Raw genomic sequence first — 57,671 nt, forward strand, 5'->3', positions numbered from 1 at the left:
GGTGGTGGGCCGCGACATGACGGCGCAGCATGCGACCGAGGAACGCCTGCGCCACATGGCCACCCACGATGGCCTGACCGAGCTGCCCAACCGCCTGCTGCTGACGGACCGCCTGCGCATGACCATCGCCCAGGCGCGCCGTTCCGGCCAGGGCTTTGCGGTCGCCACCATCGGCCTCGACAGCTTTAAGAAAGTCAACGACGGCCTGGGCCATCCGGTCGGCGACGCCGTGCTGAAAATGGCGGCGGCGCGCCTGCGCAAGACCCTGCGCGACAGCGATACCCTGGCGCGCGTTGGCGGCGATGAATTCGTGGCCGTGCTGCCGGGCACATACAACGATGCGCAGATCAAGCTGGTGACCGGGCGCTTGCTGGCCACACTGCAGTCGCCGTTCGAGGTGGAGCAGCACACGATCTACGTCAGCGCTTCGCTCGGCGTGTCGATCTATCCGGAACATGCGGAAGACGAGGTACGCCTGGTGGCCCTGGCCGATGCGGCCATGTCGCGCGCCAAGGGAACCGGCAAGGCGCGCTGCGTGGTCTACAGCCAGCGCCAGAGCGGTCCGCCGGAGCACGATATCTCGCTGGAGGCGGCCATGTTCCAGGCCGTGCGCGAGGGCGAGTTCCTGCTGTACTACCAGCCGATCGTGAATTCCGGCACGCGCGAGATCGAGGGCTTCGAGACCCTGATGCGTTGGAAGCACCCTACCCTGGGCATGGTGCCGCCGGGCCGCTTCATTCCGATCGCAGAAACCAATGGCCTGATCAACCTGCTGGGCGCATGGGCGCTGAAGTCGGCCTGCGTGCAGTTGAAGCACTTCCAGGAAGTGGCTAAACGGCCGCTATATATATCTGTTAATATCAGCCCGCGGCAATTCCGCAACGATAAATTCCTGGATGTACTTGATGATGCACTGGCCTTTTCCGGCCTGCCTGGTGAACAATTGGTGTTAGAAATTACTGAAGGCACGCTGATGATCGATCCAGTGCATGCCGAGATGATCTTGTCCAAAATGGCGGAACGCAAGGCCCGCATCGCAATCGACGATTTTGGCACCGGCTACTCCTCCCTGTCCTACCTGAAGCGCTTCCCGATTTCGGTATTGAAGATCGACCGCACGTTTATCCGCGACCTGCCTGGTTCAGACAAGGACGGCGCCATCTGCAACGCCGTGCTCGACCTGGCCAAGCACCTGAGCCTGTCCGTGGTGGCCGAGGGCGTGGAAACCGAGGACCAGCTGCAATATGTTGAAAAAGGCGGCTGCCAGTATGTGCAGGGCTTCCTGACCGGCCGTCCGATGGCGGCGCATACGGCGTTGGCCGCGCTGAAAGAGCGCACCTATGCAGCGCTCATGCCGGAACACCAGGCGAACGAAGAACCGCGGCAGGTGCTGCAATGAGCGCGCTGGGCAAGCAAACCCTGGCCACCTTGTGGGAACGCACGCGCCTGCAGGGCGATATGCCGGGCTTCGCCAAGGCGATCACCTCCATCCTGGGCGCCATGCGCGGCGAGGATGAAAAAGAATTCGATATGGCGCGCACCGTGCTGTCGGACCCGGTCCTGACGCAGAAGGTGCTGCGCCTGGCCAATAGCGGCATGTACTCCGCTTTCGGCCAGCATATCAATACCGTCAGCAAGGCCGTGCTGGTACTGGGCACGGAGGCGATCGGCCACCTGGCCCTGGGCCTGAAGCTGATCGAGGAATTGTCCGTGGTGTCGCCGGACTCCGGTCTGGCCCATATTGAGATGGAAAAAGCCGTCCTGGCGGGCATTGTCGCGCGCGAGGTGTCGGCGACGGCGGAGAGCCGTCATGGCGAGGAAGCCGTGGTCTGCTCCATGCTGCACACCATGGGCCGCATGATGGTCACCTTCTACATGCCGGAACGCTGGACCGCGCTGCAGCAGGCGACTGGCGTCGGCAAGGAAGATGCGGCGGCCATCGAGATACTGGGCCTGAGCCTGCAGGATATTGGCCGCGCGGCTGCGCAGCACTGGGGCCTTCCGGCGAACCTGATTCAGGGCATGCGCACGCTGGAACCGCCGGCGGAAGATGCGCCGCCCGAACCATTGAGCCATGAAGACTGGGTGGCGGGCGTTTCGACCATGTCCTCCATTTGCGCCGGGGCCCTGTGGCACGATAGCGAGGAAGGCGCGGACGAAGTGCGCCGCATCACCGCGCGCTACTCGCGCATGATCGGCGTCAGCGCCGACAAGCTGGCGCAGGCGATTGAACAAGCCAAGGTGGTGGCGGCCAGCGATTTGTCGATTGCGCCGCTGTCCAAGCCGGCCGAGCGCCGCGCCAAGGCGCTGGCGCAAACCCGCCAGCGCGCCGCCGGCAACAACATCCTCCTGAGCGGCCTGTCCGATATGCGCGATTCGCTGGATACCGCCAGCGCCGGGCAAATGGTGTCGATCGCGCTGGAAACCGTCTTCAAGGGCCTGCAGTTCAGCCGTTCGGTCGCATTCGTGCGCAACCGGCGCGATGGCAAGTATGTCGCGCGCATGTGCCTGGGCGATGGCGTGCGCGAACACTTGCCGGTGATGCAGTTCCCGGATGCGTATGAGCCGAATGTCTTCCATGCTGCCCTGAACAGCGACCGCGTGATCTTTATCGAGAATGCCGCCGACCCCAAGTTCGCCGCCAAGCTGCCCGCCTGGTGGCGCGATACGTTGAGCGACGCGCGCAGCTTCGTGATCCTGCCGCTGTGCTCCAACGGCCAGCCGACCGGCTTCATGTACGGCGACTGGGACGATTCCTTCCCCGCCATCCATCTCAGCCCGACCGAGTTCTCGCTGCTGAACGACATCCGTTCGCTGGTGATGAAAGCGGCCGAGCGCCGCCTCCAGATCGATACCGTCAACCGCGCCGCGTAAGCCGGGTCAGCGCTGCCAGCGGTAGCTGAGCGCTGCCGCACCAGCGCCCAGCGCCACCAGTCCCGACGCCACGAAATAGATCGATTGCGCCCCCGTCGCTTGCCAGGCCTGGGTCAGCCCCAGGCTGCCCGCCGTGGCGCCGATGCCGTATGAGATGCTGATGTACAGCGCCTGGCCGCGCGCCTGCAGCGCACCGCCGAACCAGCGCTGCATGGTTTGCACCGACGCCGAGTGGTGTAGCGCGAAGGTGGCTGCGTGCATGACCTGCGCCAGCACCAGCAAGGCCAGGGTGTGCGGCGCGGCACCGATCAGCGCGAAGCGCACCACACCAAAGGCGAAGCAGGCGAACATCAGCCTCTTCGCGCCCCAGCGCTTGAACAGCGGCGCCTGGAAATAGAACAGCAGCACTTCGGCCACCACGCCGACAGACCACATCAGGCCCGTCACGGTCTTGCTGTAGCCCTGCTTTTCCAGGTACAGCGAATAGAAGGTGTAAAGCGAGCTATGGGCCGCGACCATCAGCGCGGTGGAGGCGAAGAACGCCAGCACCTCCTTGCGCCGCAGTACCGCCAGCAAGGCCGGCGGCTTGCCCACGTGCTGCATGCGCGGCACTTCCTTCAGGCGGAAGGCGGCGCCCAGCACAAAGACCAGCAGCACGCCGCAGAACCAGACCAGGGCGTCCGTGCCCTGCCAGTCCATCAGGAAGGACGCCAGCATCACGGTCACGATAAAGCCGATCGAACCCCAGAGGCGGATGCGGCCGTAGTATGTGAGGTCGCCGCGCATTTCGGACAGCATCAGCGCTTCGCAGATCGGGCCCTGGGCGCTGGTAAACAGGTTGACCAGCACCATGGCCGCGAAGAAGTGGGCAAAGCTGGAGCCGAAGATGAAGCCGGAAAATGTGACCAGGGCGGCGGCGCCGGTCAGGCGCAACACAAAGACGCGCCGCTCGGAGTGGTCCGCCACATAGCCCCAGACATTGGGGCCGAAGATGCGCAGCACCTGGATCAGCGACATCAGCACGCCGATTTCGGCTACCGACATCCCCTTGCCCTGGAAATACAGGCTGGCGTAGGTGGAAAAAGTACCGGCGTAGGCGTAATAACAGAAGAGGAAAAGCGCGAACCCGAAAGCCTGGGCCGGGATCACGCCTTGCCGATGTCGGGAGTCGCCACGCTCACATCACCGCACTGGGCGCGATGCATCAGCGCGTGATCGATCAGCACCAGGGCCAGCATGGCTTCCGCAATCGGGGTGGCGCGGATGCCCACGCATGGATCGTGGCGGCCGAAGGTCTCCACCATGACCGGGTTGCCGTCCTTGTCGATGGAGCGGCGCGGGGTGCGAATGGAGGAAGTGGGTTTGATGGCGATCGACACGGTGATGTCCTGGCCGGTCGAAATGCCGCCCAATACGCCGCCGGCATTGTTGCCGACAAAGCCTTGCGGGGTCAGTTCGTCGCCATGCTCGGAGCCGCGCTGCGCCACGCTGTCGAAGCCGGCGCCGATCTCCACGCCCTTCACCGCGTTAATGCCCATCATGGCGTAGGCGATGTCGGCGTCCAGCTTGTCATAAATCGGCTGGCCCAGGCCGACCGGCACATTGCGCGCCACCACGTCGATGCGGGCGCCGATGGAGTCGCCGTCCTTGCGCAGGGCGTCCATATAGTCTTCCATGCGCTCGATCAGGGCCGCGTCCGAGGTGGCGGCGAAGAAGGGGTTGGAAGGCACGTGCTCGAAACTCTCGAACGGCACCTCGATCTCGCCCAATTGGCTCATGCAGCCGGCGAACTCGGTGCCGTACTTCTCCTTCAACCACTTCTTGGCGATGGCCGCCGCGCCCACCACCGGGGCGGTCAGGCGCGCCGAGGAACGGCCGCCGCCGCGCGGGTCGCGCACGCCGTACTTGTGCCAATAGGTGTAGTCGGCATGGCCGGGGCGGAAGCTCTCGGCGATATTGCCGTAGTCCTTGCTGCGCTGGTCCTCGTTCTTGATCAGCAGCGCAATCGGGGTGCCGGTGGTCACGCCCTGGTACACGCCCGACAGGATCTGCACCGTGTCCGGCTCCTGGCGCTGCGTCACGTGGCGCGAGGTGCCCGGCTTGCGGCGGTCCAGCTCCGGCTGGATGTCGGCTTCCGACAGGGCCAGGCCCGGCGGGCAGCCATCAATCACGCAGCCGATTGCAGGGCCGTGGGATTCGCCAAAGGTGGTAACGGTGAACAGCTTGCCAAAGGAATTGCCGGACATGATGAGGAGCGAGAGTGACTGGAGAAACTCCCCATTCTAACCGGATATAGTAAAACTCGCAGGAAGTAGCTGTTTTGACCACAACTATGGCGAAACTATCACACCGCTATTCGTTAACTCAGTGGAAAGTGTTTTAATGGTCGTTCTCAGGAACAATTCGCTATATACTAGTTTGTAAGAACACCGAGTCCCCTTGGAGAAGCGACACATGCCCCCTTCGATCACGGCGCCGGACGGCGGCCACGACGATCAGGATGATCTGGTTTTCTTAGAAGAGCAAACGGCTCAGCCAGTTCCCAGCACACAGCGCAATGTCTGGCGCGTGATGATTATCGATGACGACGAAGACGTCCATTCGACGACCACGTTCGCCCTCGGCAACCTGGACATGCAGCATCGCCCCCTGGAGTTCGTACACGCCTATTCCGCCGCCCAGGCGCGCGAAATGCTCAAACACGAACAGGAAATCGCCGTGATCCTGCTCGACGTGGTCATGGAGCAGGATGACGCCGGTTTGCACCTGGTGCGCTATATCCGCGAAACACTGAAGCTGGCCGACGTGCGCATCATCCTGCGCACCGGGCAGCCCGGCTACGCGCCCGAGATCGACGCCATCCGCGATTTCGACATCAACGATTACAAGACCAAGTCGGAGCTGACCCGCATCAAGCTGTTCACCACGGTGACCGCCGCGATCCGCTCCTATGAACAGATCCGCAATATCAACGAGAGCCGGCGCGGCCTGTCGCGCATCGTGCAAGCCAGTACCGAGTTGATGGCGCTGCATGGCGTGCAGAATTACGCTTCCGGCGTGCTGACGCAGATCGCCGAGCTGTTAGGCCAGACGGCGCACGGTGTGCTGTGCGTGCAGGAATGCCCGGACGCCGGCTGCCACGAACTGGTGGTGATGGCTACCACCGGCCACCACCACGCCCTGTCAAGCAGCATCCTCACTGCAGCGGAAGACGCGCGCGTGCACAAGGCCATGGAAGACTGCCTGGCCGCGCGCCGCAATGTCTACGGCGACCACACCATCACCCTCTACTTCGCCGGCAAGGCCAGCCGCACTTTCGTCGCCTTCATGGATGTGGAGCGCGCCCCGACCGCGCTGGAAGCGAGCCTGCTGGAAGTCTTCTGCAGCAATGTGGCCGTGGGCCTGGACAATGTGGAACTGGTGTCGCACCTGCACACGGCGGCCTTCTACGACAACCTGTCCAAACTGCCGAACCGCACGCGCCTGATCGAGATCCTGGACGCCACCCTGGCCGGCCCGGCCAAGCAGGACGCCACGCTCTGCCTGGTCGACCTGGACCACTTTGCCGAAACCAACGACGCCCTGGGGCACGAATTCGGCGACCTGCTGCTGTCGGCCGTCGCCGCGCGCCTGCAGAACAACCTGGGCAAGCAGCTCACCGTGGCGCGCATTGGCGGCGACATTTTCTGCGTACTGGGCGACGCCGGCCAGGTCAATCCGCCCAGTATCCTCAACCTGTTCACCACCGCCTTCAGCATCGACGGCCAGGACGTGCAGCTCTCCGCCACGCTCGGCCTGGTGCGCCTGTGCGAACACGATGGCAGCGGCGCCGACGCGCTGAAAGACGCCGACATCGCGCTGAAACGCGCCAAGAGCCAGCAGCGCACCGGCCACTTCTACTTCTCGCGCAGCATGGGCGTGGAAATCCGCGAGCGGGTGCGCATGATGCACGCCTTGCGTACCGGTTTCAGCCAGAACCAACTCTTTGTCGTCTACCAACCGCAGGTCGACCTGGACTCGCGCCGCGCCATGGGCGCCGAGGCGCTGCTGCGCTGGCAGACCCCGGACGGCAAGTTCGTCTCGCCCGACCGCTTCATCCCGATTGCGGAATATTCGGGCCTGATCATCGACATTGGCGAATGGGTCATGCGCACGGCGATGCAGGAGCTGGTTGCGCTGCGCGCCGCCGGCCACACCGAATTCACCATGTCGATCAACGTCTCGCAAGTGCAGTTCCGCCACCCGCACTTCCTGGACACCCTGCGCAACGCCCTGCACGATACCGGCGCGCCGCCCGAGTACGTGGAACTGGAGATCACCGAATCGATGGCGATGGAAGAGCCGGACATGCTGATCAAGATGCTGGCGCAGATCAAGCAGACCGGCGTCACCATCGCGATCGACGATTTCGGCACCGGTTTCTCGTCCCTGTCCTACCTGCAGCGTTTGCAGATCGACCGCCTCAAGATCGACCGCGCCTTCGTCACCGAAATTACCAACTCCGCGCGCGGCAGCAGCATTGCCGAAATGGTGGTGCAGCTAGGCCGCAACCTGGGCCTGGCGGTGATTGCGGAAGGGGTGGAAGACGAACGCCAGGCGCAGATCCTGCACAACCTGGGTTGCCCGCTGGCCCAGGGATTCCTGTTCGCCCGCCCGATGACCGGGGAAGCCCTGTCAGGCTGGCTCAGTAACGACGCGCTCGCCGGCGTCGCGTAATAAAAAATAGGGACGTACCCCATTTTTTTGAAGTTCAAAAAATGGGGTACGTCCCTATTTTTTCGTCCCGATTTTTTTCTTAACTCTCCGAGCGCTCTTCCTGCTCCGCCGGCCAGTCGCGGATGTAGGCTTTCAGCATGCGGTTTTCGAAGCTTTGCGCTTCCAGCACGGCGCGCGCGACGTCGTAGAAGGAAATCACACCCAGCAGGGTCTTGGCGTTCATGACCGGCAGGTAGCGCGCGTGCTTTTCCAGCATGATGCGGCGCACTTCGTTGACTTCGGTGTCCGGGGTGACCGTGATCGGGTGGTCGTCCATGTGCTTGCGCACCGTGCCGCCGCCCACGGAGCCCTGGTTCGAATGCAGGGCCTTCAGCACTTCGCGGAAGGTGAGCATGCCAACCAGGTCGCCATACTCCATTACCACCAAAGAACCGATGTCTTTTTCGGCCATCGTATTGGCAGCTTCCACCAGCGGCTGGTCCGGCGTGATCGTATAGAGGATGTTCCCTTTGACTTGGAGAATTTCGGAGACTTTCATTTTGGGCCGTCCTGTCCTTGGTGATTATGGTTTTATTGTAAGCCTTACCATCGAATTTAGCGTATGCCAAGTGAAAAATCCAGTTTGGGATTAATCGATACGCAACAGTATTCATAGTATAAATAACACGATAGCATGATGGCTATGAGCAAACCAAACTATCCCGGTTTCGATACCCTGGCCCTGCATGCCGGCACAACGCCCGATCCATCCACCGGCAGCCGCGCAGTCCCCATCCATTTCACCTCCTCGTTCGCATTCCGCGACTCGGAGCACGCGGCGGCGCTGTTCAATATGGAACGCGCCGGCCATGTGTATTCGCGCATTTCCAACCCGACCAATGCGGTGCTGGAAGAGCGGATGGCGGCGCTGGAAGGCGGCGTGGCGGGCATTGCCACGGCCAGCGGGCAGGCGGCCATGCACCTGGGCCTGGCCACCATTGCCGGCGCGGGCTCGCATATCGTGGCTTCGCGCGCGCTGTACGGCGGGTCCCACAACCTGCTGGGCTACACCTTGCGCCGTTTCGGCATTGAGACGACGTTCGTCGATCCGCGCGACCTGGACGCCTGGCGTGCGGCGATCCGGCCCACTACCAAGGTGCTGTTCGGCGAAACGCTGGGCAATCCGGGGCTGGATGTGCTGGATATCCCCTCGATTGCGGCCATCGCGCATGAGGCCCATCTGCCTTTGATGGTGGATGCGACCTTCACCACGCCCTACCTGCTGCGGCCTTTCGAGCACGGCGCCGACCTGCTGTTCCACTCGGCCACCAAGTTCCTGTGCGGGCATGGTACGGCCATCGGCGGCGTGCTGCTGGACGGCGGCACCTTCGACTGGCAGGCGGCCTATAACGCCACCGGGCGCTTCGCTGAACTGTGCGAGCCGTATGACGGCTTCCACGGCATGGTCTTTGCCGAGGAGTCGACAGTGGGCGCCTTCGCCCTGCGGGCGCGGCGCGAGGGCTTGCGCGATTTCGGCGCGGCCATGAGTCCGCACAATGCCTTTGCGATCCTGCAAGGGATCGAAACCCTGGGCGTGCGCATGGACCGGCATGTGGCCAATACGCGGCGGGTGGCGGAGTTCCTGGCGGCCCAGCCGGCAGTGGAATCGGTCGTCTATCCGGAGCTGGATTCGCATCCGGACCGCGCGCTGGCGGCGCGTTTGCTGCCCAAGGGCGCGGGCGCGGTGCTGTCCTTCACGCTCAAGGGCGACCGGGCGGCGGGCAAGCGCTTTGTCGACAGCCTGAAAGTGTTCTCGCACCTGGCCAATGTGGGCGATGCGCGTTCGCTGGTGATCCACCCTGCTTCCACCACCCATTTCCGGGTGCCGTCCGAACAGCTGGCTGCCGCCGGCATCGCAGAGGGCACCATGCGCCTGTCGGTCGGGCTGGAAGACGCCGACGACCTGCTGGAAGACCTGGCGCGCGGGCTCAAAGCTTCGCAGAAAGGCGCTTGAGCATGATACTTGGCGATTCCTATTGCTATACCGGGGGTAAGGCGTTCGACCCGGCGCTGCCGACCGTGGTGTTCATCCACGGCGCGCAGAATGACCATTCGGTGTGGGCGCTGCAGTCGCGCTACCTGGCGCACCATGGCTTTGGCGTGCTGGCGCTGGACCTGCCGGGGCATGGCCGCAGCTCCGGCCCGGCCAAACGCAGCGTGGAGGAAATGGCGGCCTGGCTGCTCTCGGTGCTGGACGCGGCGGGCGCGCGCCAGGCGGCCCTGGTCGGGCACAGCATGGGCTCCCTGATTGCGCTGGAGGCGGCGCACCAGGCCCCCGAGCGCATCACGCGGCTGGCGCTGCTCGGCTGCACCTACCCAATGAAAGTGTCGGATGCCTTGCTGGACGCGGCCCTGAACGCGGAGAGCGACGCGATTGATATGGTGAACATCTGGTCGCACAGTTCGATGGCGCAAAAACCATCCTGCCCGGGGCCCGGTTTTTCGGTCATGGGCATGTCGAAGCGGCTGATGGAGCGCATTTCGGCGCAGGGTGAGCCGGGGCTGTTCCATACCGATTTCACGGCCTGCAATGCCTATGCCAATGGGGATGCGGCGGCGGCCAGCGTGCGCTGCCCGGTGCAGTTCATCTTCGGCGGCAAGGATATGATGACGCCGCCGCGCAGCAGCAAGGCTTTACTGGCGGCGCTGCCGGGTGCCCGCACCGTCACGGTGGATGCCGGCCACCAGATGATGGCCGAGCAGCCGGACGCGGTACTGGACGCGCTGGCGGCCTTCCTGCGTTAAGCCGCCGCGAAGTGTTCGGCCAGGCTCACGCCCAGCCCGGATTCCACTGCCGTTTCGACCTGGCGCGCCAGCATGGCGGCATCGCGGCTGGCTGCGCGGTCCAGCTCATCGTCCGAATCGGCCACCACAGCGGCGTTCAGCGCCATGCCGCCGAACACGAACAGGCGATAGACGTCGGCCACCGTCACCTTGTTGACATTGGCGAGCAATACCCAGTTGTCGGCGCCCTCGCTGACCCGTTTGCCGAACTGCACGCGCGGCGGTGGCGCGATCTTGACCTTCGCCACCCAGCCCGGCGCCACCATGCGTTCCAGCAGCGCATCCATCTCGTCAAAGCCAATCCGGGTGCGCCCCCGCATCTCGGCGGAACTGACGGCGGCAGTATCGCCCCGCTCGCGCGCCTCGTGCAGCACGCGCAGCACCGCCATGGCGTCGACAAACTCGCCGCCCGGCACCGCTTCGTACCACCAGCGCTCGTATTTGACGACCGGCAGCGCCGCCGTCAGCAAGGCGCCCAGCAGCGTAATCAGCCAGGAAACGTAGATCCAGAGCAGGAACAGCGGCAAGGCCGCCAGCGCGCCGTAGATCTTGGAATACGTCGGCACCTGGGTGATGAACACCGCAAAACCGCGCTTGGCCAGCTCGAACGCCACCGCCGCCAGCGCACCGCCGCACAGCGCATCGCGCCAGTCCACCGTGCGGTTGGGCACCGTCATATACAGCAAGGTGAAGGCCACGGTCGTCAGCAAGATCGACAGCAAGGTGTAGAAGATCGGCCCGGTCACCGCCCCGATCAGGTCGCTGGTGGCGTCGAAAATATGGCTGGACAGCGAAAGCGAGACGCCCACCAGCAAAGGCCCGAGCGTCACCAGCGCCCAATAGACCAGCACCCGCCGCACGAAGCGGCGCTCGTTCTTGACCCGCCAGATGCGGTTGAAGGCGCGCTCGATCATGCTCAGCATGGCCACGGACGTCAGCACCAGCATCACCGCCCCCACCGCCGATAGTCGTGTTGCCTTGGAGGCAAACATGGTCAGGTAGCTGAGAATGGTGTTGGAGATCGCCTTCGGCATCACGCTCTTGATGAAATACGCCTCCAGCGCCGAGCGGAAGGTATTGAACATCGGGAAGGTCGTGAAAATAGCCAGCGCGATCGTCAGCACCGGCACCAGGGCGAACACGGTGGTGAAGGTCAGGCCGCCCGCCACCTGGGGCAGGCTTTCCTGGCGCAGGCGGCGCCGGGCAAACTGCAGCAGGTCGCGCAATTCGCTCGAGGACAAGGCGCGCAGCTCGGCCACGCCGCGCGTGCAGGCGCGCGCCACATTGTTGTATAGGGAATTTAGAACCATCTGCTGTTGTTGTTGATCTTTATGCTACTCGGTAAAGGGCCATATAATAGCGCTGATGAACCGAACTAACCTCACAATTCTTGTTTTGTATTATTCCCGGCACGGCTCCGTGCGCAAACTGGCGGAGCTGATTGCCCAGGGCATTGAATCGGTGCCCGGTTGCGACGCCCGCCTGCGCACCGTGCCCGCCGTTTCCACCGTGACGGAAGCGACCGGGCCGGAAGTGCCGCTGGAAGGCGCGCCCTACGTGGAACTGCAGGACCTGGAGGAATGCGCAGCGCTGGCGCTGGGCTCCCCTACCCGTTTTGGCAATATGGCGGCGGCAATGAAGTATTTTTGGGATGGCACATCGGCGCAATGGCTGTCCGGCACCTTGTCCGGCAAGCCGGCCTGCGTTTTCACGTCGACCGGCAGCCAGCACGGCGGCCAGGAGTCGACCCTGCTGACGATGATGGTGCCCTTGCTGCACCATGGCATGATGGTGATGGGCTTGCCCTATACCCATCCGGAGTTGATGACGACCAGCAGCGGCGGTTCGCCCTACGGCCCCACCCACTGGTCGGGATTGGACGGCAAAAAGCCGATCACGGAAGATGAAAAACGCCTGGCGCTCGCGATGGGACGCCGGCTGGCCGAGGCGGCCGTGAAGTTGCGGGGGTAATCATGAACAGCATCAAACACAAACTTTTCCATTGGGGCGCCATCGGCAGCCTGGTTTTGCTCATCGGCTGGTGCGTGGCGTGGGAAATGTGGATCGCGCCCTTGAAACCGGGCGGTTCGTGGATGGTGCTGAAAGCAGTGCCGCTGCTGTTCCCGCTGCTGGGCGTGATCAAGCGCGACATCTATACACTGCAGTGGACCTCGATGATGATCCTGCTGTACTTCACCGAAGGCGTGGTGCGCGGCTGGAGCGACAAGAGCATGCCATGGCTGGGCTGGGGCGAGGCGGCCATTGTGGTGGTCTACTTCCTGTGCGCCATCCTGTATGTGCGGCCTTATAAGCAGGCCGCCAAACAGGCCGCGCGCGAACTGCTGGAGAAGGTCAACACCAGCAAGACCCGGTAATCATGGATAAGCCGGCCTTCCTCGCCGCCTGCCGCGCCTTGCTGGGCGAGCCCCATGTCATCGCCGACGAGGCGGGCATGGCGCCCTACCTGCGCGACTGGCGCGGGCGCTTTACCGGGCGCGCGCTGGCCGTGCTGCGGCCAGCCGATACCGAACAGGTTGCCGCCATCGTGCGGCTATGCGTGCAGGCGCGCGTCCCGATCGTTCCCCAGGGCGGCAATACCGGCCTGGTGCTGGGCAGCGTGCCCGATGCCGGCGGCGGCTCCGTGCTGCTGTCGCTTTCGCGCATGCGGACAATACGCCAGGTGGATGCGGTCAACCGCACCATGACGGTCGATGCGGGCGTGATCCTGCAGCAGGCGCAGGAAGCAGCGGCCGCGCAGGGCTGCCTGTTCCCGCTGTCCCTTGCGGCGGAAGGCAGTTGCACCATCGGCGGCAATCTTTCCACCAATGCGGGTGGCACCGCGGTTCTGCGCTACGGCAATACGCGCGAGCTTTGCCTGGGGCTGGAGGTCGTGACGGCGCAGGGCGAGGTCTGGTCGGGACTGCGCGGACTGCGCAAGGACAATACCGGGTACGACCTGCGCGACCTGTTTATCGGGGCGGAAGGCACGCTGGGCATCATTACCGGCGCGGTGCTGAAACTGTATCCGCAGCCAAAGGCCACCGTTACGGCGCTGGCGGCCATGGAGTCGCCGGCGCAGGCCTCGCGGCTGCTCTCCATCATGCAGGACCATTGCGCGGCCAGCCTGACGGGCTTTGAGCTGATGTCGGCGTTTTGCCTGCAGCTGGTGGCGAAGCACTTCCCGGCTTTGCAGCAGCCATTACCCACCCATTACCGGCAGTACGCCTTGCTGGAGCTCTCCAGCAGCGAATCGGAGGCGCATGCGGCAGGCCTGCTGGAGCGCGCGCTGGGCGCTGCGCTGGCGGACGGCGCGGCGCAGGATGCGGTGGTTGCCAGTTCGGCGGCCCAGTCGCGCGGGCTGTGGGACTTGCGCGAGCACATCCCGCTGGCGCAGGCGGCGGACGGCAAGAATATCAAGCATGATATTTCGCTGCCGGTTTCTTCGATTGCTGAATTTATTGCCGCCACCGAACCGCAGTTGCAGGCGGCCTTCCCCGGCTGCCAGCTGGTGTGCTTCGGCCACCTGGGCGACGGCAACCTGCATTTCAATGTCGCCCCGCCGCCCGGCGTGGCGCACGAAGACTTCCTGCGTAGCCAGGGAGCGGTCAACCGTGTGGTGCACGATTCGGTCGCCGTTTTTGGCGGCTCCATATCGGCCGAACATGGCATCGGCGCATTGAAGCGCGACGAACTGGCGCGGTATAAATCGCCGGTGGAACTGACCCTGATGCGCGCGATAAAAGCCGCACTTGATCCGCTGGGCTTGATGAATCCCGGGAAAATCCTATGAAACTCCTGCCCTTGCTGCTGTTGGCGATGGCCCTTCCTGCAGGGGCTGAAGCCCTGCACAAGTGCTCCGTTGACGGCAAGATCAGCTACTCGCAGCAGCCATGCGAGAAAGGCGTTGCCACCACCATTGCGGTGCCGCCGGCGCCGCCGCCCGATCCCGCCGCTGCGGCGGACTTGAAGCGCCAGGCGCGCGAAGCCAACAAGCTGGCCGGGGAACGCCGCAAGCGCGAAGCGCGCGAGGAGCGCGAGTCGCTGGCAGAGGCGCGTGCCGTCGCCGCCCACAATAAGAAGTGCAAAAAGCTGCAGTTGCAGCAGAAGTGGGCGGAGGAGGACGCGCGCGGCGGCACCGTGCAGCATATGGAGCGTTCGAAACTGAAGGCTAAGCGCGCGTCCGAGATCGTTCAGCTGGAATGCGGCGGCTGACGCGCTGGCTGGCGGTCGGAGAATGGCGCGCGCACCCGGTGCGGGCGCTGACCGCTATTGCGGCGATTGCGATCGGCGTGGCACTGGGGTTCGCCATCCACCTGGTAAATGCGGCGGCGCTGAACGAATTTTCCAGCGCTATCCGCAGCTTGTCCGGCCAGGCCGACATCCAGGTCGCCGGCACCGAGTCGACCTTTGACGAGGCGATTTATCCGGTTTTGGCGCGCCTGCCGGAGGTCGCGGTGGCGTCGCCAGTGCTGGAATTCGAGGCGCCGTTGCCGGGCGGACGGGAGAGCCTGCGCATCATCGGGCTGGACGTGTTCCGCGCGGGCTTTATCACGCCCGACTTGATCGGCGCTCCCGGCGAGGACCAGCCTTACGACACGCTGGCGGATGATGCCATTTTCCTTTCGCCGGCGGCGATGCAGTGGCTGAAGCTGCAGCCTGGTGCGCCTTTGCGCCTGGCCGCGGGCGGCGCCGCGCCGCCATTGCGGGTGGCCGGTTCGCTGCAGCGGGCGCGCGTGGGGCAACGCTTGGCGGTGATGGATGTCGCTGCGGCGCAGTGGCAGTTCCAACGGCTTGGCCGCTTGTCGCGCGTCGACCTGAAGCTGCGCGACGGCGTCGATCGCGGCGCGTTCGAGCGTGCGCTGGAGGCGCAGCTTGGGCGCGATTTCCCGGGGCGCTTCCGGGTCAGGCAACCGAACGACGCCGACCAGGAGAGCCGCAACACGAACCTGAGCCGCGCCTATCGCGTCAACCTGAGCGTACTGGCGCTGGTGGCGCTGTTCACCGGCGCCTTCCTGGTCTTCTCTTCGCAGGCCTTGTCCGTGCTGCGGCGGCGCAGCGAGTTCGCCTTGCTGCGGGTGCTGGGACTGGAGCGCAAGCAGTTGCTGCGGCAGGTGCTGCTGGAAGGGGCGCTGCTGGGCAGCGTGGGGGCGGCGTTGGGCATTGCTGGCGGCTATGCGCTGGCGGCGGCTGTACTGCGCTTGTTCGGCGGCGACCTTGGCGCGGGCTATTTCGCAGGGGTGCAGCCGGCAGTGCAATGGGCGCCGGCGGCGGCGCTGCTGTATTTTGCGCTGGGTCTCGGCGTGGCGCTGCTGGGCGGCCTGGCGCCCGCCATGGACGCGGCACGCGCCCGCCCGGCGGTGGCGCTCAAGGCTGGCACGGACGAGACGGCGCTGCGGCCATTGGCGCGCCCCTGGCCGGGCCTGGTGTGCCTGGCGCTGGCCGGCGCAATGGCGTTCGCGCCGCCGCTGTTCGAGCTGCCCTTGTTCGGCTATTTGTCGATTGCCTTGCTGCTGGTCGGCGCGATCGCGCTGATGCCGCGCTTGTCGGGCATGGCGTTTCGCACCCTCGCGGGAGGCAAGCGCGCCACTGCAGCCGGCACCGCGGCGACGCGCGGGCCGGTCGTTGCGCTGGCACTCACGCGGCTGGCCAATGCCTCCGGCCAGGCCGGGATCGCGCTGGGCGGGGTGCTGGCGAGCTTCAGCCTGATGGTGGCGATGGCCATCATGGTGGCCAGTTTCCGCACCTCGGTCGACGAGTGGGTGCTGCGGATCCTGCCGGCGGACGTGTACGCGCGCAGCACAACGTCCGGCAGCTTGGGCGGCGGGCTGTCCCCGTCCGAGCAGGATGCCCTGCGCAAGATGCCCGGCGTGGCAAGGCTCGAATTCATGCGCGTGCGCTCCGTCTCGCTCGCGCCCGACCGCCCCAATATTGCCATTCTGGCGCGCGACATCGCCCCCGACGATCCCGGCAGCGCCATGATCCTCGTGAACGAGGCCGCGGCAGCGCACGGCGCAGGTCGGGCGGCGTGGGTCTCGGAGGCGATGGCGGATCTGTACGCGCTGCGGCCCGGCGACACGCTGCGGCTGCCTCTGGGTGGCCAACTGCGCGCGTTCCGGGTGGCGGGCATCTGGCGCGATTACGCGCGGGCGGCGGGCGCGGTGATCATCCGCCGTGCGGACTATATCGCCATAACCGGCGACCGCGAAGCCGCCGACGTGGCGATCTGGCTCGCCAAGGGCGCCAGCACCGCGCAGGTGCAGGAAGGCATACGCGCCCTCCCCTTCGGCGCCACGCTGGAAACCAGCGTCCCATCCGAGATCCGCAACCTCACCCTGAGAATCTTCGACCGCAGCTTCGCCGTCACCTACCTGCTGGAAGGCATTGCCATCCTGATCGGCCTGTTCGGGGTGGCCGCCACCTTCTCCGCGCAAACCCTTGCGCGCAGCCGCGAGTTCGGCATGCTGCGCCACGTCGGCGTCACGCGGCGCCAGATCCTCGGCATACTGGCGCTGGAAGGCAGCGCCCTCACCGCCCTCGGCATCCTGGCCGGCTTCGCGCTGGGCTGGCTTATCAGTCTGGTGCTGGTACACGTGATCAACCCGCAATCCTTCCACTGGACCATGCAAATGCATTATCCCTGGCCCTTGCTCGCCACCGTCGCCGCCGCACTCCTGCTGTCCGCCACGGTGACCGCGCTGCTCGCGGGACGCCAGGCCCTGTCGTCCGGCCCAGTGCGCGCCGTGCGGGAGGACTGGTGATGCGCGCGCTGGTTTGCCTGCTCCTGCTGCTGGCCTGGCCGCTACGCATCGCCCAGGCGGCTGAATTCACGCCCGTCAGGCCCGGCGTCCAGCTGCAATTCCCGCGCGACTACGGCTCCCACCCCGGCTTCAAGACCGAATGGTGGTACGCCACCGGCTGGCTCGCCACGCCGGACGGCAAGCAGCTCGGCTACCAGGTCACCTTCTTCCGCAGCGGCACCGGCCATGGCCGCGACAACCCGAGCAAGTTCGCGCCGAAAGACATCATCGTGGCCCATGCCGCCCTGTCCGACCCGGCCCATGGCAAACTGCTGCACGACCAGCGCACGGTGCGTGCCGGCTTCGGCCTGGCCGGCGCATCCAGCGCAGACACCGACGTCCAGCTGGATAGCTGGCGCATGCGCCGCGCCGCCGACGGCACTTATCATATCGACATCGACGCCGCCGAATTCACCCTCAAGCTGCAACTCGCGCCGACCCAGCCCGTCCTGCTGCAAGGCGACGCAGGCTTCTCGCGCAAGGGCCCGCAAGCCGCGCAAGCGAGTTATTACTATAGCAAGCCCCACCTGCGCACCAGCGGTACCCTGGCCCGCCGTGGCGCCGCCGCGCAAGCCGTGCAAGGCAGCACCTGGCTCGATCACGAATGGTCCAGCGAAGTGCTGGATCCGGCCGCAGCGGGCTGGGATTGGGTGGGCGTAAACCTGACCGACGGCGGCGCCCTCATGGCATTCCAGATCAGGGACCGCCGAGGTGGTAGACTATGGGCCCACGCGACATGGCGCGATGCATCCGGTAAGATCACGCACCATTCGCAGGACCAGGTCAGTTTTACCCCGCAAGTGCGCTGGAAATCGCCGCGCACGCATGCCGAGTATCCCGTCGCCACCCTGATCGCCACCGGCCCCGAAACGTGGCTGGCCAGCCCCTTGCAGCACGACCAGGAGCTGGATTCGCGCCGCTCGACCGGCGCGGTGTACTGGGAAGGCGCGATCACGGTAAGCCGCGGCGGCAAGCCCGCAGGGCGCGGCTACCTGGAGATGACGGGTTATGCCAGTCCGATAAAACTTTGAACAAGAACGTAGAACACGCATGAGCACCACCACCACCGGTCAACCAGAAGCACGAGAACTCAAAAAAGGCAGCCTGGCTGCCTTCAAAGGCCTGCTGCCGTTCCTCAAGCCCTATCGCAGCCGATTCATCGTCGCCGGCATCGCCCTGGTCGTGGCGGCCGGCGCCACCCTGGCGATCCCCTATGCGTTCAAGCAGATGATCGACCTGGGCTTCGGCGCCGACGCGGGCGTGCGCAGCGCGGACCATGTCAATTCAGTTTTCGTGGCCCTGTTTGCGGTGGCCACGATCCTGGCGCTGGCCACGGCGGCGCGCTTTTACAGCGTGTCCTGGCTGGGCGAACGGGTTACGGCCGATATCCGCAGCGCCGTGTACTCGCACGTCGTGCGGCAGAGTCCCGAGTTCTTCGAAACCACCAAGACCGGCGAGGTGCTGTCGCGCCTGACCACCGACACCACCCTGATCCAGAGCGTGGTCGGCACCAGCATCTCCATGGCGCTGCGCAATATGCTGCTGTTCCTGGGCGGCCTGGTGATGCTGTTCGTGACCAGCGTGAAGCTGTCCTCCATCATCCTCGGCCTGCTGGTGCTGACCGTGCTGCCGATCGTGGTGTTCGGCCGCCGCGTGCGCAAGCTCTCGCGCGACTCGCAGGACCGCGTGGCCGACGCCTCCGCCATGGCTGGCGAAATCCTGAACGCCATGCCGACCGTGCAGGCCTTCACCCATGAAAAACTGGAAGCACAACGCTTTGGCGGCTCTGTCGAAGGTGCTTTCGCCACCGCCATGCGGCGCATCCAGGCGCGCGCCTTCCTGACCATGCTGGCCATCGTGCTGGTGTTTGGCACCATCGTCTTCGTACTCTGGCTGGGCGCCCACGCCGTGCTGGAAGGGGCGATGACCGGCGGCGACCTGGGGCAGTTCATCCTGTACGCCTCGATCGTGGCCGGCTCCATCGGCGCCCTGTCCGAAGTGATGGGCGAGGCCCAGCGCGCCGCCGGCGCCACCGAGCGTCTGCTGGAACTGCTGGCCGTGCGCTCCGACATCCAGGACCCGGCGCAGCCGCAAGCCCTGCCAGCGCGCGCCGCCAATGGCGCGGCCCTGAGCCTGCATGACGTGTCTTTCAGCTACCCGTCGCGCCCGGACACCCTGGCACTGGACCACGTCACGCTCGACATCAAGCCGGGTGAGACGGTCGCCGTGGTCGGCCCTTCCGGCGCCGGCAAAACCACCCTGTTCCAGATGCTGTTGCGTTTCTACGATCCGCAATCCGGCGCCATCCGCCTGGACGGCGCCGATATCCGCCTGCTCGACCTGCACACCCTGCGCGGCGCCATCGGCATCGTGCCGCAGGATACGGTGATCTTCTCAGCCGATGCGATGGAAAATATCCGCTACGGCCGCGCCGACGCCACCGACCAGGAAGTGATCGAAGCGGCGCGCCTGGCCGCCGCCCACGAGTTCATTGAGCGCCTGCCGCACGGCTACAAGTCCTTCCTGGGCGAGCGCGGCGTGCGTTTGTCGGGCGGCCAACGCCAGCGCATCGCCATCGCGCGCGCCCTGCTGAAAAACCCGCCGCTGCTGCTGCTGGACGAAGCCACCAGCGCGCTGGATGCGGAATCCGAACGCCTGGTGCAAGGCGCGCTGGAAGCGGCCATGGTGGGCCGCACCACCATCATCATCGCGCACCGCCTGGCCACCGTACAGCGCGCCGACCGCATCATCGTCATGGAAGACGGCAAGATCGTGGAGACCGGCACCCACCAGTCGCTGGTGGCGCTGGGCGGCATCTACGCCAACCTGGCGGCCCTGCAATTCCATAACGTGCATGTGACCCACTGAGGCCATCGTGACCGACGCCGAACTGCGCCAGAACTGCCATACCGTCTTGCCCGGCCACCGCCAGCCGGCGCCGGCGGAGACCTTCGCCGCCATGGCTGAATGGTGCGCGGCGAATGGCGTTGCGCACGACGTGTATGGCGAGGGCGAGCTGCTGCAGTCCTTCGAGCGCAAGGTGGCCAGCCTGCTGGGTTTTGAGGCCGCCACGTTCGTCATCAGCGGCACCATGGCGCAGGTAACGGCGCTGCGCCTGGCCTGCATGGAACGCGGCAGCCGCCTGGTGGCGCTGCACCCGAGCGCGCACATTTTCCGCCACGAGCGCGGCAACCACCAGTTGCTGGACCACTTCCAGGCTTTGCAGCTGGGCGATCCGCACCGTCCCTTCACGCTCGGCGACCTGCAGGCCGTGCCGGACCGGCTGGGCGCCGTATCGCTGGAACTGCCGGCGCGCGAACTGGGCGGCCAGTCGCCAACGTGGAACGAGCTGGCGGCCATCAAGGAACACTGCCGCGAGCAAGGCATCCATTTGCATATGGATGGCGCGCGCCTGTGGGAGGCGGCAGCAGGCTGCGGCCGCCCGCCGGCCGAACTGGCGCAAGGTTTCGACAGTGTCTACGTTTCGTTATACAAAGGCATTGGCGGCCTGGGTGGCGCCATGCTGCTGGGCAGCGGCGCCTTCATCGCCCGCGCGCAGGAGTGGTTCCGCCGCCAGGGCGGCAACGTCATCCACCGTACGCCCTATGTCGTGGCGGCGGCGATGCAGTTCGAAGCGCGCCTGGCGGCGATGCCGGCCTACTTCCGCCGCACGCAATGGCTGTACGAAACGCTGCGCGAATTCCCGCGCCTGCGCGCCAATCCGGCGCAGCCGCAGGCCAATATGCTGCATATTCACCTTCCGGTAGCGCGCGAGCGCCTGCTGGAAATCCGCAACGAGATCGCAGCCCGCCATGGCGTGTGGCTGCTGAACCGCGCGGCCCATGCCCAGCTTCCGGGCACCAGCTTCACCGAATGGTATGTCGGCGATAATCTTCTCGCGCTGCCGGACGAACAAGTCCGCCACGCCCTGACTCTTTGGAGCGACATATTATGAGTTTCACCTCGCTGGACCTGATCGACGGGCTCCTGCGCGCCCTGGAATCGATTGGCTATAAAAACGCCACGCCGATCCAGAAGCAAGCTATTCCTGCGGTGCTGGCAGGCCGCGACCTGTTGGCCGCCGCCCAGACCGGCACTGGCAAAACTGCCGCCTTCGCCCTGCCCCTGCTGCAGCGGCTGGCCCTGGAGGGCGAGCAGGCGGCGCCGAACCACATCCGCTGTCTAGTGCTGGTGCCGACGCGCGAGCTGGCCGACCAGGTGTTCCAGAGCTTCCAGACCTATGGTTTCCATCTGCCGCTGCGTAGCGCGGTGGCGTATGGCGGCGTGCCGATGGAGCCGCAACTGGTCAAACTGCGCAAGGGGGTGGACGTGCTGGTTGCGACACCCGGCCGCTTGCTGGACCTGCATCGCAAAGGGGCAATTGAATTCGCCCAGCTGCAAGCGCTGGTGCTGGACGAGGCGGACCGCATGCTCGACCTGGGCTTCGCGGAGGACCTGGACCTGCTGTTTTCGGTGCTGCCGGCGCAGCGCCAGACTTTGCTGTTCTCGGCCACCATGCCGGAGCAGATCCGCCAGATGGCGTCGCAACTGCTGCGCGATCCGTTGACGGTGCAGGCGAGCGCGCCGAATACGACAGCGCGCACGGTGCGCCAGTCGGTCTTCACCACCGACAAGCGGCATAAGCCGGAGCTGTTCCTGCATTTGATGCGCAAGGAAGGCTGGGGGCAGGTGCTGGTCTTCGTCAAGACGCGCAAGGGTGTCGAGCATCTGGTCGGGCTGCTGCAGGATGAGGGCGTTTCGGCCGATTCCATCCATGGCGACAAGGCGCAGCACGCGCGCATCAAGGCGCTGAAGCGCTTCAAGGCGAATGATGTGCAAGTGCTGGTGGCGACGGACGTTGCGGCGCGCGGCCTGGATATCGAGGCATTGCCGCTGGTGGTAAATTTCGACCTGCCGACCGTGGCGGAGGACTATATCCACCGTATCGGCCGCACCGGGCGAGCGGGTGCCGAGGGTGAGGCGATTTCGCTGGTGTGCGCGGATGAAGTGGACCTGCTGCGCGCTGTCGAAAAGCTGATCGGATCGGTCTTGCCGCGCCAGGAGGAAGCCGGGTTTGAGGCGGATCATCGTGTTCCTTCGACCGGCGCTGCGGCGGCTCCCGCCGCACGGCCTGCCGCCAAGGCGGCTCGCGGCGGCGCCAAGCCGGCCAAAGCTGCCAAGCCTGCGGCGCCGGTGCGTGATGACACGCCGCGCCCTGCCGGGGGCTTCGGCGGGCTGAAAGAAGAAATGCCGCCGAAAGAGAAACCGCGCTCACGCGGGCCGATGTACGGCGCGCGCGGCGGCAGCCCAGGTGCGGGAACCGGCGCGGCAGGCCGCGCGGGCGGGCGCGGTAGCAGCGCTGGTGCTGGCGGCGCCGGCGGCGGCAAGGTCGTGGTGACGGCAACGCGCGGGGCCAAGTCGACGGCGCGTGCCGCAGGCCGAGCGGCGGCGCATGCCAAGCCTGGCGGCCGCGGTAACAAACGATAAATCGGAGAGACGCATGAAGCAGTACAAAGAATTGATCAGCACCGTGCTGGAGCAAGGCAACTGGCAGGACAACCGCACCGGCATCCGCACCCTGAGCGTGCCGGGCGCCATGATGCGCTTTGACATGAACGACGGCTTCCCCGCCGTGACGACCAAAAAGCTGGCCTTCAAATCCGTGGTGGGCGAGTTGTGCGCCTTCCTGCGCGCCTCGCGCAGCGCCGCCGACTTCCGCGCGCTGGGCTGCAAGGTGTGGGACCAGAACGCGAACGAAAACCAGCAATGGCTGGCCAACCCTTACCGCACCGGCACCGACGACCTGGGGCCGGTGTACGGCGTGCAATGGCGCCAGTGGCCAGGCTACAAGCTGCTGGACGCTGCCGCCACCGCGCAAATTGCCGATGCGGAGCGCAATGGCTTCATGCAAGTGGCGCCGCTGGTGGAAGACGGTGTGCAGAAGGTGTTGATGTATAAGGCGATCGACCAGTTGCGCGAATGCCTGGACACCATCGTTAACAACCCTTCCAGCCGCCGCATCCTGTTCCACGGCTGGAACCCGGCAGTGCTGGACCAGGTGGCGCTGCCGGCCTGCCACCTGCTGTACCAGTTCATCCCGAACGCCACCACCCGTGAGATTTCGCTCTGCCTCTATGTGCGCAGCAACGATATCGGCCTCGGCACCCCGTTCAATATCGCGGAAGGCGCCGCCCTGCTGCACCTGGTGGCACGCCTGACCGGCTACAAGCCACGCTGGTTCAGCTACTTCATCGGCGACGCGCACATTTACGAGAACCACATGGAGATGGTGCAGGAGCAGCTGAAGCGCGAACCGCTGCCGCTGCCGCAGCTGCAGATCAACAGCCGCGTGCCGGCCTTCGCAGAAACCGGCAAGTACGAGCCGGAATGGCTGGAGCAGATCGAACCAAGCGACTTCACCCTGGAAGGCTACCAGCACCACGCGCCGCTCACGGCGCCAATGGCGGTTTAAGCCGCTTCCTCCTCGGGAACGACGCTGCTCCACCACAGGTTGGCGGAGTCTTCCCCTTCCTTCTCCAGCAAATAGTGGTAGCCGCGTTGCGCGGCTTCGTTCAGCAGGTTGGGGTCATCCAGGGCGGCCTGGCGCAGATGGTCAACGCCGTTGCGGTTGCCTTCGGCCAGCAGGACGCGTCCGTAAATCAGGGTGGCTTTCGGGTACGGGCCACCGGGGCGCTTCAACTGTTCCTGCACCACCGGCTTGGCCGCCTCGGTGCCCTCGAATTCCAGTTTCAGCGTGGCCAGTTCCTGCAAGTCGACGACAGAAAGCTTGGACAGCGCTTGCGCCGACAGTTCTCGGATGCGCAACTGCGAGCGGGTCACATGGCGATAGCGCTCGGTCCAGCCGCGCGCGTTAGCGTCCCACCATTGCTTGTCCAGCTCCGCTTCCAGCTTCTTGCAAACGCCGGAGGCCAGCATCACATCCGCCGCGCTCACTTCAACCGGTTCCGGCAGCGCCGGTGCGGCGCCGATGGCGTCCAGGCGTTCGCGCAGGCACGGGTGGGTGTCGTCCACGCCGGAAGGCTCGGCCCAGGCGGCATCCAGCGCCGGCTTGCAGGCCCATTCATCGTAGTTGGCGCGAAACGCCATGCGCATGGACGAAAACGGCATGAACGGCGGCCGCTCGGCGCGGTCCGCGTGCTCATACATCTTGGACCAGAATTTACGGCCAACCCAGCTGCCTAGCAGGTGGTCGCGCACCAGGCCGTGCGCGTTGGCGGTGCGGCCTGCCATGTCGGTGGCGGTGCTGTCGGCCTCATACTCTTGCTGGCGCGCCAATACGAAGGTGTAGGCGCTATAGTAGGGGAAGAAGCGCTTCAGCGCGCCGGCCAGCGCGGCGCTGATCACGCTGTCCTCGGCGCTGTCTTCGACATGCTCGTAAATATTGACGAACAGGCGGCGCTGGCGGTAGACCCAGGCGGCGGCCTTGCCGTGATTGCCGCACAAATGCCCGTACTCGTGGGCCAGCGTGGCCAGCATTTCCTTGGGCGTGGAGCCCAACAGGTAAGGCAGGCCGACCATCAGGTAGTTCCGGTTGCCGCCCAGGATGCCGAAGCGGGCATGCTGGCAAATGGCGGCATTGTAGTCGTCCGTGACCAGCACATGGTCGATGCGCGGGCCTTTCAGCTTGCTGTGCAGCTTATCCAGGATTTCAAACAGTTTGGGCGCCTCCGCCCTTTCCAGCGCGCGGCCGGTCGGGCGCTCAAGGCGGGTCAGCATCACGCGCAGCACCACAAAGATCAAGGGCAGCAGGAACAGGCCGAAGAGCCCGACCTTGATGGTGGTGAAGGTGCGCTCCGATTCGTACGCCCATTGCATGGCGAAGGCGAACAAGGCCAACAAACCGCCCAGGGCGCCGAACAGCACGACATAAGCCGCAATGCTGATCGCAAAAACCTTACGGCGAAAAGCCGCCGGGCTGGCATGGGAATCCAGCTCCAGGCGGCGTACCAAGTGTTCAAATGCTTTATGGTCCAATCAACGTCCCCAATTAAAATTCTTCCCAGTCTCCGCCCTGGCTATTCGCTACGGCGCGCTTGGCGCGCGGCGTTGCTGGCGTTGCCTGCGCTACCTTGCGCACGGCTGGCTTGGGAAGTGCTGCAGGTTTGGTGCGCACCGCCTGGATGACAGCGCGGGCCTGTTCGGCAGCAGGATGCTCGTGCCGGCGATTATTGTCAACCTGGAAAACACTGACCACCTGCGACAGGGTGCTGGCTTGCTGCTGCAGCGCATTGGAGGCGGATGCCGCTTCCTCCACCAGGCCGACGTTCTGCTGGGTGATGCTGTCCATCTCGGAGATGGCCTGGTGGATCTGCTCCAGGCCCGCGGTCTGCTCCTGGGTCGCGGTGGTGATCTCGCCCATGATGTCGGTCACACGCTGGATGCTGGTGACAATATCTTTCATGGTGGTGCCGGCCTGGTTCACCAGTTTGGCGCCCACTTCCACCTTGCCCACGGAATCGTCGATCAGTTCCTTGATTTCCTTGGCGGCGGCGGCCGAACGCTGCGCCAGGTTGCGCACCTCGGTGGCCACCACGGCGAAGCCGCGCCCTTGCTCTCCGGCGCGCGCTGCTTCCACGGCGGCATTCAGCGCCAGGATATTGGTCTGGAAGGCGATGCCGTCGATAACGGTGATGATGTCCACGATCTTGTGCGAGGACTCGTTGATCGAACCCATGGTATCCACCACCTTCTCCACCACCTCGCCGCCGCGCGTCGCCACTTCGGAGGCGGACACCGCCAGTTGGTTGGCCTGGCGCGCATTGTCGGCGTTCTGGCGCACGGTGCCGGTCAGTTGCTCCATCGAGGAGGCGGTTTCCTCCAGCGAGGCGGCCTGCTGGCCGGTGCGGTCGGACAGGTCCATATTGCCGGCCGCGATCTGGCCCGAAGCGCTGGAGATCGTGTCGCTGCCGCTGCGCACCTCGGCCACGATGGCGGCCAGGTTGTCGCGCATCTTGTCCAGCGCATCCAGCAGTTCGCCAAACTCGTTGGTCGGGTGTACGGTGGACTGCCCTTTCAAGTCGCCGTCGGCCACCCGGTGCGCCACGGCCATGGCTTCCGCCAGCGGTTCGGAAATGGCTTTCATCAGCACGAAACCGGCAAAAATGCTGAGCGCCAGGCCGCCGATCAGCACCAGGGTCACGGTCAGGCTGGTGCTTTTCAGGTTGGCGGCAACTTCAGCGTCATCCTCCAGGGTGCGTTTGTCGCTGTACTCGGCCAGGGATTTCAGCGCGCCGTCGCCGATCCGGTAGGACGGGTTGATCTTCTTGATCAACACCGTCTCGGCATCGTCCCAGCGGTTCTCTTTCACGGCGGCGGTGGCGGCGAGGATGTGCGCCACGCCCAGGCCGTCGCTCTTGGCGAACCACTCCTCTGCCAACTTACGTTCTTCCGGGGTCTTGATGCTGGCCAGGTAGCCTTCCCAGCGCTTGTTCACGCGCGCGGTCACCTCGTCCACGATATTGAAGTGGTTGGCCAGCGGGTGGTCATGCAGTTTGCTCCAGGCCAGTTCCGGGTTGTGCTGCAAGGCTTGCAGGATCTGGCTGCGGCCGGTTTCCATGTCGAGGCGGATGGCGCTCCGCTCGGCGATGTTCTTCTGGTCGGCCACGGTCACGTCTTTCACCAGCCCGACGGAACGCTCGGCGCTGACGATGCCCAAGCCGCCAATAATCGCGAGCATGCCAATCAGCAGGCCAATAACACCCACCAGAAGGGTTTTGATTTTGAAGTTCTTAAACATCGCTCACTCCTTTACCAGACATTTGAAAAACTGATGCAGGCGGCCCCTCAGTTCCGACACTTCATCAAACTCGATGTACGTCACATCCACCAGGTCTTCCAGTTCGCGCAGCAAAGTGGTCTTGATCGGCGCGCCTTTCCAGACCAGGAACAGGATCGGCGTCCTGCGGCCCTTGAATATGTGATAGCTCAGCTCAAAGGCGCTGCTTTCGCTCATGCCCACGCGGATATTGACCATCACGTCCGCCTGGTCGAGCAAGGCAAGACGGTGGCGGCGGAAGTTCTGCGGCGTGAAGGGCAGCCCCTGCTTGCGCTCGAAGGCGGCGCGGAAGGTATCCGCGCTTTCCGCCTGCAGGCCGGTCAGGTAGTCGAAGGGGTGCGGCAGGCCGTTGGCGCTGTCGATCAGCTGCATGATCTCGGCCACCATGCGTTGTTCACGCTCGTCGGACTCGGTGAAAGGCTGGCGGATAAAGAGCTTGAGCGGAGCCACGCCGACGCTGCGCTGGCGCGCCTGGACGCGGCGATCGGGAAGCTGGTATGCCGCTGCCGCCAGGTCGGAGGCGCCGGGTACGGGGCGCGGCGCCAGTTCCGGCATCGTCGGCGCGCCGCCCTCGGCATGGCGGCCGGCCAGGGCGTGCAGCTCCTGCAGCGAGCGCACCGCGATGGTGCCGATATGCTTGCGCGCCTCAAGAGCGGCTTCGGCGGCGGCGATCGTGGTAAACATCACGATGCCGGACGAAAGCGCCGCGCAGCGCAGGCTGCGCGTGGCGGCGATGGCGCTGCGCTTTTCGTCCACCGTGACCACGGCCATGGCGATTTCACGCAGGGCCAGCAGGCCTAGCAGGGTTTCATCCTCGATGGTATTGACCGGCACGTCGCCCGCTTCCAGCACGGCGGCCGTCACTTCGCTGGCGCACAGCGAATAGCCGGCGTCCGCCAGTTCGCGCGCCAGCGCCACGGCGCGCGCCTGGTCGGCTTTGCGGACGCGCAGGTAGACATAGCCTTGCTCGGGAATGCGAATGCCGGCGCCAAGTTCGGCTTTCAGGAAGGCTTCGCCGAAGGTCGGGCCGGTGCCCATGACCTCGCCGGTGGATTTCATCTCCGGGCCAAGAATGGTGTCCACGCCGGGGAATTTACCGAACGGCAGCACCGATTCCTTCACACTGTAATATGGCGGCACCACTTCGGTCGTGACGCCTTGCGCGGCCAGCGTGCGGCCGGCCATGCAGCGCGCGGCGACCTTGGCGAGCTGGATGCCGGTAGCCTTGGAGACGAAGGGCACGGTGCGCGATGCGCGCGGATTCACCTCCAGCACGAAGATGCGGTCCAACATGCGCCCGTCGACCTTGTGACGCTGCACCGCGAACTGCACATTCATCAACCCGACCACGCCCAGGCCATGCGCCAGGCGCACCGTCTGGCGCTTGATCTCGGCCACGGTGCTTTCGGCCAGGGAGTACGGCGGCAGGCTGCATGCCGAGTCGCCGGAGTGGATGCCGGCCTGCTCCACGTGCTCCATCACGCCGCCGATCAGCACCTGCTCGCCGTCGCTGACGCAGTCCACATCCACCTCGATGGCATCGTTCAGGAAGCGGTCCAGCAGCACCGGCGAGGCCGGCGACACCTTAACCGCCTCGCGCATATAACGCTCCAGGTCGGCCCGCTCATGGACGATCTCCATGGCGCGGCCGCCCAGAACGTAGGAAGGACGCACCACCAGCGGATAGCCGATCTCCTCCGCCAAGGCGACGGCTTGATCCTCGGTGCGGGCGGTGCGGTTGGGGGGCTGGCGCAAGTCCAGCGCGTACAGCAGCTGCTGGAAGCGCTCACGGTCTTCGGCAGCGTCGATCATATCGGGCGAGGTGCCGATCACCGGCACGCCATTGGCTTCCAGCGCCAGGGCCAGCTTGAGCGGCGTCTGGCCGCCGTATTGCACGATCACCCCTTCCGGCTGTTCAATGGCGACGATCTCCAGCACGTCTTCCAGCGTCAGCGACTCGAAATACAGGCGGTCGGAGGTATCGAAGTCGGTCGATACGGTTTCCGGGTTGCAGTTGACCATGATGGTTTCATAGCCGTCTTCGCGCATGGCCAGTGCCGCGTGCACGCAGCAGTAGTCGAATTCGATGCCCTGCCCGATCCGGTTCGGGCCGCCGCCCAGCACCATGATCTTGCGCGCCTTGCTCGGCTGGGATTCGCACTCTTCGTCGTAGGTCGAATACATATAGGCGGTGCGGGTGGCGAACTCGCCGGCGCAGGTGTCGACGCGTTTGTACACCGGGCGCACGCCCTGGGCATGGCGCTGCGCGCGCACCGCGCCTTCGTCGTCGCCCAGCAGGGTTGCCAGGCGGCGGTCGCCGAAACCCTGCTGCTTCAGGCGGCGCATCACGTCGGCGCCAATGCTGCCGAGATGCTGCGCGGCGACCCACTCTTCGATCTGCACCAGGTCCTGGATCTGCGCCAGGAACCAGGGGTCGATATGCGACAAGCGGTTGACCTCCACCAGGGACATGCCCTGGGCAAAGGCCTCGCCCACGTACCAGATGCGCTGCGGGCCGGGCAGGCTGAGCTCCTGCTCGATCACGTCGCGCCCGGTGGCGATGCGCTGCAAGCCATCCACGCCGATATCCAGGCCGCGCAGGGCTTTCTGGAACGATTCCTGGAAGGTGCGGCCCATGGCCATCACTTCGCCAACGGACTTCATCTGCGTGGTCAGGCGGTCGTTCGCACCCGGGAATTTCTCGAAGGCGAAGCGCGGGATCTTGGTCACCACATAGTCGATGGCGGGCTCGAACGAGGCCGGCGTGGCGCCGCCGGTGATATCGTTCTGCAGCTCGTCCAGCGTGAAGCCCACCGCCAGCTTGGCCGCCACGCGGGCAATCGGGAAGCCGGTCGCCTTGGATGCCAGCGCCGAGGAACGCGACACGCGCGGGTTCATCTCGATCACGATCATGCGGCCGTCTTGCGGGTTGACGGCGAACTGCACGTTCGAGCCGCCGGTGTCCACGCCGATCTCGCGCAGCACATCCAGCGCGGCGTCGCGCATGACCTGGTATTCCTTGTCGGTCAGGGTTTGCGCCGGCGCCACGGTGATCGAGTCGCCGGTATGCACGCCCATCGGGTCCAGGTTTTCGATCGAGCAGACAATGATGCAGTTGTCGTTGCGGTCGCGCACCACCTCCATCTCGAATTCCTTCCAGCCGATCAGCGATTCCTCGATCAGCAGTTCGGAGGTGGGCGACAGTTCCAGCCCGCGCAGGCAGATGGCGTTGAATTCATCGGCATTGCGGGCGATGCCGCCGCCGCTGCCGCCCATGGTGAACGAGGGGCGGATAATCACCGGGAAGCCCAGCTTTTCCTGCGCGCGCCAGGCGTCGGCCATGCTGTGGGCGATGCCGGAGCGCGCCGACTGCAAGCCGATGCGCTCCATGGCGGCCTTGAATTTGGCACGGTCCTCGGCGCGGTCGATGGCCTCCGGCGTGGCGCCGATCAGCTCTACATTGAAGCGCTCAAGCACGCCGTGGCGGTGCAGGTCGAGCGCGCAGTTCAGCGCCGTCTGGCCGCCCATGGTGGGCAGCACCGCCTGCGGCCGTTCGCGCTCGATGATGCTGGCCACCGTTTCCCAGGTGACCGGCTCGATATACGTGACGTCGGCCATGCCGGGGTCGGTCATGATGGTGGCGGGATTGCTGTTCACCAGCACCACCTGGAAGCCCTCCTCGCGCAGCGCCTTGCAGGCCTGCGCGCCGGAGTAGTCGAATTCGCACGCCTGGCCAATCACAATCGGGCCGGCGCCGATGATCAGGATGCGCTGGATATCGCTACGTTTAGGCATGGCGCGCGCCCTCCATCATGGCTACGAACTGGTCGAACAAAGGGGCCAGGTCATGCGGGCCTGGCGACGCTTCCGGATGCCCCTGGAAGCAGAAGGCGGGACGGTCGGTGCGGCGGAAACCCTGCAGCGAGCCGTCGAACAGCGAGATATGCGTCACCGCGCAATTGGCCGGCAGCGACGCGGCATCAACCGCAAAGCCGTGGTTCTGCGAGGTGATCATCACGCGCCGGGTGTCAACGTCCTGCACCGGATGGTTGGCGCCGTGGTGGCCGAACTTCATCTTGACGGTGCGCGCGCCGGAAGCGAGCGCCATGATCTGGTGGCCCAGGCAAATGCCAAAGGTCGGGATGCCGCGCTCAATCAGCTCGCGCGCCGCCGCAATCGCGTAGTCGCACGGCTGCGGGTCGCCGGGGCCGTTCGACAGGAAAATGCCGTCCGGCTGCAGCGCCATGGCTGCTGCGGCGCCGGCGCGCGCCGGCAGCACGGTGACACGGCAGCCGCGCTGCGCCAGCATGCGCAGGATGTTCGCCTTCACGCCAAAGTCGTAAGCCACCACGTGAAAGCGCGGCTGCAACTGGCGGCCATGGCCGTGGCCCAGCATCCATTCGGTTTCGCTCCATTCATAAGGCGCTGGCGTGCTGACGGTTTGCGCCAGGTCCATGCCGGCCAGGCCCGGGAAGGCGCGCGCCAGCTCCAGCGCCAGTTCCGCCGCGCCATCCACCAGGATCGCGCCGCTTTGGGCGCCCTTTTCGCGCAGGATGCGCGTCAGCTTGCGGGTGTCTATCCCGGCGATACCCACCACGCCCTGCTCCGCCAGCCAGGACGAGAGATCCTGTTCGCTGCGGAAGTTCGATGCCAGCAGCGGCAGGTCCTTCACCACCAGTCCGGCGGCATGGATGCGCGGCGCTTCGCCGTCTTCGCGGTTTACGCCCGTGTTGCCGATATGCGGATAGGTCAGCGTCACGATCTGCCTGCTGTAGCTTGGGTCGCTGAGGATTTCCTGGTAGCCGCTCATGGCGGTGTTGAAGACGATTTCGCCCGCCGTGGCGCCGCTGGCGCCAATGGAAAAGCCTTCGAACAATGTGCCATCGGCTAAAGCGAGGACTGCGCGCCCGGAATGTCCCAAGGCATGCTTGAGTGGGTGTTTCATCAGGGGAACTCCTACTTCGTATCGTTATGAAACCAACAAACAGAATTGCCAACCAGCAATTTCCAGCGCGCTGAAATCAAGATACGCCGCGAACCCCTGCTTAAAACTCTCCAACCGTCACAAGGCCCCATTCAAGGCATAAATAAATTGCGTTGCCGCAATTTCGCAACATGACCGGATGGCAAAGTGCTCCGATATATAATGGCGGCCATGACAATTTTGACCATCATCGTTGCGACGGATGCCAGCAACGGCATCGGCATCAACAACACCCTGCCCTGGCACCTGCCGGAAGACCTGGCGCACTTCAAGCGCCTCACGTCGGGCCATCCGATTATCATGGGCCGCAAGACCTTCGATTCGATCGGCCGCCCTTTGCCGAACCGCCGCAATATCGTCATCAGCCGCAATGCGGAATGGGGCCACGACGGCGTGGAGCGCGTCGGCTCGCTGGAAGAAGCACGCGCCCTGGTGGCCGGCGTGGAGCAGGCCTTCGTCATCGGCGGCGCCCAGGTCTACCAGCAAGCGCTGCCCCTGGTGGACAAGCTTGTCATTACGCGTATTGGCCGCACATATGAATGCGACGCTTTCTTCCCCGCCCTGCCGGACGGCGAGTGGCAGGAAACCGGTCGCGAGGAACACGTTTCGGCAGCAGGCCTGCCGTATGCATTTATCAGCTTCACCAGGAATTAAAGAATGTCCGGACACGGTTTTCACGTCCACGGCCCGCACGACCACGCCGTGGAACACGCAGCACACAGCAACGACAAGTTTTCGGGCAAGATCGCGGTGACCACGGCCATCCTGGCCACGGTGGGCGCCATTTTCGGCTACCAGGGCGGCGCTACCCAGAACGACGCGGCCCTGTTCAAAAACAATGCCGCCATCGCCAAGACCGAGGCGGCCAACCGCTGGAATTACTACCAGGCCAAGTCCTCCAAGCAGAACCTGGCCGAACTGGCCATGTTGCTGCCCAACGCCGAAGTGGAAAAGTACAAGGCGGAGGTGGTGCGCTATAAGGAAGAAAAGGACGCCATCAAAAAAGACGCCGAACAATGGGAAACCAAATCGGCGGAGTGGGACCACAAGTCGGACCACGCCCTGCACAAGCACCACCAATGGGCGCTGGCCACGACGGCTGAACAGATTGCTATCGCTTTGGCGGCGATTACCCTGCTGACCAACCGTAAATGGCTGATGTACGCCACCTACGGCGTGGCCGCCGTGGGCCTTGGCCTGGGCGCGATGGCAATCGTTTAATTATTTTCCCCGGGGCGCGGAAATTCTGCGATACTCCCGGTCTTATTTTTTTTGCGGCGCTTGCTCGCGCCGGGAGACCACTGATGAAATTCCGCTTCCCCATCGTCATCATCGACGAGGATTTCCGTTCCGAGAACACGTCCGGCCTGGGCATTCGCGCCCTGGCAGCGGCGATGGAAAAGGAAGGCATGGAGGTCCTCGGCGTCACCAGCTACGGTGACCTGTCGCAGTTCGCCCAGCAGCAGTCGCGCGCCTCCGCCTTTGTGCTGTCGATCGACGACGAGGAGTTCGGCGGCGGCACGCTGGAGGAAACCGACGCGGCCCTGGCGTCCCTGCGCGCCTTCGTGTCCGAGATCCGCCACAAGAACGCCGACATTCCGATCTACCTGTACGGCGAAACCCGCACCTCGCGCCATATCCCGAACGATATCCTGCGCGAGCTGCACGGCTTCATCCACATGTTCGAGGACACCCCGGAATTCGTGGCGCGCCACATCATCCGCGAAGCCAAGTCCTACCTGGACAGCCTGGCGCCGCCTTTCTTCCGCGCCCTGGTGCACTACGCGAACGACGGTTCCTACTCCTGGCACTGCCCGGGCCACTCCGGCGGCGTGGCTTTCCTGAAGTCGCCTATCGGCCAGATGTTCCACCAGTTCTTTGGTGAGAACATGCTGCGCGCCGACGTCTGCAACGCGGTGGAAGAACTCGGCCAGCTGCTGGACCACACCGGCCCCGTGGCCGCCTCCGAGCGCAATGCCGCCCGTATTTACAACGCGGACCACGCCTACTTCGTCACCAACGGCACCTCCACCTCCAACAAGATGGTGTGGCATTCGACCGTGGCGCCGGGCGACATCGTGGTGGTGGACCGCAACTGCCACAAATCGATCCTGCACTCGATCATCATGTGCGGCGCGATCCCGGTGTTCCTGATGCCGACCCGTAACAACCTGGGCATCATCGGCCCGATCCCGCTGGAAGAGTTCTCCATGGAGAGCATCGAGCGCAAGATCGCCAACAACCCGTTCGCACAAGCCGCCGCCAACAAGAAGCCGCGCATCCTGACCATCACCCAGTCGACCTACGACGGCGTGGTGTACAACGTGGAAACCCTGCGCGAAATGTTGGACGGTAAGATCGACACCCTGCACTTCGACGAAGCATGGCTGCCGCACGCCACCTTCCACGACTTCTACAAGAACATGCACGCGATCGGCAAGGACCGTCCGCGCGCCAAGGAGTCGATGATCTTCTCGACCCAATCCACCCACAAGCTGCTGGCGGGCTTGTCGCAGGCTTCGCAGGTGCTGGTGCGCGATTCCGAGACCGTGAAGCTGGACAAGGACGCCTTCAACGAGGCGTACCTGATGCACACCTCCACCTCGCCGCAGTACTCCATCATCGCCTCGTGCGACGTGGCGGCGGCCATGATGGAAGCGCCGGGCGGCACCGCCCTGGTGGAAGAATCGATCCTGGAAGCGCTGGACTTCCGCCGCGCCATGCGCAAGATCGACGAGGAATGGGGCAGCGACTGGTGGTTCAAGGTCTGGGGCCCGGACACCTTCGCCGACGAAGGCATCGGCTCGCAGGAAGACTGGATCTTCACCGAAGACAGCAAGAAGTGGCACGGCTTCGGCGACCTGAAGCCTGGCTTCAACATGCTCGACCCGATCAAGGCCACCATCGTCAACCCGGGCCTGTCGCTGGACGGCCAGTTCGGCGAATCCGGCATCCCGGCGTCCATCGTGACCAAGTACCTGGCGGAGCACGGCGTGATCGTTGAGAAGTGCGGCCTGTACTCCTTCTTCATCATGTTCACCATCGGCATTACCAAAGGCCGCTGGAACACCCTGCTGACCGCGCTGCAGCAGTTCAAGGACGACTACGACAAGAACGCCCCGATGTGGCGCATCCTGCCGGAGTTCTCGGCTGCCAACCCGCGCTACGAGCAAATGGGCCTGCGCGACCTGTGCCAGCAGATCCACGACTTCTACAAAGCCTACGACGTGGCGCGCCTGACCACCGAGATGTACCTGTCGGACATGGTGCCTGCAATGAAGCCGTCGGACGCCTTCGCCAAGATGGCGCACCGCGAAATCGAGCGCGTGGCGCTGGACGAGCTGGAAGGCCGCATCACCTCCATCCTGCTGACGCCATACCCGCCGGGCATCCCGCTGCTGATCCCGGGCGAGCGCTTCAACAAGACCATCGTTGACTACCTGCGCTTTGCGCGCGACTTCAACGAACGCTTCCCTGGCTTCGAGACCGACGTCCACGGCCTGGTCAAGCGCGAAGTGGATGGTAAACGCGATTACTTCGTCGACTGCGTTAAGCAATAAAACCCAAGCCCGCGCCAAAACGCGGGCTTTTTTGTTTGGGCTGGCGCCAGCTTTAAAGTGCGAAAGGAGTTTCGCCGGGCCGCTAGCGGGATGGGAGGGTCAGGCTGCGACAGCGATGGTCAGGGTCGCGACGTAGCCGTCGGTGGCGTTGCCGCTCACGGCCGCCAGTTGCAGCGCATAGCCATCGCTGAAGATATTGTCGCTGGCGAAGCTGATGCGGGACAGGTTGCTGGCGGAGCTGGCGTAGCCCGCCGTGGCATAGGCTTCATTCATTGTCGCCAGCGGAAAGGTGAACTGGGAAGTCTTGATACGGTTGGCCGCGCTACTGCTTTGCGCCTGACTGCGAAAGACTTCGAAGTGGACGTGCGGCATGCGCCCGTCGTAGCAGCCAGGGAAGATGCTGGTGAAGGTCAGGTTGCCGTCGGCGTCGGCCGCCTGCACGCCGCGCAGGTAGTTCTGCTCTGTTACCCCTTGCGAGTACAGGGAGTAGCGGCCCTCGCGGTCGCAATGCCACAGGTACACCGTAAAGCTGCCAGCCGCGCCGCAACCGGCGTTGGCATTAACGATCTTCAGCTTGATCGTCAGCGGAATGCCGCCTGCGGTGCCGCTCGCGCCGTTGAAACTGCTGCGGATGTCGCTGCGCACCACGCCTACCTGCGTCAGTACGTTGACGATGCCGCCGGCGTTGCTGTTGGTGCCGTCGCCCGGATAGGGGCCGCCGGTTTCCTCGGGGATGACGGTGCAGCTGCCGCCAGTGCCCGTACTGGTGCCGCTGCCGGAGTCGGAGGCAACGGTGCTGTCGTCACCGCCTCCGCCGCAGCCGATCAGCGGCAGCGCTGCCGCGCCGGCCAGCAGCCAGCGCAGCGAGCGGCGGCGGCTGCCCGGCATATTCATCATCGCTTGCAGGTCCGCCGCCAGGCCATGGTCGTGGGTATCCATCTGGGTATCCTCCTCAGGCGCTGGTGTTGACGAGATTGCCGCTGCTGCCCGACTGCGGCAGCCGGGCGGCCAGCGTTTGCAGGAAACCGGCCAGCTTACCCTGCGCAGCGCTGCTGTCGGCGCCCAGAGCCTCCAGCAGGGACGAGAAGGACGTTTCGAGCGAACCCGCCTCCCCGCCCTCCGACTCGCCCTGCAGCGAGGCCGCCAGGCTTTGCAAGTCCTCCGCCAGGCGCCCCGGGCCGCTGGCGCCGTCCTGCGCACCGCCCAGCCTGAACGCACCTTCGGCTTGCGCGCCCTTCGCCTCGCCCTGGCTATGCAGGGACGCCATCAGCTCCTGCAGGAAGTTGCCCAGCGCGGAAGCCGCGCCTTCCTTATCCTCGGCAGCGACATCGGTCACGCCCAGCGACTCCAGCGCCTGCCCGATAGCGTTGACGAAACCGCCACCGCCCGGGGGCTGGCCAGCGGGTGGTGGCGCTGGCGGCGCCTGGCGGGTCTTGTCGGCGCCGTTCGCCGAGACCTGGCTGGCAAAGCTGCTGCTGATCGCATTAACGTTCATGGAAAGCTCCACCACGGTGCGGGCGCGCCTTGCGTTCTTCCAGCTGCTTGCGTTGTTCTGGTGTCAACAGTGCCAGCACCTTCTGGTGCGTGCGCACGCGCGCCAGTGTGATGTTGGCTTGCGCCTGTGCTGCGGCCTGCGCCAGTTTGACGGCAGCGGCATCGTCGAACTTGTCCGCGCTACGCATATCGTGCAAGGCATCCATCGCCTTCTCATGGGCACGCCGCTGCTCGCGCAGGTAAGGCTCCTGGCCGTGCATCAGCTGGAACAGCTTGTCCTCCTGACTATCCGACAGGTCAAGGCCGCGCAGGAAGTGCGGCCCCGGGCCCCGCTCCCCGCGCTCGCCCATTGGCGGCATGCGCTCTGCGGCCATGCTGGCCAGCGGCAGCGCAAGAACGGCGGCCAGCAGCATTGGAATGTATTTGCTCTTTTTCATGTCTATCCTCTATCGATGGATGGGAGACTCCATTCTCTGGCGGCGGCTTGTAAAGCGCGGTAAGTGGCAGGTAAAACCGTGTAAAGAAGCGGTAAAGCGGCAGGGCCGGTTTGTTATCATGGGCGCCATGAACAAGGTCTTGTTAATTGACGACGACGTCGAGCTGGTCGGCATGTTCCAGGAATACCTGGAGCAGGAGGGCTTCGAAGTCAGCACCGCCCACGATGGCGAAACCGGCGCCGCCTCGGCGTTGACCGGCCTGTATGCCATTGCCATCCTTGATGTGATGATGCCGCGCATGAACGGCCTGGAAACCCTGCGCCGCATCCGCGCCGTCAGCCGCATGCCGATCCTGATGCTGACCGCGCGCGGCGACGACACCGACCGCATCGTCGGCCTGGAGCTGGGCGCTGACGACTACGTAACCAAGCCCTGCACGCCGCGCGAGCTGACCGCCCGCATCCGCGCCATCCTGCGCCGTACCCACGCCGTGGCGGATACAGGCGTCGGCCCGCTGGTGGTGGGTCAGCTCTCCATGTGGCCGGAGCAGCGCCGCGCCGCCTGGGCCGGCGTGCCGCTGGACCTGACCAGCACCGAATTCAACCTGCTGGAGGTGTTGGCGCGCAACGCTGGCAAACCGGTCAGCAAAAACGTCCTGTCCGAACAAGGACTGGGGCGCCCCATGGCGCGCTTCGACCGCAATATCGACGTCCATATGAGCAGCCTGCGCCACAAGCTGGGCACCATTGCCGATGGCCGTTCCTGCCTGCAGACCGTGTACCGCCTGGGCTACCAGTTGATCCGGGAGTAAGCGTGGGTCGCCTGTTCTGGAAGTTCTTCTTCTCCATCCTGCTGGCCCAGGTCGCGGCGACGGCGGCCATCGGGGGCGCCATCTGGCTGCGCAGCCGCGCCGCCGCCGAGGCCCGCCCATCCGATATCGAGACCGGCCCGCCGGCGGAAATGGCCATCGAATCGGCCGCCGCCACCCTCGCCTTCGGCGGCACCGACGGCTTGCGCCAGCTGCTGGAGAACATGCCGCGCCACCGTGTGTTTGCCGTGAGCGACGACGGCAAGGAGCTGCTGGGCCGCATCACCAGCCCGGCCATGCTGGCCGAAGCGCAGAAGATGCTGTCCAGTTCCGACCCGCGCGGGGTGCGCCACGTGAGCGCACCGGACGGCAAGCGCTTCATGCTGTTCCTGCCCTCGCGCCGCCATCAGGGCGGCATGGATATGCCGGACTCGCGCGCCTTGCTGGCCGGTTCCGGCATTCCCGGTCTGGACCCACGCGCCTACCGCCGGCCTGCGGCGGCTGCAGCGTCTGCCGCCGCCCCATTGCCGGCACCGCAAGCCGGCGCCATGCCGCCCCCCGGCCCTGAAATCGGCCCGGGCCAGGGCCGTGCCGAACGTGGCAGCCCGGGCGGCCCGCCGCCGCGCTTCCGCCCCCTCACGCCCTTCATCCCGATCGCCGCCGCCGTCCTGGCCAGCCTGCTGTTTGCCGCCCTGCTGGCGTGGTACTTCGCGCGCCCGATCCGCGCCCTGCGCCAGGCCTTCGACGCCGCAGCCTCCGGCGACCTGGAGCCCCGCTTCGGCGGCAAGCCCGGCGCCGGTGGCGACGAGCTCACTACCCTCGGCCGCGACTTCGACCGCATGACCGCGCGCCTGCGCGCCCTGCTCGACGGCCAGAAAAACCTGCTGCACGATGTGTCGCACGAGCTGCGCTCGCCGCTGGCGCGCCTGCAAGCCGCCATCGGCCTGGCTCACCAGCAGCCGGAAAAAGCCGCTGCCTCCATGGAACGCATCGAACGGGAAAGCGTCAGGATGGACAAGCTGGTGGGCGAGCTGCTCACCCTCTCGCGCCTGGAGGCCGGCGCATTCGACGCGCCGCGAGAAGAGTTCAGCGCCGCCGAACTGCTGGAAGAGATCCTGCAGGACGCCAGCTTCGAAGCCGCCAGCAGCGGACGCGAGGTCGAAGCCCGCCTGGACGGCGACGCCCGCATCATGGGCCAGCCGGAACTGCTGGCGCGCGCCATTGAGAACGTGGTGCGCAACGCCATCAAGCACAGCCCGCAAGGCGGCAAGGTGGAAGTGGAATCGTCGCTGGACGGCGCATTCCTGCGCGTGCGGGTGCTGGACAGCGGCCCGGGCGTGGCGCAAGAGGACCTGGGGAAGATTTTCCAGCCCTTCTACCGCAGCAGCAACGCGGCCAAGGACGTGGATGGGCATGGACTGGGCCTGGCAATCGCCCAGCAAGTGGTGCAGCAGCACGGCGGCCGCATTGCCGCCGCCAATCGTGCCGGCGGCGGGCTTTGTGTGGAGCTCACGCTCCCGCTACTGAAAACCTGAGGGCTTAGGCCTTAGGCAGGGTCACGCCGTGCTGGCCCTGGTACTTGCCGTTACGGTCTTTGTACGACACTTCGCACACTTCATCGCTCTCGAAGAACAGCACCTGGGCGCAGCCCTCGCCGGCGTAAATCTTGGCTGGCAGCGGGGTGGTGTTGGAAAATTCCAGGGTCACATAGCCTTCCCACTCAGGTTCGAACGGGGTCACGTTGACGATGATGCCGCAACGCGCATAGGTCGATTTGCCCAGGCAGACGGTCAGCACATTGCGCGGAATGCGGAAGTACTCGATGGTGCGGGCCAGCGCGAAGGAGTTCGGCGGGATGATGCAGACATCGCTCTTCACGTCCACGAAGGAGTTGGAGTCGAAGTTCTTGGGATCGACGATGGTGCTGTTAATGTTGGTGAAGACCTTGAACTCGTCGGCGCAGCGGATATCGTAGCCGTACGACGAAGTGCCGTAGGAAATCACTTTGCGGCCATCCACGGAACGCACCTGGCCTGGCTCGTAAGGCTCGATCATGCTGTGCTGCTCCGCCATGCGGCGAATCCATTTGTCGCTTTTAATCGTCATCGCTGGGACTTTCTAGTTTAATTAATTGTGCGAATTTTACATTAGGCGCGCAGTCGCTGGGGCTCTGCGGTGGGCACGGCGCCCGGCGCCGGCGTGGTATGCAGCGCGTCGCCCAGCATCTGGCGGATCAGGTCGCGCGTCAGTTCGGCAGCCTGGCGCGGCATCTCCATCGGGAACAGGTGAGAACCGCGCATCATGCGGAAGTTCCGCCCCACCAGCTTGCGCGTGTGCTCCAGGCCCGCCTGGCGGTTTTCTTCAGAGTTGTCGCCCGCCACATAGGCCACCGGCACCGGGAACTGGCCCTTTACCAGGTCGCCAATGTGGTGCGGCAAAGTACGGTAGATGGCGGTTTCAGCCTCGCGCGTAAAGCGCAATTGCACGCCTTCCGGGTGTTCGACCAGGCCGTGTTCCAGGTAATCCTGCAGCACGCCGGGCGCCCAGGCGCCGAAAATTTCCTTGCTGGCGAAATGGCGCATCGCTTCCTTATGGCCGGGCCATACATTGCGGCGCTTGGCCGAGAAGCGCGCCGGCGAATAACGGTCCGCCAGCCGTGTGCCTTTGAACAGGCGCCATACGGTGGCGCGCCAGCCAGCCACCACGGGGGAATCCAGCATCACGACGCAGCGCGCCAGGTCCGGCCGCCGGGCTGCCGCCATCAGGCTAAGCATGCCACCCAGGGAGTGGCCGACCAGGATGACCGGCTCGCTGTAGCGCGCCTCCAGCTCGGCGACCAGTTCTTCCACCAGCTTGGCCCAGCCGTCTTCCACCGGGAATTCGGGATTATGGCCGTGCATGTCCAGCGCCTGCACTTCAAAGTCCCTGCCCAGGTATTCGAAGAATTGGCGATAGGTCCCCGAGGGATAGCTGTTCGCATGTGCGAAATGAACTTTCGGTTTCGTCATCAACTTATTCTAGAAGCTACGGCAACAAACGTTTTGTACAAAGCTTCTAATTATCGCTCAGGTTTTCATGTCGTGCCAGTCGGGCGTTCTTGCGCCGGCGATAATGCTCAAAAGACAACGCCGCTCGCTCAGCGGCCATACCAGTAGCGTGGGTGCTGCTGCCGATAGGCTTCCAGGGTCACGCCGGGGCCTATTTCCAGGCTCACGGCGCCCGCTTCATCGGTGCGCCAGATGCCGGCGCCCATGGCGCGGTAGCGTTCCAGCACGTCGGCACGCGGGTGGCGGTAGCGGTTGCGGTAGCCAAGCTGGAAGATGGCATGGCGCGGCTGCACAGCGTTCAGGAACCCGGGCGTGGACGACGTGCCGCTGCCGTGGTGCGGCACGAGCAGGATCTCCGCCGGCAGCTTTTCCGGCACGGCGGCGAGCAATTGCGCTTCCTGCGCGGCTTCGATATCGGCCGGCAGCAGGATGCTGCGGCCGGCCGCCGTGATGCGCAGGGTGCAGCCGCGCGCGTTGGGCTTCAGCGCGGGGTCGTCATGGCTGGCCAGCGTTGGATGCAGCATCTCGAACTGCACGCCATCCCACTCCCACGCCTGGCCGGCGATGCATTGCTGGTGCCGGACGGCGGCTTCAGTGATGGGATGCCCCGGCGGCAGTGAGGACATGAGCTTTGCCGTCCTTGTATCGCGCAAGACCGCCAGCGCGCCGCCAGAGTGGTCGCTGTCGCTGTGGCTGACGACCATGACGTCCAGCGCCGTGATGCCGCGCGCCCGCAGGTATGGCAGGACAACGCGGTTGCCGCCGTTCGCTTCCGGCGTGTAGGTCGGGCCGCTGTCGTACAGCAGGCGGTGGGTCGCCGTTTCCACGAGGAGGGCCATGCCCTGCCCCACGTCGAAGGCGATCACGCGCGCAGTGCCTGGCGGCGGGCTGACCGGAGACGCCGCCAGCAGCGGCAGCCAGCAGGCAAGGCCCAGCCAGCGCATCGGCCAGCCGCGCGGCGCCAGCATCCATACGGTGCCGGCCAGGGCGAAGGCGAAAGTGGGCCAATCCGGGGCCGGCGCGGACCACACGGCCAGCGGCTGCGCCGAGAGCCATTGCAGCATGTCCAGCAGAAGCTCCAGTATCCAGTGCGCGCAACGCAGCACGGGCCCTGCCAGCACCGCCGGCAGGACGCTTCCCAGCAGCGCCAGTGGCGTAACCAGCAGGCTGATGACGGGAATGGCGATCGCGTTCGCCAAGGGGCTGACGATGGAGACCTGCGAGAAAAGCAATATCGTCAGCGGCACCAGCCCTGCGGTCACCGCAAACTGCGTGACTGCCGCGAGCCGTAAATTCGCCAACTGCCGCGCGCGCCACGCGCGTGCCGGGTGCGGCTCCGGCGCTGCGCGGCTCGCGCCCTTGGGCACCCGCACATGCCCCATCCGGCCAACCGTTGCGTAAAGAATGACCGCCACCGCGCCGAACGAGAGCCAGAACCCCGGCCACATCACGGCCCAGGGATCGAGCAGCACCACCACGCCGGCGGCCAGGGCCAGCACATGCGAGATGGCCGCCAGACGGTCCAGCCACATGGCAGCGGCGACGACCGCCAGCATGTACAGGGTGCGCTGCGCCGGCACGCCGAAGCCAGCCAGCGCCACATACATCCAGGCCGCCAGCAGCCCGGCCAGCACGGCGACGCGCGGCGCTGGCAGGCGCAAAGGCAATTGCCATGCCGGCATGAAGAAGGATTTCCGCCATAGCCAACCGGCCAGCCACGCCACCAGCCCGGCGATCATGGTGATGTGCAGGCCGGAGATCGAGACCAGGTGGGCGATGCCGGTGCGGCTGAAGACTTGCCAGTCCTGCTGTGAAATACCGCGCTGGTCGCCCATGGCCAGCGCGGCGATCACGCCGGCATAGCGGCGCTCCTGCAAAGCGTCGGCGATATGCTCGCGGATCGCAAAGCGCGCGCGCTCCACCGCATTGTGCGCGGACGGCGCGAAGGCTGACAGGCGCTCATTCGGCCCCTCGGGACGCACATAGCCCGTGGCGCGTATGCCTTGCTCCAGCAGCCAGAGCTCGTAATCGAAACCGTGGGGGTTGGCATTGCCGTGCGGCCGCTGCAAGCGCACCTTGAGCCGCCAGCGCTCGCCCGGCAGCAGCTGCGGCGGGGGCGACAGGGCGCCAGTGCGGCCCGCGTACCAGGACAGCACGATGCGCGGCGGCACCGCGGCAGGCGATTCCACGGCGAAGTTGAAGCGGGTGCTGCCTTCCTGCCGGCTGGGCAGGCTGTCAATGGTGCCGACGATGTCGATATCGCGGCCTTCATCGGCCTTGGCCAAGTCCTGGGCAAGCGCGCCCTGCGCCACATGGGCGCTCCAGGCAAAACCGAGCAGTGCGCCGGCAAGCCCAGCCAGCGCAGCGCGCAGCAGCACCAAGATGGCCCCCGGCATCCTGGCCCCGCCCCGGCGCCGCAGCAGCGCGCCGGCCAGGACGGAAAACAGAGCACCGAGAACGCAGGCCAGCAGCGCCTCGCCGTCCGGCAGGCTGGCCTGCCTGTGCAGCCACGCCGCACCGCCCACCAGGCCGAGGATTGCGCAGCGCATCTCCCCTCCCCGGCTGGCTGGCCGCTCAGGCGGCCATCAAGGCCCGCAAGCGCGGCATCACATCCAAAGCGTTCGTGGTGGTGGCCTTGGCGACGCAAGGCGCGCCATCGCCGCGCAGTTCAGCCAGCGCCGCGCCGATGTTCGCCACTTCGGCCGGCGTATTCACGCCCGGGTGCACCCAGGACGGCGCAATATCCGGCGCGTCCGTCTCCACCACAATGGCCGACAGCGGCAGCTCCGCCGCCAGGCGACGAATCTGCAAAGCCCGGGTGAACGTCAGGTTGCCGCCAAAGCCCAGCTTAAAGCCGGCATCGATATAGGCCTGCGCCTGCTGGAAGCTGCCGTTGAAGGCGTGGGCAATGCCGCCCGCCGGCCCGATCTGGCGCACATGTTTCAGCACCTGGTCCTGCGATTTGCGCACGTGGCAAAGCACTGGCAGCCCGAAATCGCGCGCGATGCGGAGCTGTTCGCGCAAAAAGAACACCTGCTTCTCCCGCATCTCCGGCTCGCACAGCATGGGAATGAAGAAATCCAGCCCGATCTCGCCGATCGCTACAAAACGAGGATCGGCCATCGCCTCGGCCACCGCCTCGCGCATGAAGGCCAGGTCGTCCTCCACCGCATGCGGCACATAAATCGGATGGATGCCCAGCGCATACGAGGCATTTGGCGCCTTGTGCGCCAGCTCGCGCACAATCGGGAAATTGGCGCGGTCGACGGCGGGAATCACCACCATGCCCACGCCGCGCTCCTGCGCCTGGGCCGCCAGCGCCAGCGAGTCGGCCTGGTCGCCGAATTCATGGGCGTCGAGGTGGCAATGGGTATCGATCCACATAATGGTCCCCGTCAAGCGGGATTCAAGCCTTCGTCGGTCAGGCGCAGCATGCGGTCGCAGCGGCGCGCCAGCTCCGGATCGTGGGTCACGATCACGAAGGCCGTGCCCAGGGTGCGCGACAGTTCCAGCATCAGGTCGAACACCTGCTCGGCCGTCGAATGATCGAGGTTACCGGTTGGCTCGTCGGCCAGTACGCAGGAGGGCTGCGTCACCAGGGCGCGCGCCAGGGCCACGCGCTGGCGTTCGCCGCCGGACAGCTCGCCGGGCACGTGCGTCACGCGTTTGGCCAGCCCCACGCGGGCCAGCATTTCCTGCGCCTTTTGCTCGGCCTCGGCGCGCTTCATGCGGCGGATCAGCAGCGGCATGGCCACATTGTCCAGTGCCGAGAACTCCGGCAGCAGGTGGTGGAACTGGTAGACGAAGCCCAGCTCCCGGTTGCGCAGCTCGCCGCGCGCGGTCTCGTTCAGGGAGGCGAAATCGTCGCCCTTCAGTACCACATTGCCGGTGCTGGGCGTATCCAGCCCGCCCAGCAAATGCAGCAGGGTCGATTTGCCGGAGCCGGAGGCGCCGACGATCGCCACGCGCTCGCCGCGCTGCACCGACAGGTCGATTTTTTCCAGCACCTTGACGACATACGCGCCCTGGGTGAAGGTTTTGCCGAGATTCCGGCAGCTCAGTACATCACTCATAGCGCAGCGCCTCCGCAGGTTTGACATTGGCAGCCCAGCGGCTCGGATACAGGGTCGCGGCAAACGCCAGCAGCACGGCCACTGCGCCGATCACGCCCACGTCGGACCAATGCATGTCCGACGGCACGGTGCTGATTGTGTAAAGATCCTTCGACAAGAACTGCACTCCCAAGAGGTTTTCAATAAATGGAACAATGACATCAATATTCAGCGACACCAGCACCCCGCCGCCCACGCCCAGCGCTGCGCCCAGCAGGCCGACCAGCGCGCCCTGGATCATGAAGATCTTCTGGATCGAGCGCGGCGATGCGCCAATGGTGCGCAGGATGGCGATATCAGCCTGCTTGTCCGTCACCGTCATGACCAGGGTCGAGACCAGGTTGAAAGCCGCCACCGCAACGATCAGCGCCAGCACCACAAACATCATGCGTTTCTCAGTTTGCACCGCCGCAAACCAGTTCGCATTGAGTTTTGACCAATCCCGTACAGTCAGTGACGTCGGCACCAGTTTTTGCAGCTCCTGCGCCACTTCCGGCGCGCGATGCATATCGGCCAGGCGCAGGCGCAAGCCGGCCGGGCCTTCCAGACGCAGCAGCTTTTGCGCGTCTTCTATATGGACAAATGCCATGCCGGCATCGAACTCCGGATGGCCCGCCACGAACACGCCTGCCACCGTGAAATTGCGCATGCGCGGCACAATGCCAGCCGGGGTCACGGTCCCTTGCGGCAGCACCATGGTCACCTTATCACCCAGGTTCACCTGCAAGGCGCGCGCCAGGTCGATGCCCAGCACAATGCGGAACTCGCCCGGCTGCAGCTCGTTGAAGCTGCCGTAGCGCGTGGTGCGCGCCAGGTCGGACACGTTCGGCTCCTGCGACGGCAGCACGCCGCGCACCACGGCGGGACGCAAAGCCTCGCCGCCGCGCGACAGCATGGCCTGGGCCTGCACGAACGGCGCCACGCCCGTCACCTCGGGATTGGTTTGCAGGCGCTGCGCCAGTCCTTGCCAATCCGGCAAGCTGGAGCCGCGTTCAAACACTTCCACGTGGGCCAGCACCGACAGCATGCGGCCCGTCACGTCCTTGCGGAAGCCGTTCATCACCGACAGGATGATGATCATGGCCCCCACGCCCAGCGCAATGCCGCTGACCGAAATCAGTGAAATAAAGGAGATAAAGCTATTGCGGCCGCTGCGTTTGCCCGCGCGGGTATAGCGCAGGCCGACCAGCCATTCAAATGGAAGATTATTCATAACGCAGGGCCTCCGCAGGTTTAACGCGGGCAGCCCACCAGCTTGGGTACAGCGTCGAAACAAGTGCCAGCAGCACCGACGTGGCGCCGATGGCGGCGACATCGCTCCAGCGCAGGTCGGACGGCACGGCACTAATGAAATAGATATCCTTGGACAGGAACTTCATGCCGAACATGCTTTCAATCGCCGGCACGATCACGCCCACGTTCATGGCCAGCACCACGCCCGCCGCCACGCCGATCATCGTGCCGAGCACGCCGACCAGCGCGCCCTGCACCACAAAAATCTTCATGATCGAGAACGGCGAAGCGCCCAGCGTGCGCAGGATGGCGATATCGGCCTGTTTGTCGGTCACCGTCATCACCAGCGTGGCCACCAGGTTGAAGGCCGCCACCGCGATGATCAGCGTGAGGATAATGAACATCATGCTCTTTTGCGACTTGACCACCGCCAGCCAGCCGGCATTCTGCTTGGTCCAGTCGCGCACCACCAGTTGGCCCGGCAGCGCAGCACGCAGCTCATTGGCCACGGCGGGGGCTTGCTGCATGTCCTGCAGGCGCAGGCGCAGGGCGAACGGTCCGCTCATGTTCAGCAGCGGCAGGCCGTCTTCCATATGCACCAGCGCCAGGCCGGAATCGAATTCGTTGTGGCCCACCTCGAAAATGCCGGCCACGGTGAAGGAGCGCAAGGTCGGTGCCATATTCGACAGCGAATTCCCCTGCGACAGGGCGAGCGCCACACGGTCGCCCACTTTGGCCTCCAGCTCGCGCGCCAATTCGGCGCCCAGGATGATGTTGAAGGCGCCCGGCTTCAGCACGTCCAGGCTGCCCTCCTTGATCTGCTCGCCGATATCGGAAACTTTTGGTTCCTCCTCCGGCAGGATGCCGCGCACCACGGACGGGCGCAGCTTGTCGCCGCCATGCACCAGCATGCCCTGCATCTCGACGAACGGCGCCGCGCCCTTCACCTGCGGGTTGCGGGCAGCGCCGGCGGCAGCCGTGCGCCAGTCGGCAAAGCCGGTGCCGCCCACGTCATAGACCTCCACGTGCCCCAGGACCGACACCATGCGCTCGGTCACCACCTTCTGGAAGCCGTTGTAGACGGACAGCACGACAATCAGCGCGGTAACGCCAAGCGCGATACCCGCCATCGAAATCGCCGAGATAAAGGAAATGAAACTATTGCGCCCATTGCGCCGGCCAGCGCGGGTGTAGCGCAGGCCTACCAGCCATTCAAACGGCATTTTTATCAATTTGACACAGTAAAACCCGCAGTTTGCCATATAAAGAGATTCCACTACAATGCCGCATGGCTTCCACGACCGTCGTAATCCCCTTTGCTTTGCCGCCCGCCGAACTGGCGCCGGAGCTGTCCCGCAACCTGCAGGCCCCAGCCCTGGCGGCTTTACTGTCCCGTAACAGCGTATTAAAAAAACATGCTGGCGCGGAGGATAGCCGCGTGCTGCCGCACGAATCCTGGCTGGCCAATGCCGCCGGTGCGCCGCTGGCGGCGGCGGTCATGCGCGGATTCGCGCTGGAACCGGCGCAGGGCCACTGGTTTATCGTCCACCCGGTGCATATCCAGCTCGCCCGCAACCACCTGGTCCTGGCCGACACACGCCGCCTGCAGCTGGCCGAAGCCGATGCGCGGGTGCTGTTCGACCTGGCCAAGCCATTTTTCGATGAACTGGTCTGGGGCGACGCGAACACCTGGTTCATGCGCGCCGATAGCTGGCAAGGGCTGGATACCGCCTCGCCCGATGCGGCCATGGGCAGCAACCTGGCCGACTGGATGCCCGCCGGCCCGACCGCGCTGGGCTTCAAAAAGCTGCAGAACGAAATCCAGATGCTCTGGCACGAGCACCCGGTGAACGAGGCGCGCCAGCAGCGCGGCCTGGCGCCGGTGAATTCATTCTGGATGTGGGGTGGCGGCCCGGCTCAGGCCAATGGCAGCAGCACACCGCGCCTCGCCGTGGCGGCTTCCGGCGCGGCCCCGGTTCCCGGCTGGTTGCAGGCCCTGGCCACGCCCGGCGCCAAAGCCGCACCCGGGGAATCCGGCGTCATCGTCCTGCCGCAGCTGATTCCCGCCGCCGCCGGCAATGACTGGGGCGCCTGGCTGGGCGCCATCCAGCAGCTCGAACAGGAATGGTTCGCCCCCCTGCTGGCCGCCCTGCAAGACGGCAGCACCAGCGAACTGACCCTGGTCCTGACCCATCGCGAGGGCTGGAAAGAAATCCGCGCCACCAAAGCCGCCTTACGCAAATTCTGGCGCGCGCAAACCCTGAAGAACCTCACGCAATGACCCGCATCGCCATCCGCCCCTGCCCGCAGCGCGAAACCGACACCCTGCTGCAGGGCGGCATCCACCCCGTGCTGGCGCGCCTGTTCGCTGCGCGCGGCCTGAGCGATCCGGGCGAGCTGTCGAGCGAACTGGCCGCCCTGATGCAGCCATCCGGCCTGCTTCACATTGACCAAGCCGCCGTATTCCTGGCCGACTCCATCGCCGCCGGCAAGCGCATGTGCATCGTGGCCGACTACGACTGCGACGGCGCCACCGCCTGCGCCACCGCGCTACGCGGCCTGCGCGCCCTCGGCGCCAAGGTCGATTTCATCGTCCCCAACCGCTTCGAATACGGCTACGGCCTGACGCCGGAGATCGTGGAACTGACCGCGCGCGAAAAGGCGCCGGACATCATTATCACCGTCGACAACGGCATTGCCAGCATCGAAGGCGTGGAAGAGGCCAAGCGGCGCGGTATCGACGTGGTGGTGACCGACCACCACCTTCCCGGCGACGCCCTGCCCGACGCGCGCGTGATCGTCAACCCGAACCAACCCGCATGCGGCTTCCCGTCCAAGCACCTGGCCGGCGTGGGCGTAGTGTTTTACGTCCTGCTGGCCCTGCGCGCGGAAATGCGGCGGCGCGGCCTGTTCGACGCCCAGACCCAGCCCAAGCTGGATTCCCTGCTCGACCTGGTGGCCCTGGGCACCGTGGCCGACGTGGTGCGGCTCGACACCAATAACCGCATCCTGGTGGCGCAAGGGCTAAAACGCATGCGCGCCGGCCGCATGCACCCCGGCGTGGCCGCCCTGTTCCGCGTTTCCGGCCGCGCCGCGCGCACCGCCTCGCCGTTCGACCTGGGCTTCGCCCTCGGCCCGCGCCTGAACGCCGCCGGCCGCCTGGAAGACATGTCGCTCGGTATCGAATGCCTGGTCACGGACGATGAAGACCGCGCCTGGGAACTGGCGCAGCAACTGAACGACATCAACCTGAAACGGCGCGAAATCGAAGCGGAAATGCAGGATGCAGCCCTGCTGCACCTGGACGACTTCCAGCCCGCCGACCGCACCACGATCTGCGTGTTCGACGAAAGCTGGCACCAGGGCGTAATCGGCATCGTCGCCTCGCGCCTGAAAGAACGCTTCTACCGCCCGACCATCACGTTTGCGCCTGCGGGCGACGGCATGATCAAGGGTTCCGGGCGCTCCATTCCAGGCTTCCACCTGCGCGACGCGCTGGACCTGGTTTCAAAACGCGCGCCGGGCGTAATCGATAAGTTCGGCGGCCACGCCATGGCGGCGGGCCTGAGCCTGCGCGCCGAGGCTTTCGAGCATTTCTGCGCCGCGTTTGAAGCGATCGGCCAGTCCTGGCTCACCGAATCGCAGCTGGAACGCGTGGTGGAGACCGACGGCCCGCTGGAAGATGGCTGCTACACCACCCAATTCATCGAACTGCTCGACGGCCAGGTCTGGGGCCAGGGCTTTGCGCCGCCGGTCTTCTGCGACGAATTCCGCGTGCTGAGCCAGCGCATCCTGAAAGACCGCCACCTGAAGCTGATGCTGGAAAAGAACGGCGTGCGCTATGACGCGATCTGGTTCGGCCACACCGATGCGCTGGGCGAACGCGCGCGCGTCGCTTTCCGACTGGATGCCAACGAGTACAACGGCGTCACCCGCGTGCAGCTGCTGGTGGAGCACGCCGAGTCGGCGTAATTACTTCTTACAGTCGCAAACACGCTCGCCCTTGTCGAACACGATGCGCCATTTTCCCGGCGCTTCCAGGCGCCAGACGGAATTGAAACGGCTGGTGATCTTGCCTTGCGGGTCGCGCACCGGCCCCGAGGAATGCGCCAGGGTGCCCGAGTCCAGCACTTCGACCGCATCCGGCTCCCAGCTAAAAGGCGCTTCCGGCTTTTCGTAGAAGGCTTTCCACTCCGCCGCCACGGCATCCTTACCACGGAAGGTCTTCGGGCCGTGGATGAAAACCGCCTCGTCGGCCAGGAAGGAAGCAAAAGCCTGGTGGTCGCGCTTGGCCATGCTGGCCGCAAAGGCGCGCTCGGTATCGGCCACCTGCTGTTGCAACTCCGCGTTGCCGGGCGCCGCCAATGTACTGCCGCAACCGATAGCCAATGCCAGGATGACTGCTTGTTTCATCATGCCTCCCGTTGAATGTGGTGGCCAATACTAGCAAAGCCGGTAGTGCAAGTCATCCCGCGCGCCGCTCGTGGGCGACGCCAGCAACAGGGCATCGCGTCCCAAATGCGGCCCTGAGCCAAACAAAGCCCTCGAAGATGACGTGGTGCAATATTGATCCCAGGCATTGGCGGCGGTTTTCATCACGGGCGAATAGAACGCACTTGAAAGTTATTCGGAAGTGGAGTATAAAGAATCCAGAAACGGAGGAAATATGATTCCCGCCTTTGCCTACCCCAACAGCGAATACGCCATTCCCCAACCGGTTGACCTGAGCCGCAAGGAAGAGCGCGAACGCCTGTCGAAAGCCGCCCTCAAGGGCTTTTTCAAGCTGGCTGAAGCCTGGAAGCTGCGCGACGACGACGCGCGCGAACTGCTTGGCGGCCTGTCCAGCAGCGCCTTCTACGAGTGGAAAAAACATCCCGACCGGGTGCTGGAAGTCGATCGCATCACGCGCATTTCCTACCTGCTCGGCATCTACAAATCGCTGCACATCATTTACGGCGACAAGCTGGCCGATGAATGGATCAGCCTTGCCAACCGCAACAGCATTTTTGGCGGCCGCACGCCCCTGGACTATATCCAGGCCGGCGGCATCCTCGCCATGCAAACGGTGCGCCAGTTGCTCGACGCCCGTCGCGGAGGCCTGTAATTGCCGCCATTTCGCCTGCTGCGCCAATTCGACACTGTGCGCCTGATCCCCTCGCGCTTTGTCGACAAAGAAGATTCCGTGCTGTCCGCCCTGGCCGATAACGACGCCGAGCTGCGGCAGCTATTTGAACTGGATAACGCCACCAACGCCCGCCTGCGCGCCGAACATGGCGGCGCCCTCGGCATCGGCATTGAAGAACTGGTGTACTACGTTCCCAACTACCGCAGCATCAATGCCGCCTTCACTTACGCCCGCCCGCAGGGCAGCCGTTTCAACGACGGCCAGCGTGGCGCCTGGTATTGCGCCTTCGAGCACGCCACCGCCCTGGCCGAGGTGATCTTCCACAAGACCGTGGAATACGCCGAAATTGACCGTTTTGACGATACGGTGAGCTACCAGGCCTTGCTGTCCGACTTCAGCGCCCAGTTCCACGATATTTACGGACTGCCCGAGTACGAAGCCTGCCTCGATCCCGACAGCTACGTCGCCTCGCAGCGCCTCGCGCGCGAACTGCTGGCCGAAGGCTCGACCGGCATCATTTACCCCAGCGTGCGCCGTCCGGGCGGCACCAACCTGGCCTGCTTCCGCCCCGCGCTGGTGGGCAATGTTCGCAAAGGGCCGGCCTATCGGTTAACATGGCGGGGTAGCCCGGCGGCCATCGTCGAGCAGATTCCACCGATTCAAGAGTAAAGAAAAATGCAGCTGAAACCCGAAAAAGACGCGGAGCTCCGCGCCAAAGTCAACCGCGAAACCGCCCGCATCCCATGGAGCGAACTGCTCAAGCACTTCGCCCAGGGCAATGTGATCTGGGTGGCCGATGAACTGGACCTGGTGGACGTCGCCGTGCGCATCGCCCACGACGACAAGGCCAGCATCTCGGCCTGGATGACGGCTGGGCAAGTCGCCAAGGCCTCCGATGCGCAATGCCAGCAATGGATTGCCGAAGACGCCAACCTGTGGGCCAGCGTCGTCAGCCCGTTTATTCTCGTCCAGCAGGAGAAGCGCAAGCCGCATTAAGACCTGGCAGCCGTCGGATGGTTACCTATCCAGGGCAAACTGATACAGCGAGTATCCCTTCCCCGACCCATCGTCCGCTTTATACAGCGACACGCCAACCATACCCGCCTCCTGCGCCAGCGCCAGCTTGCCCGGTGCGGAGCGGAACACCACGGGGCCGCGCGTTTTCACCGGGACGAAGCTCCAGCTGCGCGCCGAGCCGTTTGCCGTGCGGCTGATGCGCTTGACCGTTTTCAGGTAGTCGATCAGCACCGCGCGGTTATTGTCCGGCGAGGCGAAAATGGTCTTGCTGCCATCCAGCCCCGGAAAGCCGCCGCCACCACTGGCGCGGAAGTTGTTCGTCGCCACAATGAACTCCTGTTCGGCGCGCACCGGCTGCCCGCGCCATGAAAGGCCTTTGATGCGCTGACCAACGGGCTGGGTCACGTCGATCTGGTAACGTACGTCGGCGTCGGTCAGCATATCGAAGTTAAAGCCGGGGAAGCCGGCGTTCACCAGCTCCTGCGGCTCGCTGCGCGCAGGGTCGATCTGGTTGAAACGCCCGGCGGCGCACTCCAGCCACGCTTTCAGCCCCGCGCCATCGACCTTCACCGCATGCAGGTCGTTTGGGTAAAGGTACAGGTCGGCCGCGTTATTCAGGGCCATGCTGCCCGCCGCCACGTCGGTGTAATCGGCCACGCCGGCGGCGCCGGTTTTGAACGGTGCGGAGACGGACAGCACCGGCAGCGCGGCATATTGCGGCAGGTTGGCCTGCACATGACGCCGCACATAGTCGGCCTGCGCCTGGTTCACCACCTGGATCGCCGACACGTCGCCCACATCGGCGAAATAGGCGGACATGCGGAAGTCCGTTTCGCCCACCGGCGTTTTGACATAAGCGATGGTCGCCTCGTGCTCGGCCTTCACCAGCGCGGCAATTGCCGGGTCGGGCTCCACGAAGCTGCGGTCCGAGCGTTGGATGCTGCGCGTTTCGACGCGCGCCGCGCCGGCATCGGCCACCCAGCGCTGGCCGTCGTGGCGCAGCGCCAGCTGGATGATCCCCAGATGCTTGCCCCAAAGGCCAGGCATCACGGTCGGCACGCCATGCACCCGGCCTTGCGCCTTGTCCACGCCAGGCAGGTTAAAACTGGCCGCCTTGCTGGCGGCGTTCGGGAACACATCGTGCGAATGGCCGAGCAGCAGCGCGTCGATGCCCGCCACCTGCGCCAGGTGCCAGCTGCCGTTCTCCATGGCCGGCGTATAGCCCGCCCCATCCAGCCCGCCGTGCGAGATCGCCACGATGACTTCCGCCCCGCGTGCCTGCATTTCGGGGATGTAGCGTTGCGCCGTCTCGCGCCAGCCTTCCGTGCGAATGCGCCCGTCCAGCCAGCGCTTGTCCCACCCCATGATAGCGGGCGTGGTAAAGCCGATGATCCCCACCTTGACCACGGCCTGCGCCGGCTTGCCGTCCGGGCCGGTGATCGTCACCTGCTTGTCCAATATGCGATAAGGCTCGAACAGCGGCTTGCCATCGCGCGCGCTGACCACGTTCGCCAGCACGATCGGGAAAGCCGGTCCGGCGCATGGCTGGCTGCGCGATGGCGTGCCCTCCACACCGAAGCGGCTGCCCGTCACCTGGCCAAGGAAGCCCAGGCCCCAGTTGAATTCATGGTTACCGACGGAACCGCCTTCATAGCCCAGCGTATTCATCGCCTTATGGATCGCCAGCGGCTGCCCACAGCCCACCGGCGCCACCAGTGCCTGGTAATCGCCCAGGGCCGTGCCCTGGATGGTGTCGCCATTGTCCAGCAACAGCGTGTTGGCAAACTCCTTGCGCGCCTGGCGGATCAGGGTCGCGGTGCGTTCCAGGCCGAGCGAGGTGTCGGGCGCCAGCTTGTAGTAGTCGTAGCCCAGCACATTCGCGTGCAAATCCGTCGTTTCCAGCACTGCAAGCGAAGCGCGGGCGCCGGCCAGCGCGGATGGCGACGGCGGCATACTGCTGCAAGCAGCGAGAAAAATGGCGGGAGCAACAAGAAGGACGCGCATGGGGTTTTCCATGGTTAAAAACCGCATTGTCGCAAATTGCGGGCGTTCTATCATCCTTGCCATTTCGGCATCGCCGAGCAAGCATGTGGCGACCGCTATTGCAGAATAAGCAACATCAGGGCGAAAGGTGGCGTGCTTAACCCCGACTTCGCTCCCGCGCCAAGCCCCAGACGGGGTATAATTCCCGGTTTGATTTCACTTAAAGAAACCTGGAAACCATGGAAGCTGAACGCATCAATTCCCTCGCCAACCTGCTCGCGGACCTGACTACCCGCGAAGCCGAACTTCGGAGGTATCTTTGACTTCGATAAGAAGTCGGAGAAACTGGAACAACTGAACGCCGAACTCGAAGATCCGGCCGTTTGGAATGACCCGAAAAAAGCCCAGGACATGGGCCGTGAGAAAAAAGCCCTCGAAGGTGTCGTGCTCACCCTGCAAAAGGCGCAGAGCGACCTGAGCGACATGAACGAACTGTTCGCGATGGGCAAGGAAGAAGGCGACGACGACACGCTCGAAGCCGTGATGGCGGACACCGCGGAAATCCAGAAGATCATCGAACAGATGGAATTCCGCCGTATGTTCAGCAACCCGATGGACCCGAACAACTGCTTCATCGACATCCAGGCCGGCGCCGGCGGCACCGAAGCCCAGGACTGGGCGTCCATGCTGCTGCGCCAATACCTGCGCTATTGCGACCGCAAGGGCTTCAAGGCCGAAGTGCTGGAAGAATCCGAGGGCGAAGTTGCTGGTATCAAGACCGCGACCTTGAAAGTGGAAGGCGAATACGCCTATGGCCACCTGCGTACCGAAACCGGCGTACACCGCCTGGTGCGCAAGTCGCCGTTCGACTCCTCGGGCGGCCGCCACACCTCGTTCGTGTCGCTGTTCGTGTACCCGGAAGTGGATGATTCGATCGAGATCGAGATCAACCCGGCCGACCTGCGCATCGACACCTACCGTGCATCCGGCGCCGGCGGCCAGCATATTAACAAGACCGACTCCGCGGTGCGTATTACGCACGGCCCGTCCGGTATTGTGGTGCAGTGCCAGAACGACCGTTCCCAGCACCGCAACAAGGCCGAGGCGATGGACATGCTGAAGGCCAAGCTGTACGAACTGGAACTGCGCAAGCGCATGAGCGAGCAGCAGTCGCTGGAAGACTCCAAGACGGATGTGGGCTGGGGCCACCAGATCCGCTCCTACGTGCTGGATCAGTCCCGCATCAAGGACCTGCGCACCGGCTTCGAAACCGGCAACACCGGCAAAGTGCTGGACGGCGACCTGGACGAATTCATTTCCGCGTCCCTGAAGCAAGGCATCTAAGCGTATGACGCAGCGCGCCTTCATCTTCGACATGGACGGCACCATCGTCGACAACATGGGTTACCACACCCGCTCCTGGCTGGAGTTCTTCAGCCGGCGCGGCCATGCTGTCGACGAAGCGGCGTTCTTTGCCGCCACTGCCGGCCGCACCGGCCACGAGATCATGCGCCAGTACCTGGGAGAAGGCTTGGCGCACGAGGAAGTGACCGCCCTGATCGGCGAGAAGGAAGTGCTGTACCGCGAAATCTACGCGCCCCACCTGCGCGCCGTCGAGGGCTTTGGCGCCCTTGTGGGCGCAGCGCAGGCTGCCGGCATCAAGCTGGCAGTCGGCACCGCCGCCCCGCCCTGCAACGTGGACTTCACCTTGGATGGGCTAGGCGTGCGCCAGCAGTTCGACACCGTCGTCGGCGCCGCCGACGTCAAACGCGGCAAGCCGGAACCGGACGTGTTCCTGCTGGCCGCCGAACGCTGCGGCGCCGATCCGGCGCACTGCATCGTGTTCGAGGACGCGCCTTTGGGCGTGGAGGCAGCGCGCCGAGCCGGCATGCGCTGCGTCGTCCTGACAACCACTTTGCCTGCTGAAGCGTTTAGTACCTTCGACAATGTGATTTGCATTGCACGCGACTTCAGCGAAATCGATATTAATCATCTGACCAACCACTAAAACCATGACTACGGAAAACCAAGTGCAAGACCAGGCGCCAGGCCAGGACGACAACAAAATCATCGCCGAGCGCCGCGCCAAGCTGGCCGCCATCCGCGAGAAACAGAGCGTCGCCTTCCCTAACGACTTCCGCCCCCAGCACAAGGCAGCCGACCTGCACGTTCAGTACGGCGAGAAAACCCGTGAAGAACTGGAAGCCGCACCGGTCACCGTCGTCATCGCCGGCCGCATGATGCTGCGCCGCGAAGCCGGTAAAAAAGCCGCTTTCGCCACCCTGCAGGACGCCTCCGGCCAGAAAGCGGACGGCCGCATCCAGATCTACGTGACCGTGGACACCACCGGCGAAGAAGCCATGGAAGCCTTCCGTGGCTGGGACCTGGGCGACATCCTGGGCGTGACCGGCACCCTGTTCAAGACCAAAACCGACGAACTGACCGTTAAAGTCAGCGAAGTGAAACTGATCACCAAGGCCCTGCGCCCGCTGCCGGACAAATTCCACGGCCTGGCCGACCAGGAAACCAAGTACCGCCAGCGCTACGTCGACCTGATCACCAGCGAAGAGACCCGCCGCACCTTCAAGGCGCGCACCGCCGCGATCTCGTCGATCCGCCGCTTCATGGAAGCCAACGAGTTCATGGAAGTCGAGACCCCGATGCTGCACCCGATCCCGGGCGGCGCGGCGGCCAAGCCTTTCATCACCCACCACAACGCGCTGGACATGCAGATGTACATGCGTATCGCGCCTGAACTGTACCTGAAGCGTCTGGTGGTGGGCGGTTTCGACCGCGTGTTCGAGATCAACCGCAACTTCCGTAATGAAGGCGTATCGGTCCGCCACAATCCAGAATTCACCATGA

48 protein-coding genes (2 of these 48 cut by a window edge) are annotated in these 57,671 nt (G+C 64.9%); 28 read left to right on the plus strand and 20 right to left on the minus strand.

All coding sequences use genetic code 11. The features are described from left to right. On the plus strand, positions 1-1,399 hold the 3' portion of the coding sequence (locus GTP41_RS16705; protein WP_161026707.1) for a putative bifunctional diguanylate cyclase/phosphodiesterase. Its footprint begins 350 nt before the window's first position; the window shows 1,399 of its 1,749 coding nt (coding positions 351-1,749); the start codon falls outside the window, past its left edge; its stop codon occupies positions 1,397-1,399. Next, positions 1,396-2,874: an HDOD domain-containing protein gene (locus GTP41_RS16710; protein WP_229502917.1), complete on the plus strand. Its 1,479-nt coding sequence runs from the start codon at positions 1,396-1,398 to the stop codon at positions 2,872-2,874. The genes GTP41_RS16705 and GTP41_RS16710 overlap by 4 nt, the downstream gene beginning before the upstream one ends. 6 nt (positions 2,875-2,880) lie before the next feature. On the opposite strand, the gene GTP41_RS16715 is transcribed toward GTP41_RS16710, so the two are convergent. After that, the gene (locus GTP41_RS16715; RefSeq protein WP_371867367.1) at positions 2,881-4,023 is read right to left on the minus strand and encodes an MFS transporter; all 1,143 of its coding nucleotides are present in this window, start codon (positions 4,021-4,023) and stop codon (positions 2,881-2,883) included. Further along, positions 4,020-5,120: a chorismate synthase gene (gene aroC, locus GTP41_RS16720; protein WP_161026708.1), complete on the minus strand. Its 1,101-nt coding sequence runs from the start codon at positions 5,118-5,120 to the stop codon at positions 4,020-4,022. Before aroC ends, GTP41_RS16715 begins: the two co-directional genes overlap by 4 nt. A 208-nt stretch (positions 5,121-5,328) precedes the next feature. Here aroC and GTP41_RS16725 point away from each other — a divergent pair, with 208 nt between their 5' ends. Next, positions 5,329-7,590 carry a GGDEF/EAL domain-containing response regulator gene (locus GTP41_RS16725; RefSeq protein WP_161026709.1) on the plus strand — a complete coding sequence of 754 codons (2,262 nt, stop codon included), beginning with the start codon at positions 5,329-5,331 and terminating at the stop codon, positions 7,588-7,590. Positions 7,591-7,669: 79 nt separating this feature from the next. On the opposite strand, the gene GTP41_RS16730 is transcribed toward GTP41_RS16725, so the two are convergent. Next, positions 7,670-8,128 (minus strand): CBS domain-containing protein, encoded by a 459-nt coding sequence (locus tag GTP41_RS16730; RefSeq protein WP_161026710.1) that lies wholly within the window; start codon positions 8,126-8,128, stop codon positions 7,670-7,672. Between the two features lie 144 nt (positions 8,129-8,272). On the opposite strand from GTP41_RS16730, the gene GTP41_RS16735 reads away from it, so the two are divergent. Continuing rightward, positions 8,273-9,583: an O-acetylhomoserine aminocarboxypropyltransferase gene (locus GTP41_RS16735; RefSeq protein WP_161026711.1), complete on the plus strand. Its 1,311-nt coding sequence runs from the start codon at positions 8,273-8,275 to the stop codon at positions 9,581-9,583. Positions 9,584-9,585: 2 nt separating this feature from the next. Next, complete coding sequence (locus GTP41_RS16740; RefSeq protein WP_161026712.1) at positions 9,586-10,374, plus strand: alpha/beta fold hydrolase; 789 nt, start codon at positions 9,586-9,588, stop codon at positions 10,372-10,374. Here GTP41_RS16740 and GTP41_RS16745 read toward each other — a convergent pair. Beyond that, positions 10,371-11,723 carry a YihY family inner membrane protein gene (locus tag GTP41_RS16745; RefSeq protein WP_161026713.1) on the minus strand — a complete coding sequence of 451 codons (1,353 nt, stop codon included), beginning with the start codon at positions 11,721-11,723 and terminating at the stop codon, positions 10,371-10,373. The two genes, GTP41_RS16740 and GTP41_RS16745, sit on opposite strands and share 4 nt — an antisense overlap. Positions 11,724-11,778: 55 nt before the next feature. On the opposite strand from GTP41_RS16745, the gene wrbA reads away from it, so the two are divergent. The 10 genes from wrbA to GTP41_RS16795 are packed head-to-tail and all read left to right on the plus strand — an operon-like array spanning position 11,779 to position 23,682. Continuing rightward, positions 11,779-12,384: an NAD(P)H:quinone oxidoreductase gene (gene wrbA, locus GTP41_RS16750; protein ID WP_161026714.1), complete on the plus strand. Its 606-nt coding sequence runs from the start codon at positions 11,779-11,781 to the stop codon at positions 12,382-12,384. 2 nt (positions 12,385-12,386) lie between these two features. Next, on the plus strand, positions 12,387-12,788 hold the full coding sequence (locus tag GTP41_RS16755; protein ID WP_161026715.1) for a DUF2069 domain-containing protein: 402 nt from the start codon (positions 12,387-12,389) through the stop codon (positions 12,786-12,788). A gap of 2 nt (positions 12,789-12,790) precedes the next feature. Further along, positions 12,791-14,203: an FAD-binding oxidoreductase gene (locus GTP41_RS16760; RefSeq protein WP_161026716.1), complete on the plus strand. Its 1,413-nt coding sequence runs from the start codon at positions 12,791-12,793 to the stop codon at positions 14,201-14,203. Further along, the gene (locus GTP41_RS16765; protein ID WP_161026717.1) at positions 14,200-14,625 is read left to right on the plus strand and encodes a DUF4124 domain-containing protein; all 426 of its coding nucleotides are present in this window, start codon (positions 14,200-14,202) and stop codon (positions 14,623-14,625) included. The genes GTP41_RS16760 and GTP41_RS16765 overlap by 4 nt, the downstream gene beginning before the upstream one ends. After that, positions 14,613-17,171 carry an FtsX-like permease family protein gene (locus GTP41_RS16770; RefSeq protein WP_161026718.1) on the plus strand — a complete coding sequence of 853 codons (2,559 nt, stop codon included), beginning with the start codon at positions 14,613-14,615 and terminating at the stop codon, positions 17,169-17,171. The genes GTP41_RS16765 and GTP41_RS16770 overlap by 13 nt, the downstream gene beginning before the upstream one ends. Further along, positions 17,171-18,241, plus strand: a complete 1,071-nt coding sequence (locus GTP41_RS16775; protein ID WP_161026719.1) for a lipocalin-like domain-containing protein — start codon at positions 17,171-17,173, stop codon at positions 18,239-18,241. The genes GTP41_RS16770 and GTP41_RS16775 overlap by 1 nt, the downstream gene beginning before the upstream one ends. Positions 18,242-18,260: 19 nt before the next feature. Further along, positions 18,261-20,078: an ABC transporter transmembrane domain-containing protein gene (locus GTP41_RS16780; RefSeq protein ID WP_161026720.1), complete on the plus strand. Its 1,818-nt coding sequence runs from the start codon at positions 18,261-18,263 to the stop codon at positions 20,076-20,078. Positions 20,079-20,085: 7 nt separating this feature from the next. After that, a complete protein-coding gene (locus GTP41_RS16785; RefSeq protein WP_161026721.1) occupies positions 20,086-21,165 on the plus strand; it encodes a threonine aldolase family protein in 1,080 nt (359 codons plus the stop codon). Next, positions 21,162-22,697: a DEAD/DEAH box helicase gene (locus GTP41_RS16790; protein WP_161026722.1), complete on the plus strand. Its 1,536-nt coding sequence runs from the start codon at positions 21,162-21,164 to the stop codon at positions 22,695-22,697. Before GTP41_RS16785 ends, GTP41_RS16790 begins: the two co-directional genes overlap by 4 nt. Positions 22,698-22,710: 13 nt before the next feature. Continuing rightward, positions 22,711-23,682 carry a thymidylate synthase gene (locus tag GTP41_RS16795; protein WP_161026723.1) on the plus strand — a complete coding sequence of 324 codons (972 nt, stop codon included), beginning with the start codon at positions 22,711-22,713 and terminating at the stop codon, positions 23,680-23,682. Here the strand turns inward: GTP41_RS16795 and GTP41_RS16800 are convergent. From GTP41_RS16800 to carA, 4 genes are read right to left on the minus strand one after another with little or no spacing between them, the layout of a single operon-like run. Beyond that, positions 23,679-25,205, minus strand: a complete 1,527-nt coding sequence (locus tag GTP41_RS16800; protein WP_161026724.1) for a M48 family metallopeptidase — start codon at positions 25,203-25,205, stop codon at positions 23,679-23,681. The genes GTP41_RS16795 and GTP41_RS16800 overlap by 4 nt on opposite strands. A 13-nt stretch (positions 25,206-25,218) precedes the next feature. Then, on the minus strand, positions 25,219-26,967 hold the full coding sequence (locus GTP41_RS16805; protein ID WP_161026725.1) for a methyl-accepting chemotaxis protein: 1,749 nt from the start codon (positions 26,965-26,967) through the stop codon (positions 25,219-25,221). A gap of 3 nt (positions 26,968-26,970) precedes the next feature. After that, positions 26,971-30,801, minus strand: coding sequence for a carbamoyl-phosphate synthase large subunit (carB, locus tag GTP41_RS16810; protein ID WP_161026726.1), 3,831 nt, complete (start codon positions 30,799-30,801; stop codon positions 26,971-26,973). After that, complete coding sequence (gene carA / locus GTP41_RS16815; RefSeq protein WP_161026727.1) at positions 30,794-31,951, minus strand: glutamine-hydrolyzing carbamoyl-phosphate synthase small subunit; 1,158 nt, start codon at positions 31,949-31,951, stop codon at positions 30,794-30,796. Before carA ends, carB begins: the two co-directional genes overlap by 8 nt. Before the next feature lie 210 nt (positions 31,952-32,161). Here carA and GTP41_RS16820 point away from each other — a divergent pair, with 210 nt between their 5' ends. The 3 genes from GTP41_RS16820 (at position 32,162) to GTP41_RS16830 (ending at position 35,550) form a co-directional block, all read left to right on the plus strand. Continuing rightward, positions 32,162-32,644 carry a dihydrofolate reductase gene (locus GTP41_RS16820; protein WP_161026728.1) on the plus strand — a complete coding sequence of 161 codons (483 nt, stop codon included), beginning with the start codon at positions 32,162-32,164 and terminating at the stop codon, positions 32,642-32,644. Between the two features lie 3 nt (positions 32,645-32,647). Next, a complete protein-coding gene (locus GTP41_RS16825) occupies positions 32,648-33,211 on the plus strand; it encodes a DUF4337 domain-containing protein (RefSeq protein ID WP_161026729.1) in 564 nt (187 codons plus the stop codon). An 83-nt stretch (positions 33,212-33,294) separates the two neighbouring features. Further along, entirely contained in the window at positions 33,295-35,550 is a 2,256-nt protein-coding gene (locus GTP41_RS16830; protein WP_161026730.1) for an arginine/lysine/ornithine decarboxylase, read from the plus strand. Between the two features lie 99 nt (positions 35,551-35,649). On the opposite strand, the gene GTP41_RS16835 is transcribed toward GTP41_RS16830, so the two are convergent. From GTP41_RS16835 to GTP41_RS16845, 3 genes are read right to left on the minus strand one after another with little or no spacing between them, the layout of a single operon-like run. Next, positions 35,650-36,489, minus strand: coding sequence for a dioxygenase family protein (locus GTP41_RS16835; RefSeq protein ID WP_161026731.1), 840 nt, complete (start codon positions 36,487-36,489; stop codon positions 35,650-35,652). 13 nt (positions 36,490-36,502) lie between these two features. Continuing rightward, positions 36,503-37,045: a hypothetical protein gene (locus tag GTP41_RS16840; protein WP_161026732.1), complete on the minus strand. Its 543-nt coding sequence runs from the start codon at positions 37,043-37,045 to the stop codon at positions 36,503-36,505. Further along, entirely contained in the window at positions 37,035-37,481 is a 447-nt protein-coding gene (locus tag GTP41_RS16845; protein ID WP_161026733.1) for a Spy/CpxP family protein refolding chaperone, read from the minus strand. Before GTP41_RS16845 ends, GTP41_RS16840 begins: the two co-directional genes overlap by 11 nt. A gap of 127 nt (positions 37,482-37,608) precedes the next feature. Here GTP41_RS16845 and GTP41_RS16850 point away from each other — a divergent pair, with 127 nt between their 5' ends. Together GTP41_RS16850 and GTP41_RS16855 are read left to right on the plus strand one after the other, a co-directional pair. Then, positions 37,609-38,292 (plus strand): response regulator transcription factor, encoded by a 684-nt coding sequence (locus GTP41_RS16850; RefSeq protein WP_161026805.1) that lies wholly within the window; start codon positions 37,609-37,611, stop codon positions 38,290-38,292. A gap of 2 nt (positions 38,293-38,294) precedes the next feature. Continuing rightward, positions 38,295-39,824 (plus strand): HAMP domain-containing sensor histidine kinase, encoded by a 1,530-nt coding sequence (locus tag GTP41_RS16855; protein WP_371867368.1) that lies wholly within the window; start codon positions 38,295-38,297, stop codon positions 39,822-39,824. Positions 39,825-39,828: 4 nt separating this feature from the next. Here GTP41_RS16855 and dcd read toward each other — a convergent pair whose 3' ends face one another. The 7 genes from dcd to GTP41_RS16890 all read right to left on the minus strand — a co-directional run bounded on the left by dcd (position 39,829) and on the right by GTP41_RS16890 (position 47,904). Further along, positions 39,829-40,395 (minus strand): dCTP deaminase, encoded by a 567-nt coding sequence (dcd, locus tag GTP41_RS16860; RefSeq protein WP_161026734.1) that lies wholly within the window; start codon positions 40,393-40,395, stop codon positions 39,829-39,831. Positions 40,396-40,436: 41 nt separating this feature from the next. Then, positions 40,437-41,297, minus strand: coding sequence for an alpha/beta fold hydrolase (locus tag GTP41_RS16865; protein WP_161026735.1), 861 nt, complete (start codon positions 41,295-41,297; stop codon positions 40,437-40,439). 128 nt (positions 41,298-41,425) lie between these two features. Beyond that, positions 41,426-43,885 carry a DNA internalization-related competence protein ComEC/Rec2 gene (locus GTP41_RS16870; protein ID WP_161026736.1) on the minus strand — a complete coding sequence of 820 codons (2,460 nt, stop codon included), beginning with the start codon at positions 43,883-43,885 and terminating at the stop codon, positions 41,426-41,428. A 25-nt stretch (positions 43,886-43,910) separates the two neighbouring features. Continuing rightward, positions 43,911-44,720: a TatD family hydrolase gene (locus GTP41_RS16875; protein ID WP_161026737.1), complete on the minus strand. Its 810-nt coding sequence runs from the start codon at positions 44,718-44,720 to the stop codon at positions 43,911-43,913. An 11-nt stretch (positions 44,721-44,731) separates the two neighbouring features. After that, positions 44,732-45,409 carry a lipoprotein-releasing ABC transporter ATP-binding protein LolD gene (lolD, locus tag GTP41_RS16880; RefSeq protein WP_161026738.1) on the minus strand — a complete coding sequence of 226 codons (678 nt, stop codon included), beginning with the start codon at positions 45,407-45,409 and terminating at the stop codon, positions 44,732-44,734. Continuing rightward, on the minus strand, positions 45,402-46,661 hold the full coding sequence (locus tag GTP41_RS16885; protein ID WP_161026739.1) for a lipoprotein-releasing ABC transporter permease subunit: 1,260 nt from the start codon (positions 46,659-46,661) through the stop codon (positions 45,402-45,404). Before GTP41_RS16885 ends, lolD begins: the two co-directional genes overlap by 8 nt. Further along, on the minus strand, positions 46,654-47,904 hold the full coding sequence (locus GTP41_RS16890; protein WP_229502918.1) for a lipoprotein-releasing ABC transporter permease subunit: 1,251 nt from the start codon (positions 47,902-47,904) through the stop codon (positions 46,654-46,656). The genes GTP41_RS16885 and GTP41_RS16890 overlap by 8 nt, the downstream gene beginning before the upstream one ends. Before the next feature lie 65 nt (positions 47,905-47,969). Between GTP41_RS16890 and GTP41_RS16895 the strand changes: the two genes are divergently transcribed. Beyond that, positions 47,970-48,962, plus strand: a complete 993-nt coding sequence (locus GTP41_RS16895) for a hypothetical protein (protein ID WP_161026741.1) — start codon at positions 47,970-47,972, stop codon at positions 48,960-48,962. Further along, positions 48,959-50,653 (plus strand): single-stranded-DNA-specific exonuclease RecJ, encoded by a 1,695-nt coding sequence (recJ, locus tag GTP41_RS16900; RefSeq protein WP_161026742.1) that lies wholly within the window; start codon positions 48,959-48,961, stop codon positions 50,651-50,653. The genes GTP41_RS16895 and recJ overlap by 4 nt, the downstream gene beginning before the upstream one ends. On the opposite strand, the gene GTP41_RS16905 is transcribed toward recJ, so the two are convergent. Then, positions 50,654-51,097, minus strand: coding sequence for a YybH family protein (locus tag GTP41_RS16905; protein ID WP_202419766.1), 444 nt, complete (start codon positions 51,095-51,097; stop codon positions 50,654-50,656). Positions 51,098-51,347: 250 nt separating this feature from the next. Between GTP41_RS16905 and GTP41_RS16910 the strand changes: the two genes are divergently transcribed. From GTP41_RS16910 to GTP41_RS16920, 3 genes are read left to right on the plus strand one after another with little or no spacing between them, the layout of a single operon-like run. Next, the gene (locus GTP41_RS16910; RefSeq protein WP_161026743.1) at positions 51,348-51,785 is read left to right on the plus strand and encodes an MbcA/ParS/Xre antitoxin family protein; all 438 of its coding nucleotides are present in this window, start codon (positions 51,348-51,350) and stop codon (positions 51,783-51,785) included. Next, positions 51,786-52,475, plus strand: coding sequence for an RES family NAD+ phosphorylase (locus GTP41_RS16915; RefSeq protein WP_161026744.1), 690 nt, complete (start codon positions 51,786-51,788; stop codon positions 52,473-52,475). 6 nt (positions 52,476-52,481) lie between these two features. Further along, entirely contained in the window at positions 52,482-52,802 is a 321-nt protein-coding gene (locus tag GTP41_RS16920) for a DUF2288 domain-containing protein (RefSeq protein WP_161026745.1), read from the plus strand. Between the two features lie 21 nt (positions 52,803-52,823). Here the strand turns inward: GTP41_RS16920 and GTP41_RS16925 are convergent, their stop codons facing one another. Further along, positions 52,824-54,854: a bifunctional 2',3'-cyclic-nucleotide 2'-phosphodiesterase/3'-nucleotidase gene (locus tag GTP41_RS16925; protein ID WP_161026746.1), complete on the minus strand. Its 2,031-nt coding sequence runs from the start codon at positions 54,852-54,854 to the stop codon at positions 52,824-52,826. Positions 54,855-55,045: 191 nt separating this feature from the next. Between GTP41_RS16925 and prfB the strand changes: the two genes are divergently transcribed. The 3 genes from prfB to lysS form a co-directional block, all read left to right on the plus strand. Then, a protein-coding gene (gene prfB, locus GTP41_RS16930; RefSeq protein ID WP_161026747.1) for a peptide chain release factor 2 occupies positions 55,046-56,150 on the plus strand; the annotation gives its coding sequence in 2 pieces (ribosomal slippage) (positions 55,046-55,126 and positions 55,128-56,150; 1,104 coding nt in all). A 4-nt stretch (positions 56,151-56,154) separates the two neighbouring features. After that, on the plus strand, positions 56,155-56,814 hold the full coding sequence (locus tag GTP41_RS16935; RefSeq protein ID WP_161026748.1) for an HAD family hydrolase: 660 nt from the start codon (positions 56,155-56,157) through the stop codon (positions 56,812-56,814). A gap of 4 nt (positions 56,815-56,818) precedes the next feature. Further along, positions 56,819-57,671 carry the 5' portion of a lysine--tRNA ligase gene (gene lysS / locus GTP41_RS16940; RefSeq protein ID WP_161026749.1) on the plus strand. It continues 686 nt past the right edge of the window, so the window shows 853 of its 1,539 coding nt (coding positions 1-853); its start codon is at positions 56,819-56,821; the stop codon falls past the right edge of the window.

This window comes from Pseudoduganella guangdongensis, assembly GCF_009857475.1.
Classification (GTDB): domain Bacteria; phylum Pseudomonadota; class Gammaproteobacteria; order Burkholderiales; family Burkholderiaceae_D; genus Rugamonas; species Rugamonas guangdongensis.

Coding starts and splice junctions, on each gene's coding strand:
- GTP41_RS16920 (WP_161026745.1), top strand. CDS start 52,482: ATGCAGCTGAAACCCGAAAAAGACGCGGAGCTCCGCGCCAAAGTCAAC.
- GTP41_RS16835 (WP_161026731.1), bottom strand. CDS start 36,489: ATGGATACCCACGACCATGGCCTGGCGGCGGACCTGCAAGCGATGATG.
- recJ (WP_161026742.1), top strand. CDS start 48,959: ATGACCCGCATCGCCATCCGCCCCTGCCCGCAGCGCGAAACCGACACC.
- GTP41_RS16885 (WP_161026739.1), bottom strand. CDS start 46,661: ATGAATAATCTTCCATTTGAATGGCTGGTCGGCCTGCGCTATACCCGC.
- GTP41_RS16850 (WP_161026805.1), top strand. CDS start 37,609: ATGAACAAGGTCTTGTTAATTGACGACGACGTCGAGCTGGTCGGCATG.
- GTP41_RS16895 (WP_161026741.1), top strand. CDS start 47,970: ATGGCTTCCACGACCGTCGTAATCCCCTTTGCTTTGCCGCCCGCCGAA.
- dcd (WP_161026734.1), bottom strand. CDS start 40,395: ATGACGATTAAAAGCGACAAATGGATTCGCCGCATGGCGGAGCAGCAC.
- GTP41_RS16805 (WP_161026725.1), bottom strand. CDS start 26,967: ATGTTTAAGAACTTCAAAATCAAAACCCTTCTGGTGGGTGTTATTGGC.
- carA (WP_161026727.1), bottom strand. CDS start 31,951: ATGAAACACCCACTCAAGCATGCCTTGGGACATTCCGGGCGCGCAGTC.
- GTP41_RS16925 (WP_161026746.1), bottom strand. CDS start 54,854: ATGCGGTTTTTAACCATGGAAAACCCCATGCGCGTCCTTCTTGTTGCT.
- lolD (WP_161026738.1), bottom strand. CDS start 45,409: ATGAGTGATGTACTGAGCTGCCGGAATCTCGGCAAAACCTTCACCCAG.
- GTP41_RS16780 (WP_161026720.1), top strand. CDS start 18,261: ATGAGCACCACCACCACCGGTCAACCAGAAGCACGAGAACTCAAAAAA.
- GTP41_RS16730 (WP_161026710.1), bottom strand. CDS start 8,128: ATGAAAGTCTCCGAAATTCTCCAAGTCAAAGGGAACATCCTCTATACG.
- GTP41_RS16840 (WP_161026732.1), bottom strand. CDS start 37,045: ATGAACGTTAATGCGATCAGCAGCAGCTTTGCCAGCCAGGTCTCGGCG.
- GTP41_RS16755 (WP_161026715.1), top strand. CDS start 12,387: ATGAACAGCATCAAACACAAACTTTTCCATTGGGGCGCCATCGGCAGC.
- aroC (WP_161026708.1), bottom strand. CDS start 5,120: ATGTCCGGCAATTCCTTTGGCAAGCTGTTCACCGTTACCACCTTTGGC.
- GTP41_RS16845 (WP_161026733.1), bottom strand. CDS start 37,481: ATGAAAAAGAGCAAATACATTCCAATGCTGCTGGCCGCCGTTCTTGCG.
- wrbA (WP_161026714.1), top strand. CDS start 11,779: ATGAACCGAACTAACCTCACAATTCTTGTTTTGTATTATTCCCGGCAC.
- GTP41_RS16770 (WP_161026718.1), top strand. CDS start 14,613: ATGCGGCGGCTGACGCGCTGGCTGGCGGTCGGAGAATGGCGCGCGCAC.
- GTP41_RS16830 (WP_161026730.1), top strand. CDS start 33,295: ATGAAATTCCGCTTCCCCATCGTCATCATCGACGAGGATTTCCGTTCC.
- GTP41_RS16825 (WP_161026729.1), top strand. CDS start 32,648: ATGTCCGGACACGGTTTTCACGTCCACGGCCCGCACGACCACGCCGTG.
- GTP41_RS16935 (WP_161026748.1), top strand. CDS start 56,155: ATGACGCAGCGCGCCTTCATCTTCGACATGGACGGCACCATCGTCGAC.
- GTP41_RS16875 (WP_161026737.1), bottom strand. CDS start 44,720: ATGTGGATCGATACCCATTGCCACCTCGACGCCCATGAATTCGGCGAC.
- GTP41_RS16765 (WP_161026717.1), top strand. CDS start 14,200: ATGAAACTCCTGCCCTTGCTGCTGTTGGCGATGGCCCTTCCTGCAGGG.
- GTP41_RS16710 (WP_229502917.1), top strand. CDS start 1,396: ATGAGCGCGCTGGGCAAGCAAACCCTGGCCACCTTGTGGGAACGCACG.
- GTP41_RS16725 (WP_161026709.1), top strand. CDS start 5,329: ATGCCCCCTTCGATCACGGCGCCGGACGGCGGCCACGACGATCAGGAT.
- carB (WP_161026726.1), bottom strand. CDS start 30,801: ATGCCTAAACGTAGCGATATCCAGCGCATCCTGATCATCGGCGCCGGC.
- GTP41_RS16865 (WP_161026735.1), bottom strand. CDS start 41,297: ATGACGAAACCGAAAGTTCATTTCGCACATGCGAACAGCTATCCCTCG.
- GTP41_RS16740 (WP_161026712.1), top strand. CDS start 9,586: ATGATACTTGGCGATTCCTATTGCTATACCGGGGGTAAGGCGTTCGAC.
- GTP41_RS16745 (WP_161026713.1), bottom strand. CDS start 11,723: ATGGTTCTAAATTCCCTATACAACAATGTGGCGCGCGCCTGCACGCGC.
- GTP41_RS16890 (WP_229502918.1), bottom strand. CDS start 47,904: ATGCCGTTTGAATGGCTGGTAGGCCTGCGCTACACCCGCGCTGGCCGG.
- GTP41_RS16795 (WP_161026723.1), top strand. CDS start 22,711: ATGAAGCAGTACAAAGAATTGATCAGCACCGTGCTGGAGCAAGGCAAC.
- GTP41_RS16775 (WP_161026719.1), top strand. CDS start 17,171: ATGCGCGCGCTGGTTTGCCTGCTCCTGCTGCTGGCCTGGCCGCTACGC.
- GTP41_RS16735 (WP_161026711.1), top strand. CDS start 8,273: ATGAGCAAACCAAACTATCCCGGTTTCGATACCCTGGCCCTGCATGCC.
- GTP41_RS16905 (WP_202419766.1), bottom strand. CDS start 51,097: ATGATGAAACAAGCAGTCATCCTGGCATTGGCTATCGGTTGCGGCAGT.
- GTP41_RS16910 (WP_161026743.1), top strand. CDS start 51,348: ATGATTCCCGCCTTTGCCTACCCCAACAGCGAATACGCCATTCCCCAA.
- GTP41_RS16820 (WP_161026728.1), top strand. CDS start 32,162: ATGACAATTTTGACCATCATCGTTGCGACGGATGCCAGCAACGGCATC.
- GTP41_RS16870 (WP_161026736.1), bottom strand. CDS start 43,885: ATGCGCTGCGCAATCCTCGGCCTGGTGGGCGGTGCGGCGTGGCTGCAC.
- GTP41_RS16760 (WP_161026716.1), top strand. CDS start 12,791: ATGGATAAGCCGGCCTTCCTCGCCGCCTGCCGCGCCTTGCTGGGCGAG.
- GTP41_RS16790 (WP_161026722.1), top strand. CDS start 21,162: ATGAGTTTCACCTCGCTGGACCTGATCGACGGGCTCCTGCGCGCCCTG.